Source organism: Micrococcus sp. 116 (genome assembly GCF_902506395.1).
Classification (GTDB): Bacteria; Actinomycetota; Actinomycetes; order Actinomycetales; family Micrococcaceae; genus Micrococcus; species Micrococcus luteus.
This window is the reverse complement of the sequence record NZ_LR732370.1, coordinates 997,711-1,043,614: the sequence shown is the minus strand read 5'-3', so window position 1 is coordinate 1,043,614 and position 45,904 is coordinate 997,711. Positions and strand designations below refer to the sequence as shown.

Below are 45,904 nucleotides of genomic sequence, written 5' to 3'. Positions count from 1 at the left end.
GGCACGTCCCCACCCTAGCCAGGCCGGCCTGGAACCTCACCGACGTCACCCACGCCTCCCGCACGCTGCAGATGGACCTGGGCGCGGGGACGGGGTCCGCCGAGGTGCTCGGCCTGATCACGGCCGCGGGCGTACCGGCGGGAGGGCGGCCCTGGGGTGGGCCTGAGGCCACGCTGCCCGGAACCCGGCGACGTCTGGTCCTGGCCACGATGGCGCACGCGTGCCTACCGTACTCCAGCCCGTCCTCGGTCCCGGGGCCCGGACGGGCGCACCCCGTCTCCCACGAAAGGCCCATGCGTGCAGCACCCCGTCGCCCTCAGATCCCTGAAGATCGCCCTCGCCTTCGTCGGTCTGCTCGTCGGCGCCGGCTTCGCCACCGGCGCCGAAGTCATCCAGTACTTCGTCGGCTTCGGCTGGATCGGCATCGTGGGCGCGGGACTGGCCGGCCTGCTCGTCACCGCCGGCGGCGCCGTCATCCTCCAGCTGGGCAGCGTGTTCTTGGCGGCCGACCACAAGGTCGTCTTCCGCAGCGTCTCGCACCCGGTGATGGCCCGCATCCTGGACGTGGTGGTGACGGTGACGCTCTTCGCGATCGGCGTCGTCATGCTCGCCGGGGCGGGCTCGACGCTCGCCCAGCAGTTCGGCTGGCCGACGTGGGCGGGCTCCACCCTGATGACCCTGCTCGTGCTCGTGACGGGCATGCTGGACGTGGAGAAGGTCTCCGCGATCATCTCCCTGATCACGCCCCTGGTGGTCGTCGCGGTCGTGGCCGGGTTCGTCCACGTCCTGGTCACCCGCGACGGCGGCTTCACCGCCCACGAGTCCCTCGCCGTCCAGGCCACCACGCCGGTGGACCCGTGGTGGCTGTCCTCGGTCAACTACTTCGGCCTCGTCGTCGTGATGGCCGTGTCCATGTGCCTCGTGATCGGCGGGTCCATCACCCACCCCCGTGAGGCGTTCCTCGGCGGCCTCACCGGCGGCCTGATGTACACCGTCCTGCTCCTGATGGCCTCCACGCTGCTCTACCTCGGCTACGCCGAGATCGGCCGCGCCGACGTCCCCATGCTGCGGCTGTTCGCCTCGATCGCGCCCTGGCTGGGCTGGGCAATGGTCGTGGTGATCTACCTGATGATCTACAACACCGCGATCGGCATGTTCTACGCGCTGGGACGCCGCCTCACGGCCGACCATCCGGGCCGCTACCGCCCCGTGTTCGCCGGCGTCACGCTGCTGGCCTTCGCGGTGAGCTTCGTCGGCTTCGGCGACCTGATGAACGTCGTCTACCCGGCGCTGGGCCACCTGGGGATCGTGCTCGCGCTCGTGCTCCTCGTCTGGTGGCTCACCCACCGCCGGCAGATCTCCGCCGAGTCGGGGCTGCGTCTGCGCCTGCTCGCGCTGCTCCGCCTGCGTGAGCATCCGGAGAAGACCTTCACGGCCCAGCACGCCGTGCAGCTGCAGGAGGCGGTCGGGGACTCCGTGGCGGCCCCAGGCGCGGTGACGGAGGCCCTCGAGGACGAGGTCGCCCAGGTGCTGGAGGAGGACGACGCGGTCACCCCCGACGAGGTGCATCCCGGTCCCGACGCCGGGCCCGAGCGTCCGGCAGGCGGCAGCCACTCCGCCTGAACGCGCCTGCCCGGCCGGGCACGGCGTCTCGGAGCGGCCCTGTGGCCGAGCCGGGGCGCCGTCGCCGTAGGATGGGGTGGCCGGCCGTGCCGCCGGCCCCGTCCGCGCCGCCCGAGGGCCGGCGCCCCATCCCGACTGCGTGAGGACTCGAACCGCCGTGAGCCAGACCCCCGACAGCGCCGTGCCGGCCACCCCCAGCATCCCCGCCGACGCGGAGTACTCGTTCCGTGACGTGGAGGCCCGCTGGGCCGGGTACTGGGAGCAGGCCGGGACGTTCGCCCCGCGCGAGGACGGCTCCGAGACCCGCACCGTGGTCGACATGTTCCCGTACCCGTCGGGCGACCTGCACATGGGGCACGCCGAGGCGTTCGCGATGGGCGACGTCGTCGCGCGCCACTGGATGCAGCGCGGCTTCGACGTGCTGCATCCCATCGGCTGGGACTCCTTCGGCCTGCCGGCCGAGAACGCCGCCATCAAGCGCGACGCCCACCCGGCCGAGTGGACCTACGCGAACATCGAGACGCAGAAGCGCTCCTTCCAGCGGTACGGCATCGCCGTGGACTGGTCCCGTGAGCTGCACACCTCGGACCCCGAGTACTACCGGTGGACCCAGTGGCTGTTCCAGCAGCTGTACCGCAGGGGCCTGGCGTACCGGAAGGACTCCCCGGTCAACTGGTGCCCCCAGGACCAGACGGTGCTCGCCAACGAGCAGGTCGTGGACGGCCGCTGCGAGCGCTGCGGCACCGAGGTCACCAAGCGGACCCTGAACCAGTGGTACTTCCGCATCACCGAGTACGCGGACGCGCTGCTGGACGACATGGACCAGCTCACCGGCCACTGGCCCGAGCGCGTGCTCGCCATGCAGCGCAACTGGATCGGCCGCTCCGAGGGCGCCCACGTCGACTTCCAGGTCGAGGACGGCCCCGTCGTCACGGTCTTCACCACCCGGCCGGACACGCTGCACGGCGCGACCTTCATGGTGGTCGCCGCCGACGCCCCGCTGGCCGCCGAGCTCGCCGGCGACGACGTGCGGGCCGAACTCGAGGCGTACCGCGAGGACCTGAAGAAGGTCTCGGACATCGACCGCCAGGCCACGGACCGTCCCAAGAGCGGCGTGTTCCTGGGCCGCCACGCGGTGAACCCGCTGACCGGTGAGCGTCTGCCGATCTGGGCCTCGGACTACGTGCTGGCCGACTACGGCACGGGCGCCATCATGGCCGTGCCGGCCCACGACCAGCGCGACCTCGACTTCGCCCGCGCCATGGGCCTGCCCGTGCGCACCGTGCTGGACACCGGCGAGGAGGACCCGGCGGTCTCCGGCGTCGCGACGACCGGCGAGGGCATCCTGGTGAACTCCGGGGAGCTCGACGGCCTGGACAAGACCGCCGCCATCGCGCGGGCCATCGAGATCGTGCAGGAGCGCGGCACCGGCCGGGGCACCACCACGTACCGCCTGCGCGACTGGCTGCTCTCCCGTCAGCGCTTCTGGGGCACCCCGATCCCCGTGGTCCACTGCCCGGACTGCGGCGAGGTGCTCGTGCCGGAGGACCAGCTGCCGGTCACCCTGCCGACCGACCTCAAGGGCGAGCAGCTCGCCCCCAAGGGCCAGTCGCCCCTGGCCGCGGCGACGTCGTGGGTCGAGGTGGACTGCCCGCAGTGCGGCGGCCCCGCGCGACGGGACACCGACACCATGGACACGTTCGTGGACTCGTCCTGGTACATGCTCCGCTACGCGTCCCCGAACGACGACGCCCGCGTTTTCGACCCCGACGCCCTGCGCCGCTGGCTGCCCGTGGACCAGTACGTGGGCGGCGTGGAGCACGCGATCCTGCACCTGCTGTACGCCCGCTTCTTCACCAAGGCCCTGCACGACCTCGGCCTGGTGCCCTTCACCGAGCCGTTCCGCGCCCTGCTCAACCAGGGCCAGGTGCTCAACGGCGGCAAGGCCATGTCCAAGTCGCTGGGCAACGGCGTGGACCTGGGCGACCAGCTGGACGAGTTCGGCGTCGACGCCGTGCGCCTGACCATGGTGTTCGCCTCGCCGCCCGAGGACGACGTGGACTGGGCCGACGTCGCCCCGGGCGCCGCCGGCAAGTTCCTGGCCCGCGCGTGGCGCCTGGCCCGCGACGTCCGCGCGACGGGCGCCCCGGCCGGCACGGACCCGGCGGGCGGGGCCGTGACCCTGCGCCGGGTGACCCACCGGACCGTGCACGAGGCCCAGCAGCTGCTGGACGACGGCAAGTTCAACGTGGTCGTCGCCAAGACGATGGAGCTGGTCAACGCGGCCCGCAAGGAGATCGACGCCGGCGCCGGCGCGGCCGACCCCGCCGTCCGCGAGGCCGCCGAGGCCGTGGCCGTGCTGCTCTCGCTCGTGGCGCCGTACACGGCCGAGGACATGTGGGTGCTGCTCGGCCACGAGCCCTCCGTGGTCCGCGCCGGCTGGCCCGCGGTGGACGAGGCGCTGCTGGTCGAGGACACCGTCACGGCGGTCGTCCAGGTCAAGGGCAAGGTCCGCGACACCCTCGAGGTGCCCGCGGACATCACCGCCGAGGATCTCGAGGCGCGCGCCCGCGCGTCGCAGAAGGTGCGGAACTTCATCGGGGACGCCGAGATCGTCAAGGTGATCGTGCGCGAGCCCAAGCTCGTGAACCTGGTGATCCGCTGACCGCGTGAGACCGTCCCCGACCGGGCCGGGGGAGAGGAGGCAGGCCGTGGCGAGCATCGAGCAGTGGCGCGACGATGCGCTCGTCCGCCTGCGCTCCCGCCGCTCCCAGCTGGCCGGGCGGGCACGCTACGGGCTGCGCCCGCCCCGCCGGGACCGCACGGCCGTCGTCACGGACTCGGCCGCGGCCCTGCCCGGCGCCGTCCTCGGACACGGTCTGGCCGCGGGGATCCGCCAGGTGGCGCTGCCCGTCATGGTGGGCGAGCAGATCCACACGGAGGGCACGGACGAGCTCGCGCTGGAGCTGCCGCTGGCCCTGGCCGCCGGCACCCCGGTGCGCACCTCACGGCCCTCGCCGGGCGCGTTCCGGACGGCCTACGCCGAGCTGGCCCGCGCCGGCTACGCACGCATCCTCTCCGTCCACCTGTCCGGCGAGCTCTCCGGCACCGTGGAGGCCGCGCGCCTGGCCGCCGCGGAGGCCGAGCGCCCGGTGACCGTGGTGGACTCGCGCACCGTGGGCTTCGCGCTGGGCATGGCCGTGGTGGACGCCGCCGTGGACGCGGGGGTGGGCATGCCCGTGGCCCGCATCCGCGAGCGGCTCGAGGCCACCGTGGACTCCAGCCACGTGCTGTTCACGGTGCCCAGCCTCGAGCAGCTGCGCCGGGGCGGGCGGATCAGCGGGCTGGCCTCGCTGCTGGGCACGCTGCTGCAGGTGCGCCCCGTCATGGCCGTCGACGACGGCGCGATCGGCCTGGTCGACCGCCCGCGGTCCGCGGCCCGGGCCGTCGACCGGCTCGTGGAGCTCGCGACCGAGCGGGCCGGCGAGGACCCGGTGCGGATCGCCGTGCACGAGTACGGCGACCCCGAGACGGCCGTGCAGCTCGCGGAGCGGCTCCAGCCGGTCTCCACCACCCCCGTGCCCGTCGTCGAGCTGCCCGCCGTGCTCGCCGCGCACCTGGGCCTGGGCGCCCTGGGTGTGGTGATCTGCCCGCTGGAATCGCCCACGGGGGGCTCGGGGGACTGAGGCCGCCCGTGCGGGAGCGCCGAGGAGACGGGCGCGTCCGTTCCTGCACACCACCCTGGACCGCGGAGGTCATCCCCAGGTCGGGTGCGGGACGCGCCCGACTCGGCGACGGGGCCGCAGACTGCCCGCATGAGCCCCAGCCACCGCCTCTGCGACGATCCGCCCGCCTTCGCCCCGGACCCCGCGCCCGCGGCCGCCCCCGACGTCGACACAGCCGGCCCGCACGCCGCGTCCCGGTGGGAGCGCACCCCACCTCGGGGCCCGGTGCTGCGGTGGCGGCCGGCCCTGCTGGCCGTCACCGTGCTGCTCGTCGCCGCCACGGCCTGGTGGGCGGTGGCCTGGTTGACCACCCCGGCGCCGCCCGCGGCCATCCCGGCGGCCGCGGCCGGTGCAGGCATCCCGCAGACCGACGCGCCCTCCACCGCCCCGTCGGCGGCGGGCACCGACGCGCGGACGTCCGAGGCGGGGCCGTCGGGGGAGGCGTCCGGCCCCGCCGGGTCCGGCCCGCTGCGGGTGCACGTGGTGGGCGAGGTCGCCCGGCCGGGTGTGGTCAGCCTCGCGCCGGGCTCCCGGGTGGCCGACGCCGTGGGCGCCGCCGGCGGCCCGACCCGGCACGCCCGGGCGGAGCGCATCAACCTCGCGGCCCCGTTGGACGACGGCCAACAGGTCCTCGTCCCCTCCGCCCGCACACCGCAGGACGCCCTGGACCGGGTGGCCGGGGCCGCGCAGGCGCAGCCCACGCCGACCACGGGCAGGGCCGGTGGCGGAGGCGAGCCGGGCGGCGCCGAGTCCGGCGACACCGTGGACCTGAACACCGCCGACGCCACGGAGCTGCAGACCCTGCCCGGCGTCGGCCCCGCCACGGCGGAGAAGATCATCGCCCACCGCGAGACGGTCGGCCCGTTCACCGGCCTGCAGGACCTGGACGCGGTGCCCGGCATCGGCCCGGCCACGCTCGACCGGCTGCGTGACCACGTCTCGTGGTGAGCCCGGCCCCGGGCCCGCCCAGCGATCCCGTGGACCGCCGCGCCCGCCACCGCGAGGTGCCCGGCCCGCTCGAGGCCCGGTGGGTGCCCGCCCTGCTCGTCTGCCTGACCCTCGGGATCCTCGGCGTCGCCTGGGACGCCCCGGCCCGCTCGGCGGCGGCCCTCACCGGGCTGGCCGTCGCCGCGACCACTGTCCTGGGCGCCGCCCGCTCGACCGGTCGGATACGGGGCGTGGCCACCGCGACGACGCTGGCCGGCGTGGCCGCGGCCCTGATGCTGCAGCACTCGGCCGGGCCCGCCGCCGCGGCCAGCGCCAGCGGCTGGACCGGCGCGGTGCACGCCGGCTCACCGCTGCGGCTCGAGCTGACCCTGGACGGGCCCGCCACCCGGAGCGAGGCGACCTTCGGCCCACGCTGGAGCGTGCCCGTGCGGGTCGAGACGTTCGGTCATCCGCCGCGGGCCCCCGAGGCGGCCGTGACGGCCCGACTCACGGGCGGGGGCGCACCGCCCGCGACGATCGCCGCGCCGTTGGACGGGACGGCGGCCCCCGGCGGCGGGCCGGGATCGCGGGTGTGCGTGGTGGCCCGGCCGTCGAGGTCCGGCTCCACCGTGTTCCTGGCCGCCGCGGCCGCCCCGCAGCCGGGACCCTGCCCCGGCGGGGCGGAGCCGGCAGGCGGGGCCACCGACGGCGGCCCGGGCCCGCCGCGGCGGGAGGCGCTGCGCGCCGCGTTCCGTCAGTCCGCGGAGGGCACGGTCGGCACGGCGCCGGAGCTCATCCCGGGGCTGGTGCTGGGCGACCGCTCCGCCCAGGGGGCCGCCCTCGACGACGCCATGAAGGCCTCGGGCCTGTCGCACCTGTCTGCCGTGTCCGGGGCCAACGTGGCCATGATCCTCGGCGCGGTCGCGATCACCCTGCGCAGCGCGCGGGTGCACCGGGCGGTGGTCCTCAGCGCCGGGCTGGCGGTCCTCGGGGTGTTCGTGGTCGTCGTGGGGCCGGAGCCGTCGGTCCTCCGGGCGGCCGTGATGGGCGCTCTCGGCGCCCTCGCGGTGTTCTTCGGCCGCGCGCGGCAGGCGTTCGGACTCCTGACGGTGGGCGGCACGGCCCTGCTCGTCGCGGTGCCGGCCCTCGCCGTGGAACCGGCCTTCCACCTCTCCCTGGCGGCGACCGCGGGCATCGTCCTGGGCGGCGCGCCCCTCGACCGTGCGCTGCACGCCGGGCTCGGCCGGGTGCTGCCCGACGTCGTGGCGCGGTGGCTCTCGGCGTCGCTCGCGGTGACCGTGGCCGCCCACCTGGCCTGCCAGCCGATCATCCTGGCCATGACCGGTGAGGTGTCGGCCTACGCGGTGCCGGCCAATCTGCTGGCCGCCCCGGCCGTGCCGCCCGTGACCGTCCTGGGCACCCTCGCCGCGGCCCTCGCCCTGCCCGCGCCGGGGATCGCCGCCGCCCTCGTCGCCGTGATCCAGTGGCCCGCGGCCTGGATCGGGTGGGTCGCCCACACCAGCGCCTCCCTGCCCGGGGCGCTGCGTCCGTGGCCGGCCGGAGCCCTCGGCGCCGGGCTGGGCGTCCTGCTGGTGGCCGCGACGCTCCTCGGATTCGCCGCCGTGCTCCTGCTCGAACGACGCCGGGCCGCCCCGGTGCGGCGTGTCGGCCGCAGCGCGCCGCGGACCCGCGAGCGCCTCCCCGCCCTGGTCGTGCTCGCCGCCGCGCTGGCCGCGGCCACCACGGGTGCGGTCGGGGCGGTCCTCGTGCCGCGGGCCTCGGGCGCGGCCCCGCCGGACTGGGCGGTGGCGTTCTGCGACGTCGGCCAGGGAGACATGGCCGTGTTCCGGTCCGGCCCGCGCGCGGGGGTCGTCGTCGATGTCGGGCCCGAGCCTGGGCTCGCTCGTCGCTGCCTCGACGACCTCGACGTCGACCGGGTGGACGCCGTGCTGCTCACCCACCTGCACGCCGACCACACCGGGGGACTGCCCGGCGTGGTCGACCGCGCCTCCCGCGGGGCGGTGCACTACGCGACCCGGGACGCGCCGGCGCAGGGCAGGGGAGGGCGCGGCGGCGAGGCGGACGGCGTCGACCGGCCCGCCGACGCGGCACGGCTCCGCACCGGCGCGACGGGCACGGCCGGGCCGGTGCGGTGGCACGTGCTGCTCGCCGACGCGCGGGCCCCCGAGGAGAACGACGCCTCCGCCCAGGTGCTGGTCACCGTCGAGAGCGAGGCCGGTCCGGTCACGACGCTGATCACCGGCGACATGGAGGAGGACGCCTCCGCGGCATGGGTCGCGGGGCACCGGTCCGATGCCGCCGCTCCGCCGCGCGTGGACGTGCTCAAGGTCGCCCACCACGGGGCCCGCAACGGTGGGACGGCCGTGCCGCGCGCGGTCGGCGCCCGCCTGCACATGGTCTCCGTGGGCGCCGACAACCCGTACGGACACCCCCACCGGGCCACGGTGGACGCGCTCGGCCGCCTCGGGCCGGTGGCCCGCACCGACCTGCACGGCACGCTGGCCCTCACGGCCGCGGACGGCCCCGACCCCGACGGCGCGCCCGAGATCACGGCTCACACCGTCCGCCCGCCCTCGAGCGTCCGCACCGGACCCTAGGATGGGACGCATGTCCGCCGCCCGCAGCCCCCGTTCCGGCCGAGCCGGCCGCACCGACCCGCTGGCCTGGCGGCGAGCCGAGCCCGCCCCGCTCATGCTCCTCAAGGGACCCGAGGACCATGCCGCCCGCTGGGTGACGGACCGCGTGACCCAGGCTCTGCGCGAGCGCCACGGCCAGCTGGAGATCCACCGGCTCCGCGCGGGGGAGTACCAGCCCGGCCAGCTGGCCACCGCGGCCAGCCCGTCCCTCTTCGCCGAGCCCACCCTCATCACGGTCGAGGGCCTCGAGGCCATGAACGACGCGTTCCTCGAGGACGCCCTGCGCCTCGTCCAGCAGGGCCCCGGCGCGGACGACGTCACGCTCGTGCTGCGCCACACCGGCGGCAACCGCGGCAAGAAGCTGCTGGACGCCGTCGCCCAGGCCGGCACGGTGGTCGAGTGCGTGCCGCTGAAGAAGGACGAGGAGCGGCTGGCCTTCGTGCAGGCCGAGTTCCGCGACCGGCGTCGGCGCATCGACGAGGAGGCGGCCCGCGCGCTCATCCGCGCCACCGGCGCCTCGCTCACGGAGCTCGCGGCCGCGTGCGCCCAGCTCGTCGACGACACCGAGGGCGTCGTCACCGTCGAGACCGTGGACACCTACTACAGCGGCCGCGTGGAGGCCACGAGCTTCGCGGTGGCCGATGCGGCGCTCGAGGGGCAGGCGGCGAGGGCCGTGTCCCTCGTGCGGCACGCGATGGCCACCGGCGTCCACCCGGTGATGATCACCGCGGCGCTCGCGCTCAAGGCGCGGCAGGTGGCGCGGATGATCGACGCCCGCCGGCCCGCCGCCGAGCTGCCGTCCCTGCTCGGGGTGGCCCCGTTCCAGGTGCGCTACATCCAGCAGGCGGCGCGGCACTGGACGGCGGCCGGCATCGCGCAGGCCGTGGAGTGGATCGCCCAGGCCGACGCCGAGGCCAAGGGCGCCTCCCGCAACCCGGAGTTCGCCGTCGAGCGCGCGGTCATCCGCGTGGCCACCGCCGTCAGCCGCTGACGGCGCCGCCGGACGGCACCCCACGGGGGCAGCCCGGACACGAAACGGCCCCCGCACCGATCGCTCGGGGCGGGGGCCGCGGTCACAGCCGGGGGCGTGGATTAGCCGAGGAGGGCCTTCACGCGGGCGGCGATGCCGGACTTGCGGTTCGCGGCCTGGTTCTTGTGGATGACGCCCTTCGAGGCGGCCTTGTCCAGCTTGCGGGAGGCGGTGCGCAGGGCGGCGGCGGCGGCCTCGGCCTCGCCGGCGGCGACGGCCTTGTCCACGGCGCGGATGGCGGTCTTCAGCTCGGACTTCACCGCGACGTTGCGCTGGCGCGCCTTCTCGTTGGTGAGGATGCGCTTCTTCTGGGACTTGATGTTAGCCAAATCGGGTCCTTCGTCGTCGGCGGCGCGGACGAGGGTCCGGGCGCCGCATGAACAGGGGGTCGTGGAGGGTGCCCGGATCCGTGGACTGAGCGGCGTGGGGAACACCGATGATGACCCGTTCCGGGGGTGCCCGTCGACCGGCGGACACAATGCGGACGATCCTACCACCCAGACCCCGCGATCCGCGCGGCCGACTCAGCGCACCCGCCTCCGGGCGCGGGCCAGCGCGGCCGTGACCCGGTCGAAGGCCGCCCGGTCCAGGACGCCGCCCTCCCGGCGCACCGCGGCCGGATCCACGCGGACCACCCGGTCCAGCTTCACCTCCGAGGCGCGGCCGGACCGGTCCCAGGCGCCTGCGCCCACGTCCACGTAGTCCTCGTCGCGGGTCAGCGCGTTGTTCCGGTCCCGGCTGGTCAGCATGAGCCCGAGCAGGAGCGCCCCGTCCCGGCCGATCAGGAGCACGGGGCGGTCCTTGCCCCGGCCGTCCATCTCCTCGTACGGCACCCAGGTCCACACGACCTCGCCCGGCCCGGCCGTCGGCCCGGGCGCGGGCGCGTATTCGACGCGGACGGTCCCGGTGAAGTCCGGCAGGGACACGTGGCGGTCGGTGTCCTGTCGCCGGGGCCGGCGCTCCTGCCCGGGCCCGGGCATCGGCCACGAGTCGGTGGGCTCCGTGGGGTCCCACGCGGGCCCGGGAGGCCCGGGCGGGCCCGGGAAGGGCGACGGGCCGCTCCGTTCGCCGGCCCGTCGACCGGCCTCAGAGGCGGCTCGACGCGGCCGGGCGTCGTCGCGGAGGGCGCCGATCAGGCGTGCCGTCCGGCGGCCGAGGGACAGGGCGCGATGCAGGTCGAAGGCCATGGGCGTGAATCTAGTGGACGCGCGGGCCCGGCGTCCGGGTCGGGTCGGCGGCGGGACATGAGAGACTAGGCGGTCAGAGTCCCGTCCCCGTCACCCGTAGAGGAAGTGCCCGTGTCGCCCCTGGCGTCGAACCCCCCGGTGCCCGCTGCCACCGACCCCTCGGTGATCCGCAACTTCTGCATCATCGCCCACATCGACCACGGCAAGTCCACGCTGGCGGACCGCATGCTGCAGGCCACCGGCGTCGTGCAGCCTCGCGACATGAAGGCCCAGTACCTGGACCGCATGGACATCGAGCGTGAGCGCGGCATCACCATCAAGTCCCAGGCCGTGCGCATGCCCTGGTCCGTGGACGGGGTGGACTACGCCCTGAACATGATCGACACCCCCGGGCACGTGGACTTCACCTATGAGGTCTCCCGCTCGCTGGCCGCATGCGAGGGCGCGATCCTGCTGGTGGACGCCGCCCAGGGCATCGAGGCCCAGACCCTGGCGAACCTCTACCTCGCCATGGAGCACGAGCTGGAGATCATCCCCGTGCTCAACAAGATCGACCTGCCCGCCGCGGATCCGGACCGCTACGCGGCCGAGCTGGCCTCCCTGATCGGCTGCGAGCCCGAGGACGTGCTGCGCGTCTCCGGCAAGACGGGCGTCGGCGTCGAGGACCTGCTGGACCGCGTGGTCCGCGCCATCCCCGGCCCGGAGGGGGACGCGGACGCCCCGGCCCGCGCGATGATCTTCGACTCCGTGTACGACACCTACCGGGGCGTCGTCACGTACGTGCGCGTCGTGGACGGCCGGCTCTCCCCGCGGGAGAAGGTCCGCATGATGTCCACGGGCACCACCTACGAGCTCCTCGAGATCGGCGTCTCCTCCCCGGAGCCCGTGCCCACGAACGGTCTGGCCGCGGGCGAGGTGGGCTACCTCATCACCGGCGTGAAGGACGTGCGTCAGTCCAAGGTGGGCGACACGGTCACCAACCACGCCCACCCGGCGGAGCAGTCCCTGGGTGGCTACGAGGACCCCAAGCCCATGGTGTTCTCGGGCCTGTATCCCATCGACGGCTCGGACTATCCCGTGCTGCGTGACGCCCTGGACAAGCTCAAGCTCAACGACGCCGCGCTCGTCTACGAGCCGGAGACCTCGGTCGCGCTGGGCTTCGGCTTCCGCGTCGGCTTCCTCGGTCTGCTGCATCTGGAGATCGTGCGCGAGCGCCTCGAGCGCGAGTTCGACCTCGATCTCATCTCCACCGCGCCCAACGTGGTCTACGAGGTCACCCGGGAGGACCGTGAGGTCGTCACCGTGACCAACCCCTCCGAGTTCCCCGAGGGCAAGATCCTCGAGGTGCGCGAGCCCATGGCCTCGGCCACGATCATCGTGCCGGCGGAGTTCATCGGCGCCGTCATGGAGCTGTGCCAGGCCAAGCGCGGCAATCTCAAGGGCATGGACTACCTCTCCGAGGAACGCGTGGAGATCCGCTACTGGATCCCGCTGGCCGAGATCGTGTTCGACTTCTTCGACCAGCTCAAGTCCCGCACCAAGGGGTACGCCTCGCTGGACTGGAAGGCCGACGGCGACCAGGTCGCCGACCTCGTCAAGGTGGACATCCTGCTCCAGGGCGAACAGGTGGACGCGTTCTCCTCGATCACCCACAGGGACAACGCCTACGCGTACGGCGTGATGATGACGGGCAAGCTCAAGGAGCTGATCCCGCGCCAGCAGTACGAGGTGCCGATCCAGGCCGCCATCGGCTCGCGCATCATCGCCCGCGAGAACATCCGCGCGATCCGCAAGGACGTGCTCTCCAAGTGCTACGGCGGCGACATCTCCCGCAAGCGCAAGCTGCTCGAGAAGCAGAAGGAGGGCAAGAAGCGCATGAAGATGGTCGGCCGGGTGGAGGTCCCGCAGGAGGCCTTCATCGCCGCCCTGTCCTCGGACGGCGCCGGCGCCGACCAGGCGGCGAAGAAGTAAGTGCCCGCCCTGCCCCTCGGCGAGCCCGTCCCCGACGACGGCCGGCTGCCGGCCGACGTCGGGCAGCGGGTGCGCGCGGCCGCCCGCGACGGCGCGGCGCGCACCTTCAGCCTGTACGTCCACGTGCCGTTCTGCACGGTGCGCTGCGGCTACTGCGACTTCAACACGTACACGGCCGTCGACCTCGGCCCCGGCGCGGGTCGCGGCGACTACTGGGAGTCGGCGGTCGCGGAGCTGGACTTCGCCGCGGACGTGCTCGCGTCCTCGGACGTGCCCGCCCGCCCGCTGCACACGGTGTTCTTCGGCGGCGGCACGCCCACGCTCCTGCCGGCCGCGGACCTCGTGCGCATCCTCCAGGCGGCGGTGGACCGGTTCGGGATCGCGCCCGGCGCGGAGGTGACCACCGAGGCCAACCCGGACACGATCACCCCGGAGTACGCCCGCCAGCTCGCGGCCGGCGGCTTCACCCGTCTCTCCCTGGGCATGCAGTCCGCGATGCCGCACGTGCTCGCCACGCTCGAGCGCACCCATCGGCCCGAGTCCGTCCCCGCCGCCGTCGCCGCGGCCCGCGAGGCCGGCCTGGAGGTGTCCCTGGACCTGATCTACGGGACCGCGGGGGAGTCCCTCGCCGACTGGCGGACCACGCTCGAGGCCGCCGTCGCCCTGGGCCCGGACCACGTGAGCGCGTACTCGCTGATCGTGGAGGAGGGCACCAAGCTCGGGGCCCAGGTGGCCCGCGGCGAGGTGGCGGACGTGGACCCCGACGACCAGGCGGACAAGTACCTGCTCGCCGACGAGCTGCTCAGCGCCGCCGGCTACCGCTGGTACGAGGTGTCCAACTGGGCGCGCGACCCGCAGGGCTCCGGCGTCCACCGTGCGCGGCACAACGTGGCGTACTGGGAGGACCAGGACTGGTGGGGGATCGGCCCGGGTGCGCACTCGCACCTCGCCGGGGTCCGGTTCTGGAACGCCAAGCACCCCGCCGCCTACGCGCAGCGGCTGGCCACAGGGGTCACCCCCGCCGTCGGCCGCGAGCGGCCCGACGCCGACGCGCGGCGCCTCGAGCGCATCATGCTCGCGGTGCGCACGGTGGGCGGGCTTCCGACCGCGGAGCTCGTCTCGGAGACGCCGGGGGAGGCCGCGCGGATCCGTGGGGCGATCGCCGAACTCATCGCCGCGGGCCTGCTGGACGGGCGCGCCGCCGTCGACGGGCGCATCGTCCCCACGCTCGAGGGGCGGCTGCGCAACGACGCGATCGTCCGGGCGCTGGCCGGCTTCTGACCGGCCGGCCCCGGGTCAGCGCAGGATGCGCAGGTTGAACGGGTACCGGAACGGACGGCCCTTGGACACGTGCGAGGCGCCCATCACGCCGTAGACCGCCATGGCGGCCCACGTGAGCGCGCCGAGGATCGCGAAGATCGGGCCGACCACCGGCAGCAGGGACAGGAAGAAGAACAGGAGCGTGATGAGCGTGGGCGGCCCGGAGAAGTTCAGGGCCTCGCGCGACTCCTGCGAGGTGAACGGGCCGCGGTCGCGGTAGAGCAGCCACACGACCAGCGGGCCGAGCACGCCGAACGCCAGACTGAGGTGGGCCAGCGCCGCGCGGTCACGGTCCTGCTTCGCCGTGAGCGGGGCGCCGCGGCCGCCGGCCGAGACGAGCCAGGCGGGCGGGCCGTGGCCGGTGCGGCCGGCGTCGGGCTGCGCGCGGGTGTTCACGAGGGGCTCCTCCTGGATCGCGGGACCCGCGCGCCGGGGACCGGGCGCAGGGCATGGGCCAGCATAGCGCGGGCGGGCGGGGGCCGCGCCGAGATCAGTGCTCGGGTGCGGCGGTGAGGAAGTCGATGAGCTCCTCCACGCGGCCCAGCAGGGACGGCTCGAGGTCCGCGTACGTGGTGACGTGGGAGAGCAGCCGCTTCCACCCCAGCCCCGTGGCCTCCTTGCTCCCGTGCGGCCAGCCCAGTCCCCGCAGGATCCCCGTCTTCCAGTCCTGCCCCTTCGGCACGACGGGCCACGCGGGGATGCCGAGGACGGAGGGCTTGATGACCTGCCAGACGTCCACGTAGGGGTGACCGAGGATGAGCACGTTGCCCGCGGCCCCCGGCACGCGCATGGCCTCGGCCGCGAGGCGCTCCTCCTTGGACCCGGTGACGAGATGGTCCACGAGGATCCCGAGCCGGCGCCGCGGACCGGGGGCGAACGCACGGATCGCCCCGGCGAGGTCGTCCACGCCGTGCAGGGGCTCCACGACGATGCCCTCGAGGCGCAGGTCCTCGCCCCACACCTTCTCCACCAGCTCGGCGTCGTGCACGCCCTCCACCCAGATGCGAGAGGCGCGGGCGGTGCGGGCCCGCGCCCCCTCGACCCGTCGCGAGCCGGAGGCGGTGCGGGCCGGCGCCGCCGGGGCCGCGGCGGTCGGGGGGACCAGGGTCACGGGCTCGCCGTCGATCCAGAAGCCGCCGCCGAGGGGGAAGCCGCGGCGCACGCCGCGGCGGTCCTCCAGGACCACCACGTGCACGCCGCCGGAGCGCTCGATGCCGATCACGGCCCCGGTGAACCCGGAGGCCACGTCCTCGACCACCGTGCCGGGGGTGGCGGGCACATCGGGGACGGTCCGGGCGGGGCGGCGCGTCAGGTCGTCGTGGCCCGCGGGGCCCCAGCTGCTCCAGTCCATGGGAGAGCACGGTAGCAACGGGGGCGGGCGATCACCGTGAGCGAAGCCGTGCGGGCCGGTCGGGTCGTCCCCCGGGTCGGACGGTAGCATTGGCACTTGACCCGCCGGAGTGCCAGCCAGGGGCACCTCCGGGGTCGCCCCGGATCCCGACGGACCAGAGGAGGACCGAGATGTCGGAGCAGCCCCGCCGCCTGCAGGTGCTCCAGGCGATCGTGGAGGACTACGTGGCGCTGCGCGAGCCCGTGGGCTCCAAGGCGCTCGTGGAACGGCACGCCCTGGGCGTGTCCTCCGCGACCGTGCGCAACGACATGGCTGCGCTCGAGGAGGAGGGCCTCATCGTGGCCCCGCACACCTCCGCCGGGCGCGTCCCCACGGACAAGGGCTACCGCGTGTTCGTCGACCGCCTCTCCGAGGTGAAGCCGCTGTCCCCGGCCGAGCGCCGGGCCGTGCGGACCCTGCTGGACCCGGAGACGGACACCGAGCACATGATGGAGTCCACGGTGCGCCTCCTGGCCCAGCTGACCCAGCAGGTCGCCGTCGCGCAGTTCCCCCACGAGGACGGCTCCACGATCCGCCACCTCGAACTGGTCTCCCTCGCGCCCACGCGCGTGCTCGTGGTCCTCATCCTGTCCACGGGGCGGGTGGACCAGCGGCACGCCGTGCTGGACCGTCCGGTCGACGAGGCGGAGCTGTCCGTGCTCCGCGGCCTCCTGCTGGACGCCCTGCTGGGGCTCGGTCCGGTGCAGGCGGCCACCGTGGTGGACGACGTCGTCACCCGGGTCCGCCCGGAGCACCGGCAGTCCGCCGCCCTCGTGGCCGCGGCCGTCCACGACCTGCTCGAGGCCGGCCGGCAGGACCGCATCGTGCTGGCCGGCACCGCCAACCTGGCCCGCTCCCCGGGGGACTTCGGCGCGTCCATCGGGCCGATCCTGGAGGCGCTCGAGGAGCAGGTGGTGCTGCTGCGCCTGCTCACGGAGATGGAGCAGGACGCCCACGGGGTGTCCGTGCGGATCGGGTCCGAGAACGCCGGATCGCTCGCGGACACCTCGGTGGTCGCGGCCGCCTACGGCCCCGGCGCCGTGGCGAAGGTCGGCGTCATCGGTCCGACCCGGATGGACTACCCGGGCACCATGGCCGCCGTCCGGGCGATCGCCCGCTATCTCTCCCGCATCCTGACCACCTGACGCGCCTCCACGCGTCCTGGCGGGCCCCGTCCCGCATCGCCCCACGTCCCGCTCTCCCCGAGAGGAATCCCCACCGTGACCGACCACTACGAGACGCTCGGCGTCAGCCGTGACGCCAGCACCGAGGAGATCCGCCGCGCCTACCGCAAGCTCGCGCGCACCCACCACCCGGACGTCAACCCCGACCCGGAGGCGGCCGAGCAGTTCAAGCGCATCTCCCACGCCTACGAGGTGCTCTCGGACGAGGGCCGGCGCCGGGCCTACGACACGACGGGCAACGAGAACGGCCAGGCCGGCTTCCCGGGCGGCTTCGGCGGGGCGGGCGGCTTCGGGGGCTTCGCCGACATCTTCGAGACCTTCATGAACGCCGCCGGCCAGGGCGGCCGCGGCGGCCCCGCCAGCCGCGCCCGCCGCGGCCAGGACGCCCTGGTGACCGCGCGGATCGACCTGCGCGACGCCGTCTTCGGCGGCGAGCAGACGATCGAGCTGGACACGGCCGTGCGCTGCGATCGGTGCGAGGGCTCGTGCTGCGAGCCCGGCACCCAGCCGGAGACCTGCCAGACCTGCCATGGCCACGGCATGATCCAGCGCCCCGTGCGGTCGCTGCTGGGCACCGTCATGGCCACCGAGGCCTGCCCCGCCTGCCAGGGGTTCGGCACCGTCATCCCGACGCCCTGCCACGAGTGCGACGGGCAGGGCCGCGTCCGCACCCGGACGCCGCTGACCCTGCGCATCCCCGCGGGCGTGGACGACGGCACCCGCATCCACCTCGCCGGCCGCGGCGAGGCCGGCCCGGGCGGCGGCCCGAACGGCGACCTCTACGTGGAGATCGCGGTCCGCCCGGACGAGACCTTCCGCCGCGAGGGCGACCACCTGGCCACCACCGTGACCGTCCCCATGGCCGCCGCGGCCCTGGGCACCACCGTCACGCTGGACACCCTGGACGGCAAGCAGTCCCTCAGCCTGGACCCGGGCGTGCAGTCCGGCCACGTCGAGGTCCTCCACGGCCTGGGCGTCGGTCGCCTGCGCGGGCAGGGCCGTGGCGACCTCAAGGTGGACGTGGTGGTCACCACGCCCACCGACCTGGACGACGAGCAGCGCCAGCTCCTGGAGCGCCTGGCCGAGGTGCGCGGCGAGGAGGTCGTGCACGGCGCACCCCAGGCCAAGGGCATGTTCGCCCGGCTGCGGGAGAACCTGAGGAACCTGTGACCGCCCCCCTGTTCCACCTCGAGCCGGGCGCCCTGGCCGGCGCGAGCGCGGGCGCGGAGGTCGTCTTCGACGGCGCCGAGGCCCGGCACGCCGCCGCGGCCATGCGCCTGGCCCCCGGGGAGGCCGTGCTCCTGGCCGACGGGTCGGGCACGCTCGGCCACGGCACCGTGCTCGCGGCCGCCCCGGACGCGGTGTCCGTGCGGCTGGACGCGGTGGCGGAGGAGCCGGCGCCCACCCCGGCGCTCGTGCTCGTCCAGGCCCTCGCCAAGGGCGACCGGGACCTCATGGCGGTCCAGGCCGCCGTCGAGCTCGGCGTGGACGCCGTGGTGCCCTGGGAGGCGGAGCGCTCGATCGTCCGCTGGAAGGGCCCCAAGGCCGCCAAGGCCCGCCAGAAGTGGGCGGACACGGCCCGCGCGGCCGCCAAGCAGGCGCGTCGCGCCCGGGTGCCCGCGGTCCGGGACCACGTCTCCGGGACGGCGGTCGCCGGGCTGGCCTGGGACGACGACGGCGGCCGGCTCGTCCTCGTACTGCACGAGGACGCGGAGCACGGGGTGTCCGCGGTGCCGGCGGAGCGACTCTCCGCGGCCGTCGAGATCGCCGTCGTCGTGGGCCCCGAGGGCGGGATCGGCCCGGCCGAGCTCGAGGCCTGCGTGGCCGCGGGGGCCGTGCCGGTGCGGCTCGGCCCGCACGTGCTGCGCGCCTCCACGGCCGGCCCCGCCGCCCTCGCCGTGCTCCAGCACCGGCTCGGCCGCTGGTGAGCCCCGGCAGGACGGCGCGCCGACGCCTAGACTGGTCGGGATGTCCCGCCCCCGCGACCCCGAGGTGATCCGCCCCATCGTGACCCACGACCCCGACCCCGCCCGCCACCGCGCACGAGGGGGTGGCGTTCGAGTCCGCCGACCTCATGGTCCGCACGCTCGGACCGCAGGACGCCCTGCTGCGGATCCTCGGCGGCGTGTTCCCCACCGTGGACGTCACGGTCCGCGACCAGCGGCTGGACCTGGCCGGGCCGGTGGCCGAGGTGGCCACGGTGCGGCGCGTCGTCGAGGACCTGCGCTCGATCGCCCGCCGCGACCAGGCCGTCACCCCCGAGGTGATGGGCCAGGTGGTCCACCACGTCCGCGACGCCGCCACCGGGCGCGGCGCGGGTCAGCTGCACCTGGACTCGATCCTCTCGGGCCGGGGCCGCCGCATCCGCGCGAAGACCCTGCACCAGCAGGACTACGTGGAGGCGATCGACCGCTCCACCGTCGTCTTCGGCATCGGCCCGGCCGGCACCGGCAAGACCTACCTGGCGATGGCCAAGGCGGTGCAGGCGCTGCAGGCCAAGGAGGTCAACCGGATCATCCTCACCCGCCCGGCCGTCGAGGCCGGCGAACGGCTCGGCTTCCTGCCCGGCGGGCTCTCCGAGAAGATCGACCCGTACCTGCGCCCCCTGTACGACGCGCTGCACGACATGATCGAGCCCGAGTCGATCCCGCGGCTGATGGAGGCCGGGACCATCGAGGTCGCCCCGCTGGCGTACATGCGCGGCCGCACCCTGAACGACGCGTTCGTGATCCTCGACGAGGCCCAGAACACCACCGGCGAGCAGATGAAGATGTTCCTGACCCGCCTCGGCTTCGGTGCGCGCATGGTCGTCACGGGCGACACCTCGCAGGTGGACCTGCCGCGCGGCACCCAGTCCGGCCTGGCCCAAGCCGTCGAGGTGCTCGAGGGGATCGAGGGCCTGGAGATGGTCCGCTTCGACTCCTCGGACGTGGTCCGGCACTCGCTGGTGAGCGCCATCGTGGACGCCTACGACGCCGCCCGCGGCCCCGCGGAGCGGTCCCAGAAGCGAGGAGGGGCCCGCCGTGGCCGTTGAGATCCTGAACGAGTCGGGGATCGAGGTCCCCGAGGACGCGCTGCTGCGCATGGCCCGGCACGTGTACGCGCGCCTGCACGTCCACGAGCGCGCCGAGACGGCCGTGACCGTCGTGGACGCCGCACGCATGGCCGAGCTGCACGAGGAGTGGATGGACCTGCCCGGGCCCACCGACGTGATGAGCCTGCCCATGGACGAGCTGACCCCCGGCTCGCCCGAGGCGCCGGCCGAGGGCGTGCTGGGCGACGTCGTGCTCTGCCCCGAGGTCGCCGCCGAGCAGGCGGCGCGCGGCGGGCACTCCCGTGACGATGAGCTGCTCCTGCTGCTCACCCACGGCATGCTCCACCTGCTCGGGTACGACCACGTCGAGGACGCCGAGCGCGAGGAGATGTTCACGCTCCAGGATCGGCTCGTCTCCGAGGTCCTCGGCCGGCCCGCCCCGGCCCCCACCGTCGAGGATTGACGGCACCGCCCATGCTGACACCCGCCGTCCTCTTCGCCCTCTTCCTGGTCTTCCTCGGCCTGACCTGGACGCTGTCCCTGGCCGAGTCCGCGTTCTCCTACCTCTCCCGGCGGGACGCGGAGGACATCGTCCGCGAGCGGCCCGGCTCCAAGGTCCTGGAGATCGCCCGCGAGCGGGAGAGCCACCTCGGGGCCCTGCGGGTCTGGCGCTTCGTCGCCGAGGCCCTGTCGGCCGTCTGCCTGACCGCGGCCGCCGACGCGGTGGTGGACGACACGTGGCTCGCCGTGGCGATCGCCGCGGTCGTGCTCGTGGGCGTGGCCGCCCTGCTGGGCGTCTGGAGCCCGCGGCCGATCGGCTCCCGCAACGAGGCCGCCGTCGCCCGCCGCCTCGGCGGGCTCGTGTGGGTGCTCCGCCGGGCCCTGGGCCCGCTCGCCGCCCGCCTGGACCGGGACCGGCGCCGTCGCGAGGTCGAGCCGGAGGACGAGGACGACTTCCAGGAGCGCCACCTGCGCGAGTTCGTCGCCCGCGCCCACGACGCGGACGTGCTCGCCGACTCCGAGGCGGAGCTGATCCAGTCGGTGTTCTCCATGAACGACACCATCGTCCGCTCCGTCATGGTGCCGCGCACCGACGTCGTCACGATCGACGCCGACCACACGCTCGGCCAGGCCATGGCCCTGTTCCTGCGCTCCGGTAACTCCCGCATCCCGGTGATCGGCGAGGACGCCGACGACATCCGGGGCATGCTGCACCTCAAGGACGTCACCCGCGCCCTGCACCACGACGGCGCTGCGACCGACACCCCCGTCACCGAGGTCATGCGCGACGTCCGCTTCGTCCCCGAGTCGAAGTCCGTGGCCACCCTCCTGCAGGAGCTGCAGCGCGAGTCCACCCACGTGGCCGTGGTGGTGGACGAGTACGGCGGCACGGCGGGGCTCGTGACGCTCGAGGACCTCATCGAGGAGATCGTCGGCGAGATCTACGACGAGGACGACCACCCGGACCGCCCCGAGGTGGAGTTCGTCGCGCCCGGCGTCTACTCCGTCGACGCGCGCATGGGCATCCACGACTTCCGGGAGGAGTTCGAGCTGCCGGAGGAGGACGAGGACGACGACGTCGACACGGTCGGCGGCCTCCTGGCCAAGGAGCTCGGCCGCGTCCCGATCCAGGGCTCGCGCGTCGTGGTCCAGGGGATCGAGCTCGTCGCGGACACCCTCGAGCCCCGCCGCAACCGGGTCGCGCGCCTGCGCGTCTCCGAGACCCCCGACCGCCCGGTGCGGCTGCGCCGGCGCGAGGAGCAGGCCCACGGCGCCACGCCCGCCGACCCCGTGGCCTGAGCCGGCCGCCCCACCCCACGCCCCGCCTGACAAGGATGACCCCATGACCGATCTCGTCGATCCGGCCCGCGCCGCGGACGGCTTCCGTTCCGGCTTCGTCTCGCTCGTGGGCCGGCCGAACGCCGGCAAGTCCACGCTCACCAACGCGCTGGTGGGGGAGAAGGTGGCGATCACCTCCTCCAAGCCGCAGACCACGCGCCACACCATCCGCGGGATCGTCCACCGCGAGGACTTCCAGCTCGTGCTCGTGGACACCCCGGGCCTGCACCGGCCCCGCACCCTGCTCGGCGAGCGCCTCAACGACCTCGTGGCGGAGACGCTCAACGAGGTCGACGCCGTGGGCATGTGCCTGCCGGCCGACGAGGCGATCGGTCCCGGCGACCGGTTCATCGCCCAGCAGCTCTCCTACCTGCACCGCACCCCGGTGGTCGCCGTGGTGACGAAGACGGACAAGGTGGGCCCGGAGCAGCTCATGGCGCAGCTCGTGGCCGTGACCGCGCTGGGCGACGAGGTCCTCGGGCCGGAGAACGGCGGGGAGGGCTTCGCGGCCGTCGTGCCGGTCTCGGCGGTGGCCGGCCGCCAGGTCGACGACGTCCTGGGCGTCTTCGCGGGCCTGCTGCCGGCCGGGCCGCCCCTGTACCCCGACGGCGAGCTCACGGACGAGCCGGAGGCGGTCATGGTCGCCGAGCTCATCCGGGAGGCGGCCCTGGAGGGCGTGCGCGACGAGCTGCCGCACTCGGTGGCCGTGATGGTCGAGGAGATGTCCCTGCGCGAGGACCGCCCCGCGGATCGGCCCCTCATGGACGTGTGGGCGAACGTCTTCGTCGAACGGGACAGCCAGAAGGGCATCATCATCGGCAAGGGCGGCTCCCGGCTGCGTGAGATCGGCGCGCAGGCGCGGGCGGGCATCGAGCGCATGCTCGGCACCAAGGTGCACCTGGACCTGCGGGTCAAGGTCGCCAAGGAGTGGCAGCGCGACCCCAAACAGCTCGGCCGACTCGGCTTCTGAGCCCGAGGCCCCGGCCCGGGCGCGCACGCGCCGGAGCGGGCCGCCGTCGTCGTGCGTCACACGGGGACGGCCTCCTGTGGCCCGGCCCACCTCGGTGCTAGGGTCGGGGGCATGTCCCTCCGCCTCGCGACGACAGCGCCGGCCACGGCCCGCCTGCTACTTCCCGGCCGCACGGGGTCCCCGTGCCAGGCCGTGATCCACGCCGCCTGAGCGCATGCGGAGGCAGGACGCCTCCCACCGGACCGGACACCCCGTGCGGAGCCCCTGACCTCCCGGTCCGGCCACCGACCACCCACCTTTCGCGCGCCCGCCGCGCGCACGTCGAGGGAGAACACGCATGAGCGCCCACCTGCAGAAGTCGTCGGGGATGAAGTTCCACAAGTACGTCCCGTTCCAGGACCAGATCGAGGTCGCCCTGCCGGACCGCACCTGGCCGGACAAGGTCATCGAGAAGGCGCCGCTGTGGTGCGCCGTGGACCTGCGCGACGGCAACCAGGCCCTGATCGACCCCATGGGCCCCGAGCGCAAGTTGCGCATGTTCCAGCTGCTCGTCGGCATGGGCTTCAAGGAGATCGAGGTCGGCTTCCCCTCCGCCTCGCAGACCGACTACGACTTCGTCCGCCAGCTCATCGAGGGCGACCACATCCCGGACGACGTCACCATCCAGGTCCTCACCCAGTCCCGTGAGCACCTGATCGAGCGCACCTTCGAGGCGCTCGAGGGCGCCGACCGGGCCATCGTGCACCTGTACAACTCGACGTCGGTGCTGCAGCGCCGCGTGGTGTTCCGGCAGGACGAGGACGGGATCGTGGACATCGCGACCTCCGGCGCGCGCCTGGTGAAGAAGTTCGAGGAGCAGCTCAAGGGCACGCAGATCACCTACGAGTACTCGCCCGAGTCCTACACGGGCACCGAGCTCGAGTTCGCCCGGCGCATCTCGGACGAGGTGGCCACGGTCCTGGAGGCCTCCACCGACCGCAAGATGATCCTGAACCTGCCGGCGACGGTGGAGATGTCCACCCCGAACGTGTACGCCGACTCGATCGAGTGGATGCACCGCAACCTGGAGCACCGCGACTCGCTCATCCTCTCCCTGCACCCGCACAACGACCGCGGCACGGGCGTGGCCGCCGCCGAGCTGGGCTACCTGGCCGGGGCGGACCGCATCGAGGGATGCCTGTTCGGCAACGGCGAGCGCACCGGCAACGTCGACCTGGTGACGCTGGGCATGAACCTGTACTCGCAGGGCGTCGACCCCATGATCGACTTCTCCGACATGGACCACGTCAAGCGCACGGTCGAGTACTGCAGCCAGCTGGCCGTGCCCGAGCGCTCGCCCTGGGGCGGCGACCTCGTCTTCACGGCCTTCTCCGGCTCCCACCAGGACGCCATCAAGAAGGGCTTCGAGGCCATGGAGGTCGACGCCAAGGCGGCCGGCACCGACGTGGACGGCATCCCGTGGGCCGTGCCCTATCTGCCCATCGACCCGAAGGACATCGGCCGCTCCTACGAGGCCGTCATCCGCGTGAACTCGCAGTCCGGCAAGGGCGGCGTCGCCTACCTGCTCAAGTCCGAGCACAACCTGGACCTGCCGCGCCGCGCGCAGATCGAGTTCTCCCACGTCATCCAGGATCTGGCCGACGCCCAGGGCGGCGAGGTCTCCGGCGCCGACCTGTGGCGCGTGTTCCAGGACGAGTACCTGCCCGCCGACGCGGCGGAGGCGCAGTGGGGCCACTACCGGCTCCGCTCGGTCTCCTCGGCCTCCGGCGAGGACGGCGCGTTCCGGATGGAGGCCGAGCTCGAGGTCGACGGCGTCACGCAGACCCGCGCGGCGCAGGGCAACGGCCCGATCGACGCGTTCCTGCGCATCCTCGGCGAGGAGGGCGTGGACGTCCGCGTGCTCGACTACTCCGAGCACGCACTGTCCGAGGGCGGCGCGGCCATGGCCGCCGCCTACGTGGAGGCGGCCGTGGGCGACCGTGTCCTCTGGGGCGTTGGCCTGGACCACAACACCACCACCGCCTCGCTGAAGGCCGTGGTGTCCGCGGTGAACCGCGCCCTGCGCGCGTGAGCGGCTCCGGCTCCTCTTGGCGGGGTGCGCGGCACGGCGGCTACGCGGCGAACTCGTTCCGCACCGAGGCCATCGTGCTGCGCACCCACCGTCTGGGGGAGGCCGATCGCATCGTCGAGGCGCTCACCCCCGAGCACGGCCTGGTCCGGGCCGTGGCCAAGGGGGTGCGCAAGACGTCCTCCCGGCTGGGCTCGGTGGTGGAGCCGTTCATGCACTCCACGCTCCAGCTCGCGCGCGGCCGGGGCGAGCTGCACACCGTGAGCCAGGCGCAGCTGCTGCACCCGTACGCGACCATGCTGGCCGCCGACTACGACGCCTACACCGTCGCCGGCGCCCTCGCCGAGGCCGTCGAGCGGGTCCCCGCGGTGGACGACGACGGTCGGCGCGCCCAGTACCGCCTCTTCCACGGCGCGCTGGCCGCGCTGGCCCGCGGTGCGCACGACCCACGCCTGATCCTGCACTCGTTCCTGCTGCGCGCGCTCGCCCAGGCCGGCTGGGCCCCCACCTTCGACCGGTGCGCCCGCTGCGGCGCCCCCGGCCCGCACACGGCGCTGCACGTGGGCCTCGGCGGGGCCGTCTGTCTCGAATGCAGGCCACCCGGTGCCGCGCACCCAGCCCCGGAGACCTTCGACCTGCTCTCGGCCCTCGCGGCGGGGGACTGGGCCACCGCGGACGCCTCCGGGGCCCCCGCCCGCCGCGAGGCGGCCGGTATCGTGGCCGCGTACCTGCAGTTCCACGCCGAGCGGCGCCTGGTGTCCCTGTCCGTCCTGGACCAGGACCTCGGCCTCCCCGCCCCGCGCGTCGAGAGGAGACCATGAGCGCCGACCGAGCCCCGCAGTCCCCGCCGCCGCACCCCTCGGGTGCGGTCGCCCCGCGGATCGACCCGCGTTGCGTGCCCCGGCATGTGGCGATCGTGATGGACGGCAACGGACGGTGGGCCAACCAGCGCGGCCTGCCGCGCACCGAGGGCCATCGGGCCGGCGAGGCGGCGCTGCTGGACGTCGTCGCCGGGGCGGTGGAGCTGGGGATCGGCCACGTGTCCGCGTATGCGTTCTCCACGGAGAACTGGCGGCGCTCGGCGGAGGAGGTGCGCTTCCTCATGGGCTTCTCCCGGGACGTGCTGCGCCGGCAGCGGGACACCCTGCACTCGTGGAACGTGCGGATCCGGTGGAACGGGCGGGCCCCGCGCCTCTGGACCCCCGTGATCCGGGAGCTGCAGGAGGCCGAGGAGCTCACGCGCCACAACACCGGCACCACCCTGCACATGTGCGTGAACTACGGCAGCCGGGCCGAGATCCTGGACGGCGTCCAGGCGATCGCCGAAGAGGTCCGGGCCGGCCGGATGCGGCCGGGGGAGATCAGCGAGGACGTCATCACCCGCTACCTCGACCGCGGTTTCCGCACGGGTCAGGACGTCGACGTCGTCCCGGACGTGGACCTGTTCCTGCGGACCTCGGGGGAGCAGCGCCTGTCCAACTATCTGCTGTGGCAGTCCGCCTACGCGGAGCTGCTGTTCCTGGACGTGCTGTGGCCGGACGTCGACCGGCGGACCCTGTGGGCCGCCGTCGAGACCTACGCCCGCCGGGACCGCCGCTACGGCGGCGCCGTGGACACCCCTCAGCCGGCGCCGTCGTCCGGCGCGCCGGACTCGGCCTCGGACGCCGACGGCGGCGCGTAGGCCCCCAGCCACGTGAGCGTCGCGGCACCGGCCGCCTCGCGCACCGACGCGGGGGAGGCGAACACGTCGTGCAGCGCGTCGGGGAGCCGGTGGACGGTCACCCGGTCGCCGAGCCGCAGGGAGCGGCGGGCCATGGCGTCGGGGTCCAGGACGATGTCCGAGGTCAGCATCGCCTCGGCGTAGGACGTGCCCCGATGCCCGCGCGCGGAGACGAGCACGAGGATCGGCACGGTGACGTCGAGCCGCCCGGCCACGGCCCGGTGCCCCGAGAGGACCGCACTCAGCCAGGCGGCCGGCACCTCGAACGCGTGCGGGGGACGCCAGAGCGGGTGCAGGTCCCATTCGCCCTCGGCCTGGTCCGAGAGGGTGCGCCAGTAGTGGTCGATGCGCGGCAGTGTGAGCATGGCGTAGGGCTTCATGGCGGAGACGGGCCCCACGATGGACTTCGCCAGCAGGCGCACCCCCGCGCTGCCCTGCATCTCCAGCCACGGGCTGTTGAGCACGAGCGCGGCGAGGCGGCCGGGATTCCGGTCCGCCCACAGCGCGGCGATCAGCCCGCCGGTGGAGTGTCCCATGAGGATGGGCGGCAACGGGTGGTCCTGGGCGATGGTCTCGAACGCGGCCTCGAGGTCCGCGTCGTAGCGGGCCAGGTCGTCCGTCCAGCCGGGCGTCTGTCCCGTGCGCAGCGAGCGGCCGTAGTGGCGGAGGTCGACGGCGTGGAAGGCATAGCCGGCGGCCTCGAACGCGTGGGCGAGCGGGGCGTTGTAGAAGTAGTCGCTCCAGCCGTGCACCGAGAGGATGGGCCGCCGGGCCGGGTCACGGGCGGCGTCGGTGCGCGGACGCACCACTGTGACAAGGTTCTGTCCTTGTTCATCGGTGTCGAGGCCGAGCGTGCATCGTTCGAAGCCCGGCAGCCCGTCCGGGACCCAGCCCAGGCCCGGCGGATCGTCGAGGAACGGGCGGGTGTCCTCCTCCGTCGGTCCGCCGGCGGGTGCGCCGTGCGGGGCGGAGGGGTCCGGGGGCGTCGGCTGGATCGGGTCACGGGCCATCCGACCACTCTAGGAGGACCCCGGACGGGCGGGAGGCCCGTGCGAGGATGGGGGCATGCAGCTGCCTGATCCCAAGTCCGCCGTCGACGGCCTCCTGACCTCCCGTGCGCCTCGCCTGTACCCGCCCTTCTTCCGTGCCGTGTTCGGCGGCATGGACGCGGAGCAGGCGCACCATCGGGGCTTCGACGCGATCCGGCTGGTCGAGCGCACCGGGGCGTCCGCCGCCCTGCGCGCCGCCTTCCGCCCGGACCCGATGCTCGCGCGCACGGTCATGGGCCTGCGGTTCCCGACGCCCTTCGGCCTGGCCGCGGGGTTCGACAAGGACGGCCGGGGGACCGCCGCTCTGGCCGACCTCGGGTTCGGCCACATCGAGGTCGGCACGATCACGGCGCAGCCGCAGCCCGGCAACCCGCAGCCGCGACTGTTCCGTCTCGTGGACGACCGGGCGCTGGTCAACCGCATGGGCTTCAACAACGACGGCGCGGCGGCCGTCGCCCCCCGCCTGGCGCGGACCCGGCAGACACTGGAGCGCCGCTTCGGCCCGGCCCGGCCGGTCCTGGGCGTGAACATCGGCAAGACCAAGGTGGTCCCCCTCGAGGACGCGGCGGACGACTACCGGGCCTCGACCCGCCTGCTCGCGCCCCACGCCGACTACCTGACGGTCAACGTGTCCTCGCCGAACACGCCGGGGCTGCGCCAGCTGCAGGAGATCGACGCGCTGGAGCCGATCCTCACGGCGGTGCGCGAGGAGGCCGACCGTGCGGTCCCGGACCGTCGCGTGCCGCTGACCGTGAAGATCGCCCCGGACCTGGCGGACGACGACGTGCGCGCCGTCGGGGCGCTCGCCGAGCGCCTTGGGCTCGACGGCGTCATCGCGACCAACACGACCGTCTCCCGGGAGGGCCTGCGCACCCCGCGTGCCGACGTGGACGCCCTGGGCGCGGGCGGCCTGTCCGGGGCCCCGCTGCAGGAGCGGTCGATGCGGGTGCTGCAGGTCCTGCGGGCGGCGCTGCCGACGGGCACCGCCGTCGTCAGCGTGGGCGGCGTGACGGACGCCGACGACGTCCAGGCCCGGCTCGACGCGGGCGCGGACCTCGCCCAGGGCTACACCGCGTTCCTCTACGAGGGGCCGTTCTGGGCCGGCCGGATCACCGCCGGGCTGGCCCGGTCCCTGCGGGGCTGACGGTCTGCTCGCCGGTGCCGCGACGGCCCGTGCCCACCGGGGTCCGGGCCGTGGCGCGGTGTCGTGTCAGGCGGGGTACTCGCCCCGCTTGACCTGGGGCTTGGGCAGACGCAGGCGGCGGAACTGCAGGGCCCGCATGATGCCGTAGAAGCCGGTCCCGGGCTCCGGCGTGCCGAAGCGCTCCGTGAGGCCCTTCTTGATGTGCCGGCTGACCAGGAAGCTCTCGATGAGCACGAGCGCCACGAGGACGTACAGGCTGATCATCAGGATCAGCTGCGCCTCGCGGCCGGGGATGAACATGAGCAGGACGTAGGCGAAGACGACGGGCATGAGCCACTCGCCGATGCCGGTGCGTGCGTCCACGTAGTCACGGACCCAGCGCTTCTGCGGTCCCTTGTCGCGCGCCGGGAGGCCGCGCTCGTCCCCGGTCTCCAGCGCGGCGCGCTGGCGCATCCGCTCCTGGGCCATCGCCTGACGCTCGGCCTTGCGGGCCGCCTTGCGATCCTCGGGGACCAGGGTGCGACGGCGCGCGGCCTCCTGGTCGCGGCGCCGCGGAGTCGGGCCCTTCTTGCCCTGCGAGCGGTCGCGCGGCCCGGCCTCGGCCACGGCGGCGCCCTCGGCGGGAGCGGCCGAGGAGCCGTGAGTCGAGGGGGCGGGCGCGGTCTCGGGGGTCTTGTCTCGCTTGAACACCCCTCCAGTCTAGTGGTGGGGCGCGTCCGGCCCGCCCGGAGGCGCGGCCCTCGGCTCGGCCGCCGTCTACGCTGGCCGTCATGACTGACATCACCTCCCGTGCGCCGCAGGACGCGGCCCTCGTCTCCGCCGTCCGTGAGGCCGTCGAGGCCCGTTTCCCGACGACCCTCCAGACCCTCACCGACCTCGTGGCGATCCCGGGCATCGCCTGGGACTCCGCGGACCGCACCCAGCTCGAGCGGTCCGCCGAGGCCGTCGCGGGCCTGCTGCGCGAGGCGGGCCTGCAGGAGGTGGAGATCGTGACCGAGACCCGCGACGACGACCGGCCCGGTGGGCCGGCGGTGATCGGCGAGAAGCCCGGCGCCTCTGACAAGCCCACCGTCTTGTTGTATGCCCATCACGACGTGCAGCCGATCGGGGACGAGGACCTCTGGGACACCCCGCCGCTCGTGGCCACCGAGCGCGGCGGGCGGCTGTACGGCCGCGGCGCCGCCGACGACAAGGCCGGCATCATGGTCCACCTCGCCGCCCTCGCCGCCCTGCGGGACGTCCTGCCCGACGCCGGCGTCGGCGTCCGCGTCTTCATCGAGGGCGAGGAGGAGGCCGGCTCGCCCACCTTCCGCACCTTCCTGGAGAAGCACCGGGCGCGCCTCGACGCCGACGCGATCGTGGTCGCGGACTCGTCCAACTGGGCCGTGGGGGAGCCAGCGCTGACCACCTCCCTGCGTGGGCTGGTGGACGGCACGGTGACCGTCCGGGTGCTCGACCACGCCGTGCACTCCGGCATGTTCGGCGGGCCGGTCCTGGACGCCGTCGTCCTGCTCTCGCGGCTGATCGCCACGCTCCACGACGCGGACGGCGCGGTCGCCGTGCCCGGCCTCGAGCCGCGGCAGACCGCGGGCCTGGACTACCCCGAGGACGTCTTCCGTGCGGACGCGGGCGTGCTGGACGGGGTGACCCTGGCCGGCCGCGGCCCGGTCGCGGACCGGCTGTGGAACGCTCCCGCGCTGAGCATCATCGGGATCGACGCGCCCTCGGTCGCGGAGTCCTCGAACACGATCCAGCCCGCCGCGCGCGCGAAGTTCTCGCTGCGCCTGGGCCCCGGCATGGACCCCGCGGAGGCCTTCGAGGCGCTGCGCACCCACCTGGAGGCGCAGTCCGCGGCGGTGCTCGGCGCGGAGATCACGGTCACCGCGGGGGAGTTCGGCCAGCCGTTCACGACGGACACCTCGGCCCCCGCCACGGCCGCGATGATGGCCGCCCTGGAGGACGCCTGGGGCGTCGAGCCCCGGGCGATCGGCATGGGCGGCTCCATCCCGTTCACCGCGGACCTCGCCGAGGTCTTCCCGGAGGCCACCCTCCTCATCACGGGCGTGGAGGACCCGGACACGCGGGCGCACTCGGCCAACGAGTCGCTGCACATCGACGACTTCAAGCGGGCCGTCGTGGCCGAGGCGCTCTGGCTCGCGCGGCTGTCCGCGTGAGTGCCGCCCGGCCCGTCGGTGCGGCGGGCCGGGAATGCTCCGTGGGCGGCTAGTGTTGTCCGGGAGACCACACGCGCGTGACGGCCCCGTCCGCGCCCCATGATCTGAGGAGGTCACGATGGCTCTGTCCGCAGAGGAGACCGGCGTCGAGATCGGCGCGACCCAGGACGCCGAGGGCCTGCCCCCGCACGAGGTCGAGCTGACCGACGTGGCGGCCGGCAAGGTGCGCTCGCTGCTCGAGCAGGAGGGCCGCACGGACCTGCGGCTGCGCGTCGCCGTGCAGCCGGGCGGCTGCTCGGGCCTGATCTACCAGCTCTACTTCGACGAGCGCGTCCTCGACGGCGACACCGTCCGTGACTACGACGGGGTCGAGGTGATCGTCGACAAGATGAGCGTGCCCTACCTCATGGGCGCGACCATCGACTTCGAGGACACCATCTCGAAGCAGGGCTTCACGATCGACAACCCCAACGCAGGCGGCTCGTGCGCCTGCGGCGACTCCTTCCACTGATCTGCGGGCGCCCGGAGCGCCTCGGACCGCGAACCGGCGGGTCGGCCTCGGCCGGCCCGCCGTCGTCGTGCTCGGGCACCGCGCCCAGGATGCTCGGACCCGACTCCCAGACACGATCGGCACGTGTCACGGTGCGGAGAATCCGCGTGTTTCGGCTTAGACTGGCTCTGAATCATCAGGGCATACCCGTGCTCCCTGCGAGGACGCTGCGAGAAGCCGCCGAATCGCCGGGGGAGCGGGGACGCCCCTCGCACACGAGATGAAGAGGAAGGCCGTCTGTGAGAGCACAGAATGACGCCGGACGTCGGACCCGCCGCCGCTGGACCGCCGGTGCCGTGGGCACCACGGCGCTCCTGGTGCTGACCGGCTGTTCGGCAGAGGTCCAGCGCGGCTGGTACCCCGGCACCCGGGACACCACCAACTACAACGCCCAGCTCACCGACCTGTGGGTGAACTCCTGGATCGCGGCCATGGTCGTCGGTCTGCTGGCCTGGGGCGCCATGATCTGGTGCATGGTGGCGTACCGCCGCCGCAAGAACGACCAGGGCTTCCCGAAGCAGACGGCCTACAATGTGCCGCTCGAGACCATGTTCACGGCCATCCCGATCCTGATGGTCTTCACTTTCTGGGGCTTCACCGACCGCGTCCAGACCGAGGTCGACCGCCCCGTGGACGACTCGCCGCTGACCGTCACCGTGTACGGCAAGCAGTGGTCCTGGGACTTCAACTACTCCTACGAGCAGGAGAACGGCGAGGTCATCGAGGCCTACTACTCCGGCATCCAGGCCCAGCTGGACGGCACCGAGGGCGTGCGTGACACCCTTCCGGTCCTGTACCTGCCGAATGACGTGCCGGTGCACTTCGAGCTGAAGTCCCGTGACGTGGCCCACTCCTTCTGGATCCCGCAGTTCCTCCAGAAGCGTGACATGGTGCCCGGCAAGACCAACCACCTGTACCTGACCCCCCAGGAGCTGGGCAGCTACGACGGCAAGTGCGCCGAGCTGTGCGGCGAGTCCCACTCCGAGATGCTCTTCAACGTGGAGGTCGTCGACGAGGCGGAGTTCGTCCAGCGCCTCGAGGAGATGGAGCCGGGTCAGGTGGGCGACGAGTACAGCCGCAATCCCAACAACAACCCTGACGGCGCCGGGACGATGGAGCGCGATCTCCAGACCCCCCGCGGTGGAGGTAGCCACTGATGACCACTTACGAGTACGCAACGGATGAGGTGCGCTCACAGGCGCAGCCTCGTGTGGTGCCCCGTTCGCTGGGCAAGATCGTCGTCAGCTGGCTGACGACGACCGACCACAAGGTGCTCGGGTACATGTACCTGATCACGTCCTTCGTCTTCTTCTGCATCGGCGGCGTCATGGCCCTCATGATCCGCGCGGAGCTCTTCGAGCCCGGCATGCAGATCCTGCAGACGAAGGAGCAGTACAACCAGCTGTTCACCATGCACGGCACGCTCATGCTGCTCATGTTCGCGACCCCGCTCTTCACGGGCTTCGCCAACGTGCTGGTGCCGCTGCAGATCGGTGCTCCGGACGTGTCCTTCCCGCGTCTGAACGCCTTGGCGTTCTGGTTCTTCCTGTTCGGCTCGCTCATCGCGACCGCCGGCTTCCTCACCCCGCAGGGTGCGGCCTCGTTCGGCTGGTTCGCCTACGCCCCGCTCTCCAACACCACGTACTCGCCGGGCGTCGGCGGTGACCTCTGGGTGTTCGGTCTGGTCCTCCAGGGCTTCGGCACGATCATGGGCGGCGTCAACTTCATCACCACGATCCTGACGATGCGTGCTCCTGGCATGACGATGTGGCGCATGCCGATCTTCACCTGGAACACGCTCATCACCGGCATCCTGATCATGGTGGCGTTCCCGCCGTTCGCCTCCGCGCTCTTCGCGCTGGGCCTGGACCGTCGCTTCGGCGGCCACATCTTCAACCCGGAGAACGGCGGCGCCATCCTGTGGCAGCACCTCTTCTGGTTCTTCGGCCACCCCGAGGTGTACATCATCGCCCTGCCGTTCTTCGGCGTCGTGTCGGAGATCATCCCGGTGTTCTCCCGCAAGCCGATCTTCGGCTACAAGTCCATCGTGTTCGCGACGACGGCGATCGCCGCGCTCTCCGTGACGGTGTGGGCGCACCACATGTACGTGACCGGCGCCGTGCTCCTGCCGTTCTTCTCCGTGATGACCATGCTCATCGCGGTCCCGACCGGCGTGAAGTTCGTGAACTGGATCGGCACCATGTGGCGCGGTTCGATCACCTTCGAGACCCCGATGCTGTGGACGCTCGGCTTCATGGTCACCTTCCTGTTCGGTGGCCTGACCGGCGTCATCCTGGCGTCGCCGCCCCTGGACTTCCAGGTGTCCGACACGTACTTCGTCGTGGCGCACTTCCACTACGTCGTCTTCGGCACCGTGGTGTTCGCGATGTTCGCCGGCTTCTTCTTCTGGTGGCCGAAGTTCACCGGCAAGATGCTGAACGAGCGTCTCGGCAAGATCCAGTTCTGGATGCTGTTCGTGGGCTTCCACGGCACGTTCCTGATCCAGCACTGGCTCGGTGTCATCGGCATGCCCCGTCGCTACGCGGACTACATGGTGGAGGACAGCTTCCAGGCGATGAACGCGTTCTCCTCGGTGTTCTCCTTCGTTCTCGGCGCGTCGCTGATCCCGTTCTTCTGGAACGTCTACATCACCTCGCGCTATGGCAAGAAGGTCACCGTGGACGACCCGTGGGGCTTCGGCGCCTCGCTCGAGTGGACCACTTCGTGCCCGCCGCCGCGGCACAACTTCCACTCCCTGCCGCGCATCCGCTCCGAGCGTCCGGCGCTGGATCTGCACCACCCGGAGCTCTTCCCGCACTCGCCTCAGAACACGTCTGAGGCCTTCGGAGAGAAGGTCGCCCAGTGAAGGTCGCAGCCAACATCTTCTGGATCATCGGCCTGTTCTTCATCGCAGCCGCCACCCTCTACGGGTTCTGGGTCGAGTGGACCGAGTGGGCAGGCATCCCGGCCATCTACGCCGTGGGCGGGATGTCCTGGATGATCGCCTGGTACCTGCGGGCCGCCGAGCACAAATACGGCGTCGGCCCTGCAGATGACGAGGACGGTCAGATCGTCGAGTACGCCGGCACCTACGGCACCTTCGCTCCCTGGAGCTGGTGGCCCCTGGGCCTCGGCCTGGGCTGCGCGATCATCGTGACCGGCCTGGCCGTCGGCTGGTGGGTCTTCATCATCGGCATCGTCGCCGCCGCCTACTTCACCTTCGGGTGGGTCTACGAGTTCTCTCGGGGCAAGTACGCCCACTGACCCGGCCGTCGTTCCCACGCCGCAGGCCGGATCCCCTCGGGGGTCCGGCCTGCGGCGTTTCCCTGGGAGCTGAGTACGGCCAGCCCGCCGTTGTAGCAGCCGGCCTTCCGCTCGACGTACACCGCGGCGACGGAACTCCACGACCTGTCTCGCCGCGTCGGGGGAAGCGGGAGCCGTGCACCATGAGCGCGCGTGCCGCGCAGCGGCGCTGGGCAGGCCACCCGACGTCGGCGCGGGCGTCGGCAGCCGCCCAGAGGGGTCGGGCGGCGATGCCCTGACCCCTGCACGGCCGGGGAGTGGGCCGCACGACTGCCCGTGCCGGTGTCGGCGACCGCGCGGCGCTCACCCGCCGCTCCGGGCGAGCGGAGACCGCCGCGTCGTGTGGCAGGAGGGCATGAGGCCGCTGACAGCCATGGGGCCGGCCAGGCCCGGGGAGCGTCACCACCGGGGTAGGGGGCCGACGGTGGTCGTCGTGTCCCGCCCCCCCATCGCCGACACCTCGCGTCGCTGGGCCTCGCAGATGCTCGCCCGATCGAGACCACCACCGTCGCGGTGGCAGGCCGGTTCGTCCTCCCGCGCCTCGGTCCGGGACAGGGGGGTGTGCCGGGCGGTCGCTGAGTCGCAGGTCGGTGCACCCCACCCGGCCCCGCTCTCACACGCGACGACAGGTCCGGCTTCACCGTGAGGCCGTCAGAGCTCCGCGCGCCACCGTCAGGGGCACGACGGCCTGTGTCCTTCAACTGCAGCAGGTGTACCGTGCGTCTCGGCCTGCGGCGGTGACCCGTTGAAGCGGCTGGCGGCGGTCTCCTCCCGCCGTTCTGAGTTCGCAGGCGGAGGATTCCGGCCCGGTGCCGGCACGTCCGACCGTGCTCGGGCGCAGCTGGTGGTGGGCGGGCGCAGCGGACGGTTGTAAGCGGCCATGAAAAGCTGCCCATAGGTGGCCAGGGAATGACCCGCTGACGGCCATGAGGACTGCCCAGTGATGGCCACGGGAACTGCCCGGTGCTGGCCATCTGGTTTGCCCGCGTTGCTCGTTGCCCGCCGCGTCGTGAGCCGGCGGGGGCCTCCTCCCCGGGTTGGATATCGGTGTCGAATCGAATCCAGCGAGGAAGAGGCCCTGAATGAAGGATGCCGCNCCCATGAGCATCCCCGCCCCCATGACGGACCCGACCGCCCGCGACGCCGAACGCCTTCCTGCCCTGCGCTTCGGCTTCCTCGCCACCGGCCCGTGGATCCTCGGCTTCGTGGTGTGCGTCCTCTTCGCGTTCCTGTGCCATGCGCTCGCGCAGTGGCAGTGGGACCGCCGCGTGGAGGTCCAGCACCGCGTCAACCGCGTCCTGGAGAACTACGACGACGACCCGGTTCCGTTCGCCGAGGCCTCCCGGCTGTTCACCGCGTTCCAGACCGACGACGAGTGGACGCCCGTGACACTGACCGGCGAGTACCTCGTCGACGAGACGCTCATCGTCCGCAACCGCCCCCGGGCCGGCCAGCCCGGCTACGAGGTGCTCGTGCCGTTCCGGACGGACGAGGGCCCCGTCGTCGTGGTGGACCGCGGCTGGCTCCCGGTGGGCAACAGTCCGGGTCAGCCGGACGCCGTGCCGGCCCCGCCCGCCGGCCACGCCGAGGTCGTGGTGCGGGTCAAGCCCGGGGAGCCGGCCCTGGACCGCGACGCCCCGGACGGTCAGGTGCCCTCGATCGACCTCGCCGAGATCGCCGACACCGTGGGCGGGCCCGTGGCCGGGACGGCCTACGGGATCATGGTCACGGAGGACCCGGCGGTGGAGCCGATGCCGCAGAAGCTCGTCGAGCCCACCCTCGACGAGGGCCCGCACCTGTCCTACGCGATCCAGTGGTACCTGTTCGCGGCCATGGGCTTCGGGGTGTGGGGGTACTCCGCGTGGATGCGCGCGCGCAACGACCGGGCCGACGCCCTCGACGACGCCGCGGACGACGGGCTGCTCTCCGCGCACCGGGTCCCCCGCGCCAAGCCGGCCCGGCGGCGGCGCGACGGGCGGCTCACGGACGAGGAGGCCGAGGATGCGCTCTTCGACTGAGCCGGCCCTCCGCCTCGGCGGCCCGCGGACTCAGGCGAGGGTGATGAGGTCCCTGTAGTCGTCGTTCCAGAGGTCCTCGACCCCGTCCGGCAGCAGCACCACGCGCTCGGGGTCGAGCGCCTCGACGGCGCCCTCGTCGTGGGTCACGAGCACCACGGCGCCCTCGTACTGGCGCAGTGCGTGGAGGATCTCCTCACGGCTGGCGGGGTCGAGGTTGTTCGTGGGCTCGTCCAGCAGCAGCACGTTCGCACTCGAGGCCACGAGCGTGGCCAGCGCCAGGCGGGTCTTCTCGCCGCCGGAGAGGACGCGGGCGGGCTTGTCGACGTCGTCGCCCTGGAAGAGGAACGATCCGAGCAGCGTGCGCGCCTGGGTGTCGCCGAGCTGCGGGGCGGCGTGGCGCATGTTGTCCAGGACCGACGCGTCCTGGTCCAGGGTGTCGTGCTCCTGGGCGAAGTAACCCAGCTTGAGCCCGTGGCCCGCCTGCACCTCCCCGGTGTCCGGGGTCTCCTCCCCGGCGAGCATGCGCAGCAGCGTCGTCTTGCCGGCGCCGTTGTAGCCCAGGATCACCACGCGCGAGCCGCGGTCGATCGCCAGGTCCACTCCCGTGAAGATCTCGAGCGAGCCGTAGGACTTGGAGAGGTTCTCGGCGCGCAGCGGCGTCTTGCCGGAGGCCTGCGGGGTGGGGAAGCGGATCGCGGCCACGCGGTCGACCGCGCGCTCGCCCTCGACGCCGCGCATGAGCCGCTCGGCGCGCTTGATCATGTTCTGCGCGGCGGTGGCCTTGGTCGCCTTGGCACGCATCTTCTCGGCCTGGGCCATGAGGGCCGAGGCCTTCTTCTCCGCGTTGGCGAACTCCCGCCGGCGGCGCGCCTCGTCCTGCTGGCGCTGGGCGAGGTAGTTCTTCCACGTCATGTTGTAGACGTCCATGGTCTGCCGGTTCGCGTCCAGGTAGAGGACCTTGTTCACGGTCATCTCCATGAGCTCGACGTCGTGCGAGATCATCAGGAGGCCGCCGGAGTAGGTCTTCAGGTAGTCGCGCAGCCACACGATCGAGTCGTGGTCGAGGTGGTTGGTGGGCTCGTCCAGCAGCAGGATGTCCGCGTCGGAGAAGAGGATGCGGGCGAGCTCCACGCGGCGGCGCTGGCCGCCGGAGAGGGTGTGCAGCGGCTGGTCCAGGACGCGGTCCGGCAGGCCGAGGTTGGACGTGATCCGGGCGGCCTCGGACTCGGCCGCGTAGCCGCCGCGGGCCTCGAACTCCGCCTCCAGGCGGGAGTAGCGGTTCATCGCCCGCTCCCGCTCGGCGTCGTCGACGGCGGCCATGCCGGCCTCGGCCTCCCGCATGCGGCGGATCGTCTGGTCCAGGTCGCGGGCGGAGAGGATGCGGTCGCGGCCGGACTGGTCCATGTCCTCGACCTTGGGGTCCTGGGGCAGGTAGCCGATGCGCCCGGTCCGGGTCACGGTGCCCGCCGTGGGCTGCCCGCCGCCGGCCAGGACCTTGGTCAGCGTCGTCTTGCCGGCGCCGTTGCGCCCCACGAGGCCGACCTTGTCCCCCTTGTCCACGCGGAAGTTCACCTCGTCCATGAGGAGACGGGCGCCCACGCGCAGTTCGACATCGGTGACGGTCAGCATGGGGGTGTCAGACTCCAGGGGTCGAGGGAAGAACAGGGGTGCACCGGCGGGGTCCGGCCGATCTCGACGGGCGGGGGCCAGCGCGGTGCCGGGCCAGTCTAGTCCGTCTACACTCTGGCCCCATGAGCTTCAACGAGAACGTGCAGATCGACGCCGGCCGGGCCCGATCGGGCGGTGGCGGCGGGCCGGTCGGCGGGCATGGCCCCCACTCCCATCACGGTGGCCAGCACCACCACCCAAACGGGCAAACCAGCTGGCCACCAGTGGGCAGTTCTGATGGCCACCAGCGGGAAGAAACACTGGCCGCCTATGGGCAGAACTCAATGGCCCTTGACAGACGGTCCAGGGGTCGGTGGAGTGCGAGGGCGAGGCCCATGCGCGGACTTCTCTCCGAGGATGAGCGGATGTCGCAGCACCCACCCGTGGTGGGGCGCCACCTCATCCACTCTGAGCGCGCGTGGGAGGAAAGCCGTTTGAGGACCCAGAGCATCGACGGTGCCCGTCTCCGGCCGTCTCTCGGGATGCCCCCGAGGAACGCCACCTGCATCCGCCCCGCATCCGTCGTCGCGGGCCGGACGCACGCCTGTCCGAGCCAGAACCGGCCGGCCGCGACGAGCGAGGCGCACCATTGCTCCGGCCCACCCGAGGGGGCCGCCGAACGAGGACCCCCGCGACGCAGGCCGCCGACTCGGCACGTCGGGGGGCGGGGGCTGGACCCCCTCATGGCGTTCGCTGCGGCCTTGGGCGGGCCCTCCCGCGGCGGCCCGCCCCGGGACGCCGAAGAGCCCCGCGCACCGTGGTGCGCGGGGCCCTTCGTCAGGGGATCAGCCGACCGGGGTCAGCGCTCCAGATGAGGGGCGTCCGAGCCGTGTCCAAGCTCGACGTGGTGCTCCTCGTGGCCGTGCTGGCCGTGGGTGCGGGCCTCCACCAGCTCCTCGCGGGAGACCGGGGCGACGCGGTCCTGGTAGAACATGCGGTTCAGGCCGGCACGAGCCTTCTCGATCATGCCCACCTTGCCGTTGCGGCTGGGGATGGCAGCCACCGGACGGCGGTCCTCGAAGGACACCAGGCGGTACAGCTCGTAGTCGGTCAGCTGACGGTGCCGCTCGTGGAAGCCGCCCTCGGGGGACATCTCGATGACACCGGCCTCGTGGCCGTGGAGCACGAGCTCACGGTCCTTGCGCTGCAGGGAGAGGCAGATGCGGCGGGTGACGATGAAGGCGATCACCGGGCCGAGGAAGAACAGCGCGCGCAGCACGTACAGCACGTCGTTCAGGGAGAGGCGGAAGTGGGTGGCGATGAGGTCCGAGGACGCGGCCGCCCACATGACGCAGTACCAGACGACGGCGGCCACGCCGATCCCCGTGCGCGCCGGAGCGTTGCGCGGACGGTCGAGCAGGTGGTGCTCGGTGTCGTCCTTGGTGATCCACCGCTCGATCCAGGGCCAGGTGACCATGCCGATGAGCAAGACGCCGACCGGGATCAGCGGCACCAGCACACCCATGGGCAGCGACACCGAGGAACCCCACGGCATCGGGACGTTCCACAGGAAGGAGTAGTCGCCGATCATGCCCGGCATGAGCCGCAGGGCGCCGTCGAACACGCCGATGTACCAGTCGGGCTGAGTGCCGGCCTGCACGGGGGAGGGATCGTACGGACCGTAGTTCCAGTTGGCGTTGATCGTCACCGTGGAGGCGATGAGCGCGAGCACACCGAACACGATGAAGAAGAAGCCGCCGGCCTTGGCCGCGTACACCGGGCCGACCGGGTAGCCGACCACGTTGTTCTCGGTGCGGCCCGGGCCCGGGTACTGAGTGTGCTTGTGCACGACCACCATGAACAGGTGGATGCCGATCAGCAGCAGGATGGCGGCCGGCACGACCATGATGTGCAGGGCGTACAGGCGGCCGATGATCGAGTGGCCGGGGAACTCGCCGCCGAAGAAGAAGGCGGAGAGGTAGGTGCCCACGATCGGCAGCGACTTCAGGATGCCGTCGATGATGCGCAGGCCGTTGCCGGAGAGCACCTCGTCGGGCAGGGAGTAGCCGGTGAAGCCGGCGGCCCAGCCGGCCATCAGCAGGAAGCATCCGACCACCCAGTTCAGCTCACGCGGGCGACGGAACGCGCCGGTGAAGAACACGCGCAGCATGTGGACGGACATGGCCGCCACGAACATCAGCGCCGCCCAGTGGTGCAGCTGCCGCATGAACAGACCGCCGCGCACGTCGAACGAGATGTCGAGGGTCGAAGCGTAGGCCGCGGACATCTCGATGCCGCGCAGCGGGGCATAGGCCCCGTTGTAGACGACCTCCGACATGGAGGGGTCGAAGAAGAGGGTGAGGAACGCGCCGGACAGCAGCAGGATGACGAAGCTGTACAGGGCGACCTCGCCGAACATGAACGTCCAGTGGTCCGGGAAGATCTTGCGGGCGAAGAACTTCACGATCGGCGACATCCCCGTGCGGGTGTCGACGAAGTTCGCGATGCGGCCGGTCGAGGTCGCCGGCTGGAACTCATTCACGGTGGTGCTCATAGGTGTCAGCCACGCTCCCAGTAGACAGGCCCGACGGGCTCATGGAAATCGCTCTGGGCCACGAGGAAGCCCTCGTCGTCCACGGTGATCGGCAGCTGCGGCAGCGCGTGGCTGGCCGGGCCGAAGATGACCTTGCACTCCTGCGTCAGGTCGAAGGTCGACTGGTGGCAGGGGCAGAGCAGGTGGTGGGTGTGCTGCTCGTACAGGGCGATCGGGCAGCCCACGTGCGTGCAGACCTTGGAGTAGGCGAAGATGCCGTCCACGTTCCAGTCCTCGCGACCCGGGGTGATCCTCACCTTGGCGGGGTCCAGGCGCATGAGCAGGACGACGGCCTTGGCCTTCTGGTTGAGCTTGTCGGGGCCCAGATCGTTCAGGCCGTCGGGGATGACGTGCACGGCCGAGCCGAGCGTGACGTCCGAGGCCTTGATGGGGGAGCCGGTGGGGTCGCGCACGAGGCGCACGCCCTCGGCCCACATGGTGTGGCGCAGACGCTCAGGGCCGAAGTTGTGAGCCTCCTGGTCCGAGAAATTGTCCGAGTCGTCCAGATCGCGGAACACGGCGATGAACGGCAGGGGGGCCAGCAGGGCGGCGCCGATCAGGGTGTTGCGCAGCAGGGGGCGGCGCTTGATCTGCGACTCGTCCAGGATCTCGGAGATCATCCCGGTGGCGGCCACGCGGTCGGCCTCCGAGCGGATCTCGTGACGGTCCTCCACGGTCTCGTGGTCGGGCATCAGGGTCTTGGCCCAGTGCACCACGCCGATGCCGATGCCGAACATGGCGAGGGCGGTGCCCAGGCCGAGCAGCAGGTTCTGCAGGTAGATCTTGCTGAACGCCTCACCGTTGCCGATCTGCCCCACACCGAAGTAGCCGATGAAGAAGAGCACCGTGCCCACGATGGAGATGAGGAACATGACCGAGACCTGACGCTCGGCGCGCTTCGCAGCCTTCGGATCCTCATCGGCCAGACGCGGACGGTGCGGAGGCAGGCCCGGGTTGTCGATCGCGTACCGGGGCGCGTCCTCGCCGGCGTGCTCGAGGGAACCCGAGCGATGCTCGGTCCCTTCAAAGCCTTTCTCGCCCATATGTCCTGTTTCCTTTACTCGAGTGATGAATGTCGATGACGGGTGGTCGGCGCGCCTGCGCCGACGGGATCAGGAGGACCGGCTGGTGAGCCAGACCATGAAGCCGATGATCAGCGCCAGGCCAGCGGTCCAGATGAACAGGCCCTCGGAGACGGGGCCGAGCGAGCCGAGGGCGAGGCCGCCGGGGGAGCCCTGGTTCTCGATGGTCTTCAGGTAGGCGATGATGTCGCGCTTGTCCTCGGGCTTGATGTTCGAGTCGGAGAACACCGGCATGTTCTGCGGGCCGGTCTCCATGGCCTCGTAGATGTGCTTCTCCTCCACGCCCTGCAGAGACGGGGCGTACTTGCCGCGGGTGAGCGCACCGCCGGCCGCAGCCGCGTTGTGGCACATGGCGCAGTTGATGCGGAACAGGTCGCCGCCGCGGGTGATGTCCACGTCCTCGTGGTTCACATCCAGGTACTCGTCCTCGGGGATGGCCGGGCCGGCGCCGAGGGAGGCGACGTAGGCGGCGAGCTGAGCGGTCTGCTCCTCGTTGAACTGGTTCGGCTTGGCCGGGGCCTGCGGGCCGTTCATCTGCATGGGCATGCGGCCGGTGCCGACCTGGAAGTCGACGGACGCGGCGCCGACGCCGATCAGGGACGGGCCGGAGGGGCCCCCCGCGGCGCCCATGCCGTGGCAGGAGGCGCAGTTGGCGTTGAAGAGCTTCTCGCCCTCGGTGATGTCATCAGCCGAGGCGGCCGCGGTGACCTGCGTGGCCGCCTGTGCCTGGTTCACGGTGCTCGCGACGGAGTACAGTCCGCCGGTCACCAGGAGTCCCAGCAGGAGGAGCGCCAGCCCCATCAGGGGATGGCGTCGGTTCTGCGAAAGTGCCTTCACGGGGGTTTCCTATCGTTCTCTTACGGGCCGGACCGCTGCGTGCCCCCGGCCCGTACCTGACGTCGGTGCGGTGAGTGAGGGTCGTCTTACTTCAGGAAGTAGACGATGAAGAACAGGGCGATCCAGACGACGTCCACGAAGTGCCAGTAGTAGGACACGACGATCGCCGACGTGGCCTCGTGGTGGCCGAAGCGGCGGGCCATGTAGGCGCGGCCGATGATGAAGAGGAACGCGATCAGGCCACCGGTCACGTGGATGGCGTGGAAGCCGGTGGTGATGTAGAACGCCGAGCCGTACGCGTTCGCCGCGACGGTCACACCCTCGGAGACGAGGACCGCGTACTCGTAGGACTGCACCGCCACGAAGATCGAGCCCATGATGAAGGTCAGGATGAACCACTCGACCATGCCCCACTTCCCGAACTGCAGGAAGCCGCCGGTGCGGCGGGGCTGAAGGCGCTCGGCGGCGAGGACGCCGAACTGGGCGGTGACGGAGGAGAGCACCAGGATCGTCGTGTTCACCGCGGCGAGCGGGACGTTGAGGATCGCGGTGTGCTCGGCCCAGAGCTCCGGAGACGTGGAGCGAAGGGTGAAGTACATGGCGAAGAGCCCACCGAAGAACATGAGCTCGCTGGCAAGCCACACCATGGTCCCGACCTGCACCATGTTCGGCCGGCTCGGGAGCCCCGTGGTGGGCTGATGGAGAGTGGGGTTAGCTGTGGTCACCCAGCCATTATGGCCCCAAACACCGCCCGGGCGGTAAATCGAACCTACCGTGTCGCAGGACAGGTCGTCAGCACCGTCGGGGGGTTTCAGTGTCAGTCGGGGGCTGGCGTCCAGGGGATGTCCAGGTTCACGGCGGGCGGCGCATGACACGACGCGGTGCCGGGTGCGGCCGGGCCGCTAGGCTCAGTGCGTGAGCACCCCCGAGAACACCGCAGCAGTCCTTGGGACCTCCTGGCCGGAGGTCTTCCGCGCCCTCACCGTCGGTGAGGACCTCAGCGACGACGTCGCCGCGTGGGCCATGGGGGAGATGATGGCCGGCGATGCCACCGAGGGGCAGGTGGGCGGATTCCTCCTCGCCCTGGCCGCCAAGGGGGTGACGGTGCCGGAGCTGCGCGGCCTGACCGAGGCGATGGTCCAGGCGGCGAACCCGGTGCACGTGCCGGGGGAGACCCTCGACGTCGTGGGCACGGGTGGCGACCGCCTGGGCACCGTGAACCTCTCCACGATGTCCTCGCTCGTGGCCGCCGGTGCGGGCGCGCGGATCGTCAAGCACGGGAACCGCGGCGCCTCGTCCACCGCCGGCGCGGCCGACGTGATCGAGGCCCTCGGCGTGGACTTGTCCATGCCGACCCGGAAGGCCGAGGAGTGCGCCGAGGCCGTGGGCATCACGTTCCTGTTCGCCCAGAACTACCACCCGTCCATGAAGTATGTGGCCCCGGTGCGCAAGCAGCTCGGCGTGCCCACCGTGTTCAACTTCCTCGGCCCCCTGAGCAATCCGGCCCAGGTCACCGCCCAGGCCCTGGGCTGCTCGAGTGAGGCCATGGTCCCGCTGCTCGCGCAGGTGCTCGCGGACCGGGGGGTGCGCGGCTTCGTCTTCCGCGGGGCGGACGGCCGGGACAAGATCACGACGTCGGGGCCGTCGACCGTCATGGAGGTCCGGGACGGTGTGCGCACCCACGAGCTCGATCCCCGGGAGCTGGGCATCGACCTGGCCCCCGTTCAGGCCCTGGCCGGGCGGGACGGTGCCTACAATGCGACCCTCGTCCGCGCTCTGCTGGCGGGGGAGAAGGGTCCGATCCGCGACGCCGTCCTCCTCAACGCGGCCGCGGGCCTGACGGCCTGGGACCGTGACGCGGACGCGCCGCTGATGGAGCGGCTGGCGGCCAACGTGGCGCGGGCCGCCGAGTCGATCGACTCCGGCGCCGCGCGTGACGTCCTGGACCGCTGGGTCGCCTTCTCCCGGTCCTGATGGTGCGACGACGGGCCCTCGCCAGCGAGGTGGGGCCCGTCGTGGGGAGGACGCTCAGGAGTCGAAGCCGAGCGCCCATCCCTCGCCGAGGTCCTCGGACGAGTAGGTCCGGAAGGCCAGCATGGTCTCGGTGTCCTGGATCCCGTCGACCTTGGAGAGGTGGTCGGCGATCACGTCGGCGAGGTCCTCGTAGCGGCGCACCTTGACCATCGCCACCAGGTCCCACGCGCCGGTCACGGAGTAGACCGACCCGACCCCCTCGAGCGCGGCGAGGGTCTCGGCGGTCTCCGGGATGCTGGATTTGTCGGTCTTGATCAAGACGATGGCGGTGACCACGGGCGGTCCTCATTTCCTCGATGCTGTGGGTCCGGTGTCCGGGATGATCCTAGCTGCGCGCCGGGCCCTCACCTCCGGGTGCGGCGCACCAGCCAGGCGGTCACGGCCCGGCGGCCCAGGAGCAGGACGCCCAGCACCCCGAGCGCCACGAGCACGAAGGACACGGGTGCGCCACCGAGGCCGAAGGCCACGCGTAGGACCATCCCGACGGCGACGGTCCCCAGCCACACGATCACGCCGTGGGGCCACACGCGGGCCCAGGTCCGGTGTCCGGCGGTCAGCCCGGTCATGAGGAGGAGGCCCGCCAGGAACGGCGCCGCCGTGACCAGCAGCCCCAGCGGCCCGCGCTCTGTCGCGTGCTGCCCCTGGCCCAGAGCCACGAAGAGGAGGGTGAGGAGGAGGTCGACGGCAAGTGCCGGCTGGGCGCCGCGCGGGTCACGGTGCTCGGCGGGCACGGCACGACGGGCGGTGGGGGAGGACGTCATGCATCCAGTCTGGCCCACCGCAAGGTCGAGGCGGCGCGTCCAGCCACAGGTGACTCGGTGGACGGGGCCTATGACAAGATGCCAATGTTGTCAGAGGTAGGCTCTC

General features: G+C 72.7%; 38 protein-coding genes and 1 pseudogene. 26 read left to right on the top strand and 13 right to left on the bottom strand.

Annotation, left to right across the window (positions count from 1 at the left end):
• Positions 1 to 297: 297 nt before the first annotated feature.
• The 6 genes from CITRIK5_RS04880 to holA all read left to right on the top strand — a co-directional run bounded on the left by CITRIK5_RS04880 (position 298) and on the right by holA (position 9,923).
• Complete coding sequence (locus tag CITRIK5_RS04880) at positions 298 to 1,623, top strand: membrane protein (RefSeq protein ID WP_036313747.1); 1,326 nt, start codon at positions 298 to 300, stop codon at positions 1,621 to 1,623.
• A 157-nt stretch (positions 1,624 to 1,780) separates the two neighbouring features.
• Positions 1,781 to 4,288: a leucine--tRNA ligase gene (gene leuS, locus CITRIK5_RS04875; RefSeq protein ID WP_036313750.1), complete on the top strand. Its 2,508-nt coding sequence runs from the start codon at positions 1,781 to 1,783 to the stop codon at positions 4,286 to 4,288.
• Between the two features lie 46 nt (positions 4,289 to 4,334).
• Complete coding sequence (locus tag CITRIK5_RS04870; protein WP_036313753.1) at positions 4,335 to 5,309, top strand: DegV family protein; 975 nt, start codon at positions 4,335 to 4,337, stop codon at positions 5,307 to 5,309.
• 129 nt (positions 5,310 to 5,438) lie between these two features.
• Positions 5,439 to 6,296, top strand: a complete 858-nt coding sequence (locus CITRIK5_RS04865) for a ComEA family DNA-binding protein (RefSeq protein ID WP_036313756.1) — start codon at positions 5,439 to 5,441, stop codon at positions 6,294 to 6,296.
• Positions 6,293 to 8,893: a ComEC/Rec2 family competence protein gene (locus tag CITRIK5_RS04860; protein ID WP_223247540.1), complete on the top strand. Its 2,601-nt coding sequence runs from the start codon at positions 6,293 to 6,295 to the stop codon at positions 8,891 to 8,893. Before CITRIK5_RS04865 ends, CITRIK5_RS04860 begins: the two co-directional genes overlap by 4 nt.
• Positions 8,894 to 8,903: 10 nt before the next feature.
• A complete protein-coding gene (holA, locus tag CITRIK5_RS04855) occupies positions 8,904 to 9,923 on the top strand; it encodes a DNA polymerase III subunit delta (protein ID WP_036317182.1) in 1,020 nt (339 codons plus the stop codon).
• 101 nt (positions 9,924 to 10,024) lie between these two features.
• On the opposite strand, the gene rpsT is transcribed toward holA, so the two are convergent.
• Both rpsT and CITRIK5_RS04845 read right to left on the bottom strand, forming a co-directional pair.
• Entirely contained in the window at positions 10,025 to 10,291 is a 267-nt protein-coding gene (rpsT, locus tag CITRIK5_RS04850) for a 30S ribosomal protein S20 (RefSeq protein WP_002854699.1), read from the bottom strand.
• A gap of 195 nt (positions 10,292 to 10,486) precedes the next feature.
• On the bottom strand, positions 10,487 to 11,149 hold the full coding sequence (locus CITRIK5_RS04845; protein ID WP_036317185.1) for a type II toxin-antitoxin system PemK/MazF family toxin: 663 nt from the start codon (positions 11,147 to 11,149) through the stop codon (positions 10,487 to 10,489).
• 111 nt (positions 11,150 to 11,260) lie between these two features.
• On the opposite strand from CITRIK5_RS04845, the gene lepA reads away from it, so the two are divergent.
• Positions 11,261 to 13,120, top strand: coding sequence for a translation elongation factor 4 (lepA, locus tag CITRIK5_RS04840; RefSeq protein WP_036317188.1), 1,860 nt, complete (start codon positions 11,261 to 11,263; stop codon positions 13,118 to 13,120).
• Positions 13,121 to 14,401 carry a radical SAM family heme chaperone HemW gene (hemW, locus tag CITRIK5_RS04835; RefSeq protein WP_159833171.1) on the top strand — a complete coding sequence of 427 codons (1,281 nt, stop codon included), beginning with the start codon at positions 13,121 to 13,123 and terminating at the stop codon, positions 14,399 to 14,401. It begins immediately after the preceding gene.
• A gap of 15 nt (positions 14,402 to 14,416) precedes the next feature.
• Here the strand turns inward: hemW and CITRIK5_RS04830 are convergent, their stop codons facing one another.
• Positions 14,417 to 14,836 (bottom strand): DUF4870 domain-containing protein, encoded by a 420-nt coding sequence (locus CITRIK5_RS04830; protein WP_002854682.1) that lies wholly within the window; start codon positions 14,834 to 14,836, stop codon positions 14,417 to 14,419.
• 94 nt (positions 14,837 to 14,930) lie between these two features.
• Positions 14,931 to 15,791 (bottom strand): DUF3097 family protein, encoded by an 861-nt coding sequence (locus CITRIK5_RS04825; RefSeq protein ID WP_010078617.1) that lies wholly within the window; start codon positions 15,789 to 15,791, stop codon positions 14,931 to 14,933.
• Positions 15,792 to 15,961: 170 nt separating this feature from the next.
• On the opposite strand from CITRIK5_RS04825, the gene hrcA reads away from it, so the two are divergent.
• The 10 genes and pseudogenes from hrcA to CITRIK5_RS04775 all read left to right on the top strand — a co-directional run bounded on the left by hrcA (position 15,962) and on the right by CITRIK5_RS04775 (position 26,606).
• The gene (hrcA, locus tag CITRIK5_RS04820) at positions 15,962 to 16,975 is read left to right on the top strand and encodes a heat-inducible transcriptional repressor HrcA (protein ID WP_036317200.1); all 1,014 of its coding nucleotides are present in this window, start codon (positions 15,962 to 15,964) and stop codon (positions 16,973 to 16,975) included.
• Between the two features lie 75 nt (positions 16,976 to 17,050).
• Positions 17,051 to 18,184, top strand: coding sequence for a molecular chaperone DnaJ (gene dnaJ / locus CITRIK5_RS04815; RefSeq protein ID WP_036317203.1), 1,134 nt, complete (start codon positions 17,051 to 17,053; stop codon positions 18,182 to 18,184).
• Complete coding sequence (locus CITRIK5_RS04810) at positions 18,181 to 18,942, top strand: 16S rRNA (uracil(1498)-N(3))-methyltransferase (protein ID WP_041103735.1); 762 nt, start codon at positions 18,181 to 18,183, stop codon at positions 18,940 to 18,942. The genes dnaJ and CITRIK5_RS04810 overlap by 4 nt, the downstream gene beginning before the upstream one ends.
• Positions 18,943 to 18,982: 40 nt before the next feature.
• A pseudogene (locus tag CITRIK5_RS04805) lies at positions 18,983 to 20,048 on the top strand (PhoH family protein).
• Positions 20,038 to 20,511: an rRNA maturation RNase YbeY gene (gene ybeY / locus CITRIK5_RS04800; protein WP_010078622.1), complete on the top strand. Its 474-nt coding sequence runs from the start codon at positions 20,038 to 20,040 to the stop codon at positions 20,509 to 20,511. Before CITRIK5_RS04805 ends, ybeY begins: the two are co-directional and overlap by 11 nt.
• An 11-nt stretch (positions 20,512 to 20,522) precedes the next feature.
• Positions 20,523 to 21,848: a hemolysin family protein gene (locus CITRIK5_RS04795; protein WP_044659798.1), complete on the top strand. Its 1,326-nt coding sequence runs from the start codon at positions 20,523 to 20,525 to the stop codon at positions 21,846 to 21,848.
• 43 nt (positions 21,849 to 21,891) lie between these two features.
• Positions 21,892 to 22,857: a GTPase Era gene (gene era, locus CITRIK5_RS04790; protein WP_041103742.1), complete on the top strand. Its 966-nt coding sequence runs from the start codon at positions 21,892 to 21,894 to the stop codon at positions 22,855 to 22,857.
• Between the two features lie 337 nt (positions 22,858 to 23,194).
• The gene (gene leuA / locus CITRIK5_RS04785) at positions 23,195 to 24,928 is read left to right on the top strand and encodes a 2-isopropylmalate synthase (protein WP_127435400.1); all 1,734 of its coding nucleotides are present in this window, start codon (positions 23,195 to 23,197) and stop codon (positions 24,926 to 24,928) included.
• Positions 24,925 to 25,746, top strand: a complete 822-nt coding sequence (gene recO / locus CITRIK5_RS04780) for a DNA repair protein RecO (protein ID WP_041103746.1) — start codon at positions 24,925 to 24,927, stop codon at positions 25,744 to 25,746. The genes leuA and recO overlap by 4 nt, the downstream gene beginning before the upstream one ends.
• Positions 25,743 to 26,606 carry an isoprenyl transferase gene (locus tag CITRIK5_RS04775; RefSeq protein WP_060973667.1) on the top strand — a complete coding sequence of 288 codons (864 nt, stop codon included), beginning with the start codon at positions 25,743 to 25,745 and terminating at the stop codon, positions 26,604 to 26,606. The genes recO and CITRIK5_RS04775 overlap by 4 nt, the downstream gene beginning before the upstream one ends.
• Here CITRIK5_RS04775 and CITRIK5_RS04770 read toward each other — a convergent pair.
• Positions 26,546 to 27,655: an alpha/beta hydrolase gene (locus tag CITRIK5_RS04770; RefSeq protein ID WP_060973666.1), complete on the bottom strand. Its 1,110-nt coding sequence runs from the start codon at positions 27,653 to 27,655 to the stop codon at positions 26,546 to 26,548. The two genes, CITRIK5_RS04775 and CITRIK5_RS04770, sit on opposite strands and share 61 nt — an antisense overlap.
• A gap of 55 nt (positions 27,656 to 27,710) precedes the next feature.
• Between CITRIK5_RS04770 and CITRIK5_RS04765 the strand changes: the two genes are divergently transcribed.
• The gene (locus tag CITRIK5_RS04765; RefSeq protein WP_129867122.1) at positions 27,711 to 28,838 is read left to right on the top strand and encodes a quinone-dependent dihydroorotate dehydrogenase; all 1,128 of its coding nucleotides are present in this window, start codon (positions 27,711 to 27,713) and stop codon (positions 28,836 to 28,838) included.
• Positions 28,839 to 28,904: 66 nt separating this feature from the next.
• Here the strand turns inward: CITRIK5_RS04765 and CITRIK5_RS04760 are convergent, their stop codons facing one another.
• Positions 28,905 to 29,528, bottom strand: coding sequence for a DUF3043 domain-containing protein (locus tag CITRIK5_RS04760; protein ID WP_078025459.1), 624 nt, complete (start codon positions 29,526 to 29,528; stop codon positions 28,905 to 28,907).
• Between the two features lie 80 nt (positions 29,529 to 29,608).
• On the opposite strand from CITRIK5_RS04760, the gene CITRIK5_RS04755 reads away from it, so the two are divergent.
• From CITRIK5_RS04755 to CITRIK5_RS04730, 6 genes are all read left to right on the top strand, one after another.
• On the top strand, positions 29,609 to 31,012 hold the full coding sequence (locus CITRIK5_RS04755) for a dipeptidase (protein ID WP_044659796.1): 1,404 nt from the start codon (positions 29,609 to 29,611) through the stop codon (positions 31,010 to 31,012).
• Positions 31,013 to 31,130: 118 nt separating this feature from the next.
• Positions 31,131 to 31,523 (top strand): iron-sulfur cluster insertion protein ErpA, encoded by a 393-nt coding sequence (erpA, locus tag CITRIK5_RS04750; protein WP_002854644.1) that lies wholly within the window; start codon positions 31,131 to 31,133, stop codon positions 31,521 to 31,523.
• 335 nt (positions 31,524 to 31,858) lie between these two features.
• Entirely contained in the window at positions 31,859 to 32,719 is an 861-nt protein-coding gene (gene coxB, locus CITRIK5_RS04745; protein ID WP_129867123.1) for a cytochrome c oxidase subunit II, read from the top strand.
• The gene (gene ctaD, locus CITRIK5_RS04740) at positions 32,719 to 34,428 is read left to right on the top strand and encodes a cytochrome c oxidase subunit I (protein ID WP_044659794.1); all 1,710 of its coding nucleotides are present in this window, start codon (positions 32,719 to 32,721) and stop codon (positions 34,426 to 34,428) included. The genes coxB and ctaD overlap by 1 nt, the downstream gene beginning before the upstream one ends.
• Complete coding sequence (locus CITRIK5_RS04735) at positions 34,425 to 34,826, top strand: cytochrome c oxidase subunit 4 (protein ID WP_002854636.1); 402 nt, start codon at positions 34,425 to 34,427, stop codon at positions 34,824 to 34,826. The genes ctaD and CITRIK5_RS04735 overlap by 4 nt, the downstream gene beginning before the upstream one ends.
• A gap of 1,136 nt (positions 34,827 to 35,962) precedes the next feature.
• Positions 35,963 to 36,883: SURF1 family protein (locus CITRIK5_RS04730; protein ID WP_370462575.1), on the top strand; the 921-nt coding region annotated here is incomplete at its 5' end.
• Between the two features lie 30 nt (positions 36,884 to 36,913).
• Here CITRIK5_RS04730 and abc-f read toward each other — a convergent pair.
• The 5 genes from abc-f to CITRIK5_RS04705 all read right to left on the bottom strand — a co-directional run bounded on the left by abc-f (position 36,914) and on the right by CITRIK5_RS04705 (position 43,668).
• Complete coding sequence (gene abc-f / locus CITRIK5_RS04725) at positions 36,914 to 38,512, bottom strand: ribosomal protection-like ABC-F family protein (protein ID WP_098092828.1); 1,599 nt, start codon at positions 38,510 to 38,512, stop codon at positions 36,914 to 36,916.
• Between the two features lie 838 nt (positions 38,513 to 39,350).
• The gene (locus CITRIK5_RS04720) at positions 39,351 to 41,045 is read right to left on the bottom strand and encodes a cytochrome bc complex cytochrome b subunit (protein ID WP_036336531.1); all 1,695 of its coding nucleotides are present in this window, start codon (positions 41,043 to 41,045) and stop codon (positions 39,351 to 39,353) included.
• 5 nt (positions 41,046 to 41,050) lie between these two features.
• A complete protein-coding gene (locus tag CITRIK5_RS04715; protein ID WP_036315103.1) occupies positions 41,051 to 42,127 on the bottom strand; it encodes a ubiquinol-cytochrome c reductase iron-sulfur subunit in 1,077 nt (358 codons plus the stop codon).
• Positions 42,128 to 42,196: 69 nt separating this feature from the next.
• Positions 42,197 to 43,003, bottom strand: a complete 807-nt coding sequence (locus CITRIK5_RS04710; RefSeq protein WP_129866946.1) for a c-type cytochrome — start codon at positions 43,001 to 43,003, stop codon at positions 42,197 to 42,199.
• An 86-nt stretch (positions 43,004 to 43,089) separates the two neighbouring features.
• On the bottom strand, positions 43,090 to 43,668 hold the full coding sequence (locus tag CITRIK5_RS04705; RefSeq protein ID WP_020625607.1) for a cytochrome c oxidase subunit 3: 579 nt from the start codon (positions 43,666 to 43,668) through the stop codon (positions 43,090 to 43,092).
• Positions 43,669 to 43,918: 250 nt separating this feature from the next.
• Between CITRIK5_RS04705 and trpD the strand changes: the two genes are divergently transcribed.
• Positions 43,919 to 44,977, top strand: coding sequence for an anthranilate phosphoribosyltransferase (gene trpD, locus CITRIK5_RS04700; protein ID WP_087114304.1), 1,059 nt, complete (start codon positions 43,919 to 43,921; stop codon positions 44,975 to 44,977).
• A 54-nt stretch (positions 44,978 to 45,031) separates the two neighbouring features.
• On the opposite strand, the gene CITRIK5_RS04695 is transcribed toward trpD, so the two are convergent.
• Both CITRIK5_RS04695 and CITRIK5_RS04690 read right to left on the bottom strand, forming a co-directional pair.
• Complete coding sequence (locus CITRIK5_RS04695) at positions 45,032 to 45,313, bottom strand: Lrp/AsnC family transcriptional regulator (RefSeq protein ID WP_002854527.1); 282 nt, start codon at positions 45,311 to 45,313, stop codon at positions 45,032 to 45,034.
• 68 nt (positions 45,314 to 45,381) lie between these two features.
• Entirely contained in the window at positions 45,382 to 45,798 is a 417-nt protein-coding gene (locus CITRIK5_RS04690; protein ID WP_129866945.1) for a DUF3054 domain-containing protein, read from the bottom strand.
• Between the last annotated feature and the right edge of the window lie 106 nt (positions 45,799 to 45,904).

Bases quoted from the DNA above. Each gene is read 5' to 3' on its own strand.
- CITRIK5_RS04865 (WP_036313756.1), top strand. From the start codon at position 5,439: ATGAGCCCCAGCCACCGCCTCTGCGACGATCCGCCCGCCTTCGCCCCG.
- holA (WP_036317182.1), top strand. From the start codon at position 8,904: ATGTCCGCCGCCCGCAGCCCCCGTTCCGGCCGAGCCGGCCGCACCGAC.
- CITRIK5_RS04845 (WP_036317185.1), bottom strand. From the start codon at position 11,149: ATGGCCTTCGACCTGCATCGCGCCCTGTCCCTCGGCCGCCGGACGGCA.
- CITRIK5_RS04825 (WP_010078617.1), bottom strand. From the start codon at position 15,791: ATGGACTGGAGCAGCTGGGGCCCCGCGGGCCACGACGACCTGACGCGC.
- hrcA (WP_036317200.1), top strand. From the start codon at position 15,962: ATGTCGGAGCAGCCCCGCCGCCTGCAGGTGCTCCAGGCGATCGTGGAG.
- CITRIK5_RS04795 (WP_044659798.1), top strand. From the start codon at position 20,523: ATGCTGACACCCGCCGTCCTCTTCGCCCTCTTCCTGGTCTTCCTCGGC.
- era (WP_041103742.1), top strand. From the start codon at position 21,892: ATGACCGATCTCGTCGATCCGGCCCGCGCCGCGGACGGCTTCCGTTCC.
- leuA (WP_127435400.1), top strand. From the start codon at position 23,195: ATGAGCGCCCACCTGCAGAAGTCGTCGGGGATGAAGTTCCACAAGTAC.
- CITRIK5_RS04775 (WP_060973667.1), top strand. From the start codon at position 25,743: ATGAGCGCCGACCGAGCCCCGCAGTCCCCGCCGCCGCACCCCTCGGGT.
- CITRIK5_RS04770 (WP_060973666.1), bottom strand. From the start codon at position 27,655: ATGGCCCGTGACCCGATCCAGCCGACGCCCCCGGACCCCTCCGCCCCG.
- CITRIK5_RS04765 (WP_129867122.1), top strand. From the start codon at position 27,711: ATGCAGCTGCCTGATCCCAAGTCCGCCGTCGACGGCCTCCTGACCTCC.
- CITRIK5_RS04755 (WP_044659796.1), top strand. From the start codon at position 29,609: ATGACTGACATCACCTCCCGTGCGCCGCAGGACGCGGCCCTCGTCTCC.
- erpA (WP_002854644.1), top strand. From the start codon at position 31,131: ATGGCTCTGTCCGCAGAGGAGACCGGCGTCGAGATCGGCGCGACCCAG.
- ctaD (WP_044659794.1), top strand. From the start codon at position 32,719: ATGACCACTTACGAGTACGCAACGGATGAGGTGCGCTCACAGGCGCAG.
- abc-f (WP_098092828.1), bottom strand. From the start codon at position 38,512: ATGCTGACCGTCACCGATGTCGAACTGCGCGTGGGCGCCCGTCTCCTC.
- CITRIK5_RS04720 (WP_036336531.1), bottom strand. From the start codon at position 41,045: ATGAGCACCACCGTGAATGAGTTCCAGCCGGCGACCTCGACCGGCCGC.
- CITRIK5_RS04715 (WP_036315103.1), bottom strand. From the start codon at position 42,127: ATGGGCGAGAAAGGCTTTGAAGGGACCGAGCATCGCTCGGGTTCCCTC.
- CITRIK5_RS04705 (WP_020625607.1), bottom strand. From the start codon at position 43,668: ATGGTGCAGGTCGGGACCATGGTGTGGCTTGCCAGCGAGCTCATGTTC.
- CITRIK5_RS04690 (WP_129866945.1), bottom strand. From the start codon at position 45,798: ATGACGTCCTCCCCCACCGCCCGTCGTGCCGTGCCCGCCGAGCACCGT.